Raw genomic sequence first — 57,671 nt, 5'->3', positions numbered from 1 at the left:
CGTCGGCACCCCTTCCCCGCTCATATGGATGCGCCCCGCATCCGTGCCACCTGGCGAGACGAAATACTGCGTCTTGATGTTTTCATCAGACGCCGTATCGAGCAGGAAGTCACGCATCTCTGGAGACATGACCATGACGCGGTCGAGGATGCGGATGAGCGCTCCTTCCCCGAGCTGACCGAACTCAGTTTTATTGCCAGATGCATCGTTGGCCGGTGACGCGTCGAGGACGAGTGCGACATCCGGACGAATCATTTCGGCTGCCGTCTGGGCACCACGGAGACCGACTTCTTCTTGGACGGTCGCTCCGGCGAACAAAATGTTTGGGTGATCGGCTTTTGTCGTCTCTTCGAGCAACTCGACGGCGAGACCGACACCGTAGCGATTGTCCCAAGCTTTCGCCATAATTTTCTTCGGATGTTTGAGCGGCGTGAACTCGCTCGTCGGGACAGCCGGAAGACCCGGACGGACGCCCCACGATTCAGCCTCTTCTTTCGTATCGGCCCCGATATCGATAAACATTTGCTTCATGTCCATCGGCTTGTTCATCGCGTCCGGTCCGAGCAGATGCGGCGGCGTCGAGGCGACAACACCTGGAATCAATCCGTCTGCCGTCACGATGTCAAATCGCTGTGCCATGAGCACTTGGCTCCACCAGCCACCGAGCGGTTGTATGTACAGCATCCCGTTCTCTGTGATGCGAGTAACCATGAACGCGACTTCGTCCATATGTCCAGCGACCATGATGCGTGGGCCTGATTCATCCCCGACCCGTTTCCCAAAGATCGAGCCGATGCCATCCGTCATGACCTCATCGACGTGCGGTGTAATTCGGTCACGAACAAACCGACGGACCTCTGATTCAAACCCAGGTGCGCCCGGAAGCTCTGTCAACGTCTTGAATAAGTCTCTCGTTTTTTGTTCCATTTCCATCCATCCCTTCAACCATTCTTGTTTCATTATATACAGAACTTTTCGGCAGATGCGAATGGTTTTCGTTCCAATGGGGTACAGGTTTTGGTACGATGTACATGATAGCCATAGTTCAAGGGGAGGTAGTCATATGAAGAAAAGATATTGGTTAGTTGGAATCGGGGTTGCCATCGCAGCCGCACTTATGACGAAAAAAGTGTTAGATGAACGAAGCTTATCGGCCGAGGATGCGCTTGAGTACACGAAGCGTGCATTTTCAGCCAAAGGTCACGTCCAAGGGGCATGGATCTCGGCATCGCCTGAGATTTACACGTATGACGGACGCGAATACGATGTCTTCAAAGGCGGCATCTCGGTTCTCGAGAACGACGAAGAGAAGACGTACCAATTCACAGTCGATTCAGAGACTGGCGCTCTACTTGAATATGCATAAGATGAAGTCGGCGAGCATTTTCGCCGACTTTTTTTGTTTAATTCACCCAAAAGAGTGGAAAATTGAATATGGTACTTTTCAAACTCAAAAAGGAGTGATCCCACGTGAAGAAACTGATCGGTGAAGCGAACGAACTCGTGTCTCAAATGGTCGAAGGTATGGTCCATGCCCATCCTGAGCTGTACGGTCGTGTGGAAGGATTTAATGTCATCTGTCGTGCTGACGGGGCCAAGTCCGGAAAAGTCGGACTCGTCTCAGGTGGAGGGAGCGGTCATGAACCAGCGCACGCCGGTTATGTAGGCGATGGGATGCTCGACGCCGCCGTATGTGGTGAAGTATTTACCTCGCCGACCCCGGACATGGTGCTCGAAGGCATCAAAGCGGCCGATGGTGGCAATGGCGTATTGCTCGTCGTCAAAAACTACGCAGGTGACGTCATGAACTTCGAACTCGCCGCCGAACTCGCGGACGCCGAAGGGATTAAAGTCGACCACGTCGTCGTCGCCGACGATGTCGCCATCACGAACAAGGAAGATCGTCGCGGTGTCGCTGGGACCGTGTTTGTTCATAAAATAGCCGGTGCGGCCGCAGCGAGCGGGAAATCACTCGATGAAGTGAAAGCGCTTGCAGAAAAAGTAGCGGCTAACGTCCGTTCGATGGGGATGGCCGTCGAACCGTGCTATATGCCGGTGAGCGGGAAACCTGGATTCGATTTGAATGAAGAAGAGATGGAAATCGGAATCGGGATTCACGGCGAACGCGGTGTCGAACGGAAACCGACGACGAACGTCGATGCGATTGTCGACGATTTGCTCGATCATTTGAAAAAAGAAGTCAGCCCCGGCGAAGTTGCCGTTATGGTCAATGGAATGGGCGGAACGCCTCTATCTGAATTGTACGTGACGTATCACTTCGTCGCGAAAAAACTTGAAGATGCCGGCTATACGTTGAAACGGAAATACGTCGGCAACTATATGACGTCACTCGAGATGCACGGCTTCTCGATCACACTCTTGCCGCTCGATGAGGAGTTGACGAGCTATCTCGACGCACCATCGGCGGCACTCGGTTTCAAACTCTAATCTACGAATGAGGTGTTCAGGCAATGTTGACGATCGAAGGATTCAAGCAAGCATTACGGCACGCCCAATCAGAGATTGAGGCGAACAAGGATACACTGACCGATCTCGACCGCGCCATCGGCGACGGGGATCACGGCATCAATATGTCGCGTGGCTTCGAAGCGGTCGTCGCTGTCCTTGACGACGACTACGCGACTCTCGGCGACTTAAGCAAGAAAGTCGGGATGACGCTCATGTCGAAGGTTGGCGGCGCAGCCGGTCCGCTTTACGGTTCCGCTTTCGTCAAGGCGGCGCCCAAGTTTGGTGACGCGACCGAAGCCGATTTTAGCCTCGTCAAAGAAGCACTTGTCGAAGCCTCGACTGCAATCAAGGCGCGCGGAAAATCAGAAGTCGGCCAAAAGACGATGGTCGATGTGTGGGAACCGTTCTTGAGCGACTTGAACGAGTCCGATGACTTTGATACGAAACTCGATCAACTCGTTGGCGCGACCGAGGATATGGTCGCCACGAAAGGACGGGCATCTTATTTCGGTGAGAATTCGCGCGGCACCATCGACCCAGGCGCACTGTCGAGTTCAATCGTCTTAAAAGCGATTATGAAGGAGGTCGAGTGACATCGTTGAGCTCATCATCGTATCCCATAGCGCCAAAATCGCAGAAGGGATTCAAGACTTGATGAAAGAGATGGCCCCGTCCGTTCCGATTCATTTAGCCAGCGGACTCGAGGACGGCAGCATCGGGACCGATGTGACCCGAATCCTCGAGGCGATTGAAGCCGTTGACAAAGAGGCGCTCATCTTATCAGATATCGGTTCGGCCACGATGAACGCCGAACTGGCCGTCGATATGTATGAGGGTGAGAAGACCGTCCAATTTTATGACGGTCCGATCGTCGAGAGCGCCTTTGTCGCCTCTGTCTCGGCCGGTAACGGCATGGACGTCGCTCAAATCGTCGAACAGTTGAAGATGGCATAAAAAAAGAGCCTCGCGGCTCTTTTTTTAACGTGGATTATCGTTTTTCTCGTAAATCGGGTTCATGTATTCAGTCGTCGAGTAGAAACGTGGCACGACAACGAACAAGATGACAGCCGGGATTGCAATCAAGAGCAACAAGATCAAGACAGGCAACCAATAAACGATTTGTTGTCCGAGCATGTCGATGTTTGCGTCTGCAAATTCAGTCGCGCCTTCGACTTCAGCAAGGTCAGCTGTAGCGAGGATTTTGTTGTCCGTCGCATCATAATAATGGAACTCGGTCTTACGTGTGATGAAGATGCCGTCACGGACCGTATCGATTTCAACGACCGCCGCGATGACTTCATTGCCATTCGAGTGACGGAGCGTCTCTTCTTTTACGATTTCAGCCGTTCCTTCTTTGTAATCATAGTGCGTGGCTTTCAAATCCTCTTCAAGGGCGTCCAAGAACGCCTCGTTTGCCGAGGTATTAAGTGGTGCGATTGTTAGAATGAAGATTAGTGCAAGCAGGCTTGCCCATGCTTTTTTCAACATCCCCATGTTCCCCCTTCTCTAATTCCAATTTAGCGTCATTCCTATTGTACCAAGAAGAAAGAAAAAAGTGTGAAGAAAATGCTATTAAAATAAGAAAAAAGCGTGTCAAATTTTCGGGCGGAACGCGGCTTCCATCCGATAAATCGGTTGTCCCATGGCGCTGAAGCGCTCTTCGTACTCGGTGCGGACGTTATCTGCCGGTTCGTTCGCGTGAAGATCAAGTGAAATATCTGTGAAGTACATGCCGTATTGACTCATGCTCTCAAGTGAATATTCGAACAGTCCGCGGTTATCGGTCTTGAAGTGAATCTCGCCTCCGCGTGGCAATACAGCCTCGTACGTGGCGAGGAATGTCTTATACGTCAAACGACGTTTTGCATGTCTCGTCTTCGGCCATGGATCCGAGAAGTTCAAATAGACGCGGTCGACTTCGCCAGCCTCGAAATAGTCGACGAGTCGCTTCGCATCCACAGTCAAGACGCGGACGTTCGGCATCGGCGTTTCGACGAGTTTTTGCACGATTGACACGGCGACGCTCTCGAACAACTCGATGGCGATGAAATTGACGTCTGGGAATTGTTGAGCCATCCCTAAGACGAATTGCCCTTTCCCCGATCCGACTTCGATGAAGAGTGGGTTGTCGTTGTTAAATTCTGTTTTCCAGTTCCCTTTTAACGTTTCGGGATGAGTGATAAAGACGTGTTCTTGAGCTTCCATGTATTCTTTAGCCCAAGGTTTGTGACGTAAACGCATATTTTTCCAACCTTTCGTTCAAGAAATGTTCAAGTTTCAGCTGACTAGCCGCTTCGCGCGAGCAGTCCCCTTGCGATTATACACGAAATCATTGTTTAATGAACATGAATCATCCTTCACAAGGAGGTTATATCGATGAGCACGTTGGATCAATTTCTCATTTTTTACGCGGCTCCGCTGACGTTCTTCGGCGCCGTCATCGCGACGTTCGTATGGGCGTATTTCATGAAACCTGATGATGTCTGATGCATATGGAAAGGGATGGCTCACACTCGTGATCCATCCCTTTTTTTATTGCGTCCGTTCCTCTGCCTCATCGAGCAGTTCCCGGAGTACGGTCAACCCTTCAGCACGGGCGATGCCGTTCTGTTCCCCATACAAAGTGAGAACCGTCTGAGCAATCGCATACCAGTGCATCCGGTAGTGTAACTCGGACGTGAAACGGATGCCATAATGGCTGAACCACGTCTCCCAGTCCACCTCGTCGACATAGCTGTAAACGACCATAGCTAAATCAAAGGCACGATCCGCGATAATGGCGTCATCCCAGTCGGTCAAATATAACAGACCGGTCTCGCCCTCAATCCAATTGTTATGGTTCAAGTCTGAGTGACAGACGACGAGTTCACGTTCGTCATCAATCGGCTGATGAACCGTCAACCAACGGATTGCCTCATCAATCGTCACGTCCGCCTCGTCTTGCTCGTAAGCGGCACATTGCCGGAGCAATAGCGAGGATGTGACCGGTGTATGATTCAACTGTTGCAACATGAATAATAGCTCTTTCGAATGATGAATCTTCCCTAGCTGTGCCGCCACATCAGCCCGCTTCATATCGGCTGGCGATAGCTCACGACCTTCGATGAACTGTTGGGCACTGAGGACGTCACCGTTAAACATCCGTTTCGTCCACAGCAATTTGGGGACGATGCCTTCGGCGGAAAGAATGGCTAAAAACGGGGACGAGTTTCGTTTGACAAAGATTTTTTGTTGGCGCGTCGTCGCTACGTACGCTTCGCCTGTAATCCCGCCTGCGGAAGCCACCGTCCACTCTTCACCGAGCGCACCGATTATATCTGAATACATATTCATCACGCTCAAATCTCATTAAGAATTACAAAGATACAATCACCATATTAACACGCGATAATCGTCATTGACAACGACTCGACTTGAATCTGGCTTGGATTTCGTTCAATCGGAACGAGGCTCGCCGTTTCTCCTTGGACATAGACGTTCCAGTCACCCTCCGCTTGGAACGTCACATCGTGGAACGTGCCGTTCAAATAGACGCGGACGCGTTGCCAGGCATCATACGAATGGCTCGCCGTCAGTTCGTAGGCAATCACGCCCGGGGGCGAAGGGAGAAACTTGAACTGCTCGATGACTTTCTGCCGCGTATCGTAGCGGAAACACGTGTGACGACGCCGTAATTTGAGGAGCGTCTTCACGAACTCGACCTCGTCTTGCCGCTCGTCACGTAAGTCCCAATCAAAGTGATTGATTCGGTCCGGCGCATTGTAGCTATTCTCGACCCCTTGTTTCGTCCGTCCAAACTCTTGGCCGGCATGAAGGAACGGGACGCCTTGCGATGTGATGACGATGGCCGTGGCGAACCGTTGCATCCGCAACCGCATCGTCTCGTCCATATCCTCACACGATAACAGTAGTTTATCGTACGTCGTATAGTTGTCATGCGCTTCGACGTAGTTGATCGTATATTGCGGGCTCGGGAAGCGGCCGACGGTGACGTTCGGGATTTGGACCGCTCCGGTGATACATTCACGAAGCTCCCACTCCCGCCATTCGTTCCCGGAGACGAATCCGCGCTCCCGGTCGTTGAACGTCGACCCTTTCAAGGCGTCCCGCATCATGTCGTTGAAGTGACCGATTCGGGGCATGAAAGCTGCGTTATGAGACGAGGCTTTCAGTGACGGGCTGAGTGGTGTCGCCAAATCCCATCCTTCCCCGTATATCAAAATCGAGCGATCGATTTTATCGAGTGCGGCCCGAATTTGATTCATCGTCTCGACGTCATGTATGCCCATCAAGTCGAAGCGGAAACCGTCGACGTGATACGTCTCGGCAAAATACGTCACACAATCGACGATCATCCGCCGCATCATATACCGTTCCGAGGCCGTGTCGTTTCCGACGCCGGTCCCGTTCGCGACCGTGCCGTCATGCTCGTACCGGAAATAGTAGTACGGGACGAGTGCTTCGAGCGATGATTGCTCACGGATGAAGATATGGTTCATGACGACGTCGACGACGACGCGCATATCATGACGATGCAAGGCATCGACCATCTCGGCATACTCTAGGATGCGTGCTAACGGCTCGTCGGGTTTCGAGGCATAACTGCCCTCCAAACCGAACCAATGAATCGGATCATAGCCCCAGTTGTATGGCATCCGGGTCGCTTCGTCGACGCTGCCGAAATCATGGACAGGCAATAACTGCAGGTGGGTGATTCCGAGCTCTTTCAAATAATCGAAACCGGCACTGTTCCCCGCCCGCGTTTTTAACCCGGTCTCAACGATACTGGCATATAGCCCTTGCCATCGGCTCGTCGAGGCAGGGTGGCTCGTGAAGTCACGGATGTGCAGTTCATAGATGACGGCATCCGTCGCTTTGCGGAGCGGCGGTCGCTCTACCGGTTCCACGTGCTCCGCGACGGCCGTCTCGACATCGATCAATACGCCAAATTCGCCATTCAGGCTGACGGCTTTGGCGTAGGGATCGACGACCTCGTTCGTTTCGACAGGTGTCTTGACGTACAGTCGATAAAAATAGCCTTCATACAGTCTAGGAACATCGGCATGCCAGACGCCTCGCCCGCTCCGTGACATGCGAAACCGTTCAATCTCACGATGCGTATCGGGATCATGGATGACGAACCAAATTGAAAACGCGACGGGTGACCAAACGTATGCCTCAATCGATTGCTCGGAAAAGGAAAGGCCGAGCGGCCCGTCATAGGCATAGCGACGCTCAAACTCGTCCGTATGCACGATTTCGCGGGGCACGACGACAATCGTCCTATGTCCAGGATGAAACACGGTGTAGACCGCTTCGAGCGTGACCGGGCGCGTCAATTGGATATCTCGTTCAATCGTCCCCGCCTCTGTCGTCCATTCGTTGAGCACCACATAATCGACCGGTCGACCGTTCTGTTCGATTTGCACCGGTACGGATTCATATTCGGCAATGACTTCGAGTCGAATCGTCTCGAATGAGAGCAAGGAGGCCCGTTCAATCGTCACATGAGACGTCGTTTGCTGATCTGGTGTGTGATGCATACGCGTTCCATCCTCTCCTACTTACTGGTCCAAAAATTGTCGAAACGGCATCTGGGCTGTCGCATCTAGTAGTTTCGCCACATCTCGAATTTGTTGGGCTTTGACGATTGGCGCCCTCGTGTTCACTTGTTTCATCCACGGCTCATAATCCGCCCGTGAGATGAACTGTGTCGACCGTGTTTCAGGCACATGATCGAAATAGCCTTGTGGGGCCAACGTCACTTTTTGGATGACCCCGTCATAGGACGGAAGAAACTGTCGAACGATTTCTTCGGTACGTGTCAACGCGATGAGCGGGTTGACTACACGTTTATTTTCCCCTTTGAGCGGTTGATGAATCCACGTCTTCTGCTTCGATATGTGATAGATGCTCCGGTCGCCGTCGAGCCATTCGACCAGATAAATATGCGACGGCCCGATGATGAGATGGCTCAGTTCGACCGTCGCCCCGTTCCATTCGACGACCGGACGATACATGAAGAAATGTTGGTCGTTCCATTCGGATGCCATCTTACGATATCCGTATTCTCGCAAGAACGGCAAAAACGGGACGTCCGCCTCGGTCGCGCCTTCACAGGCGTATTGCAGTTTTTGGATGTGACGGCGGTTCGTGAGCAGCGTCTGGAACTGCGACTCCGAGAGCGGGGTCGGTTCGAGCTCGATGCGTTCCGTGCGGCGCCAAAATTTCCACCACGGATTCTCAAACTCCATAATTTCGGGCGGGTTCAACCGATTCGAATCGTGGAGGCGACGCATGCGGGCGACGTCGGACTCGATATACTCTTGAAAACGATTGAACTGGTCGAGCATGTTTCGTTCATATTTAGATGTTACGTCAAAAATTTTAATCGGGATCGCCATGTGTCCTCCTCTGACCGCTGTAACGGAAATACTTCGACTGCCTCATAGGCAGGAGTGTGACTCGGGTTAATTCGATAAAGGACGACCGTGTCAATCGGTTCCTCGATGGTGAACGTCGGGGCGATATACGGGATGCGTGTACCCGTGTCCCACTTCTTCGCAAGTGTGACGTGCGGGACGAACGGTTTACGGTCGAGAGCCGGAATCTCTTCAGATAACTTTCGCCGAAGCGTCCCGGTGAGCGTCGTCAACTCCACGGAAGGTTCCGGGACGACCGTCAAGACACGCGGACGATCTGGTCTCCCGAAGTGGTCGATGTGCTGGAACGTCAGCGCGAACGGGGCTGTCGACGTTGTCACTTCACGTGTGAGTTCTTTCACGGCCTCGACTTCATCATCGTCCAACGCACCGAGAAACTGAAGTGTCAAATGAAATTCCTCCGGACGATACGTCCGACGATACGAATAAAACGGCAAGATGTCCCGTTGTACGTGTTCGAACGTTTCATCCTCGATCGGCAGCGCCAAAAAGTAATGTGTCGACATGACCATCATCCTTTCACTCGAAAACGTCTCAGTCCGAAGAAGAGGACCGCTCCTACGATGCTGACCACCGTGTACATCCAAAATACACCGATGATGCTGTTATATTCAATGATAAATCCACTGAGCAAGTTGAAACCGGCCGTCGCTAGTCCTGACGTGACGGCCATGTAGACGCCAATCGCCGTCGAGACGACGTTGCGGCTGACCAGACTGCGAACAAACTGAAGCGCGACCGGAATCAATAATCCGACGACGAGCCCTTGGACGATAGCAAGAATCCAAACGACCCAAATCGGGGGTTCGAGTGCCAACCAACCGTTGCGAAGCGCCGAAATCAAAGCCGCACCCGCCAGCACATTGACCGTCCCGAGACGTTCGACGAATTGATACGCCACTTTCATGAACGGGATCTCGCATAAGACGGCGACGAGGAACAACGTCCCGACGAGCGTCGTCGAGCCGCCGATACTCGTCACATAAATGCCGAAGTAATAGTTATTCGCGTAAATCGGACCGAAGACGAGCATGCCCCCAATCAAAAAGGCGATGAACGGTCCATTCCAGACGGCCGACCATTGGAACGGCGCCGTCGTGAGCACTTGCTTCGGCTCCTGTTCCGATACGCTCCGCACAAACAGCGTCCCGATTGTCAGCATGACGGCGCTGAGTAAAAATGTACTCGCGAGTCCCCATGTCGTGTCCGAGATACGGCCCATGACGAACACCGCAATCGCAAACCCGGCCGACCCGAACAATCGGATGGCCCCGTAGTCGATTTTGGCGCGTGACGTATACTCGAGCGTCATCATATCGACGAGCGGGATGTGCGCACATTGGAAAATCGACCAGGCGATCATCAATAAAATAATCCATACATAAGACGTCGCGAACAAGAACGTGAGCGATAAGGCGGCCGCCCCGAGCATCGCGATAATCAGCCAAGCCCGTACCCGTCCCGTCCGGTCGGCGAGCATGCCCCATAACGGCTGGACACCAATCGAGAGAATCGGCATGATGGCGACAATCGTCCCGACCTGACCAGGAGACAAGTCAAACCGTGCCTGCGAGAAGAAAAGGGCCATGTAAGGAATGAGGGCCCCTTGGGCAAAGAAGATGGTGACGTAAATCGATTGAAACGATATTTTTTGTTGGTTCACTGTAAACTTCCTTCCTAACAGACAGAGAGCCGACCGAATCAGTCAGCTCTCACGGGTTATTATTTGGCGAGCTCATAAATCGCTTCCGCATAGATGGCGGCGGCGCGAAGTAAGTCTTCAATTTCCATGTATTCATCGACTTGGTGGGCGACGTCTTTCGCGCCAGGGAACAGCGCCCCGAAAGCGACACCAGCCTCGAGTGAACGCGCATACGTCCCTCCGCCGATCGCCATCAAGTGCGCCGACTCACCGGTCTGACGCTCATAGACGTCCGCCAACGTCTTCACGAGCGGATGATCTTCGGCCACGTGGTGCGGCGGCATGTGATGACGCGTCGACAGTTCGAACCCGAACGACAACGCAATCTCTTTCAAGTTTTGCAACCGTTCCTCGAACTTCGCGGTATATGGATAACGGATGTTTACCGTTGCCGTCCGCTCCTCACCTTCATAGCGGAACACGCCACCGTTTATCGTCAAATCGCCCGTCTCGTCACTTGCCTCGATACCGAGCGAAATTCCGCGCGAATCGGCGAAGACGTGACGGATGAACTCGATGTAACGTTCTCCTTGAATGTCGAGCGGAAGCGTCAACAAGAAACCGGCGAGGACGTATGCCGCGTTGACCCCGTTATCCGGTTCCATCGCGTGGGCGGCCACACCTTTCATCGTGAACGTATACGTTCCTTGTTCCCAGGTACACGTGCCGTTCGCTTCATATTTTTCGAGATACGCTTCAAACTTGTCTTCGAGTACGTCTTCCGTCTCGAGTACCGCTGTCGCGAAGTCCGGGACCATGTTCGGCCGTTCTCCGCTCACGAACGAGACCAGATGATGCTTCGAGCCTGGCACCCGTTGAATCGGGAGCTGTTTCAAGACGCCATCATATAATCCCTTCTCGGCGTTGATGATCGGGAAATCGGCGTCCGGCGCGAAGCCGTATGTTGGCATCGCCTCTTGTTTGAAATATTCTCGTACACAACGCCATTCGCTCTCCTCGTCACAACCCGCGATCAGGCGGACGCGTTTCGATAGCGGCAACCCGAGTTCTTTGACGATGCGCAGTCCGTAATAAGCGGCCATCGTCGGACCTTTATCGTCATTGCTGCCGCGGGCGAACAATTTCCCGTCCGCAACGGTAGGATTGAACGCCCCATACGTCCATCCCTCTCCCGCCGGCACCACATCTAAGTGACAGAGAATCCCAACGATTTCTTCCCCTGAGCCGTACTCCAAATGTCCCGCATACCCGGCGACATCTTTCGTGGCGAACCCGTCTCGCTCTCCGAGTGCGAACATATAATCGAGGGCGCGTCGGACTTCGGGTCCAAACGGCTCGTTCGGGCCAACCTTCGTCTCATCAAGGACGCTCGGGATTTGTAGCAACCCTGTTAAATCTTCTAAAAACGCGTCTTTTCGTGCGTCGACTTCTTGTCTCCAATTCATGTGGATCTCCCCTTTGCGAATGTTCTCTCCCTTATTAGTATATCCAAATGTTAGAAAGACGAACATTCATTTCGAAAATATTTTTTCGTTCGTCTTTTAGCTATTCACATGCATCTTTACATATCCTTCATTCGATATTTACGTTCATAATCGTTTCTTTACATTTCGATTGTTCGTGCTTTTCCCTTGCAATTCTATGTAGGAGCGGTATACTAAAGATGTAATTTTAGAAAATAACAATTTCATATTTCATTTGTCGTCCGTAGGTTTTGTCTTTCATCATTCTACGCATTGGGAGGTCATCCAATGAAAGGTTCAACAGATCGTATGCTAACCCGCATCAAGTCCATTTATTTGTTCATTAACGAAAGGGAATGCGTCACCACTTCTGAACTAGTAGAGGAGTTCGGGATCACATCACGCACCGTACAGCGTGATTTGAACGTGCTTGAATACAACAATCTGGTTGAAAGTCCGAGTCGCGGAACGTGGACGTCGTCAAAACGTTCGCTCAAGACGGCAAATTAAATAACAAGTTACGAGGGATTCCGGCAACGGGTCCCTTTTTTTGCGCCCAAAAAGGCACGTGTCATCCGACACGTGCCTTCATTTCATGTGAAAAACAAGTCGACTTCCTCTTCGCTCAACTCCCGATACGCCCCGGGTTCGAGCGTCGGGTCGAGCTCGAGCGCGCCGATTTGGACCCGTTCGAGCCGCTCGACGTGTTTGCCGACCGCGGCGATCATCCGTTTCACTTGATGGTACTTCCCTTCCGAGAGCGTCAGGCGGACCGTCGAACGACGCCCGGATTTGCTGATGAGCTCGAGCCGGGCCGGTTTCGTCGTATAGCCGTCCTCAAGCTCGACACCCTCGGCGAAGCGACGGACATCGTCTGCAGTCATCTCCCCGTCAACTTCGGCGACGTACACTTTGTCGACATGTTTACGCGGTGACATGAGCGCATGATTGAACGCCCCATCGTTCGTGAGAAGCAACAGACCGGTCGTGTCCTTGTCGAGACGTCCGACCGGGAACAACTCGTAATGGGCGTAGGACGGGTCGATCAAATCGACGACCGTCGATTCGACCTTGTCCTCGGTCGCGCTAATGACACCTGCCGGCTTGTTCATCATCAAGTAGACGAACGGTTTATACTCGACGACCTCGCCTTGCACGGTCACCCGTTCCGTCTCCAAGTTGACTTGACGTTTTGCGTCTTTGACAGGTTGGTCATCGACGCGGACGACCCCTTGTTTCAGTAAAATCTTGACGTCTTTGCGCGAACCGTATCCCATGTTCGCCAATAATTTATCAATTCGCATTAAGCTTTCCTCCGATACTGGAATCGTTTCCCTAATAGTTTGCCGGCCAAGTGGCTTCTCCAGCCGAGATAGCCGTATACGACGAGACCGATTCCGAAACCGACAATCGTGGCAACGATATCGTTGCCCCAACTCGGTTCATTGGTGAGCGTGACGAACAGCGAGCCATACACGGCGATAAACATCGCTCCACCCATGGCAAACATGAGCATCGTCCGACGCAACAATTGCTTATACGGGAAGTGAAGCGCCCGTTGAATTTTCCAAACCATGAGGATGATGGCGACGATATAACCAGCAATCGTCGCATAGCCGGCGCCAATCCCGCCTAGTGCGTATACGAACGGGACGTTGAGCACCGCTTTCGTGATGAGACCCATCGCCGTCGCGAAAATTGTGAAATATTGACGGTTAATCCCTTGCAGGATGGCCGCCGCTACCGAGTAATAAGCGAGGAAGAACGCACTCGGTGCATAGTGGAGCAGGTAGACCCACCCTTCGCGGTCACCTGGGAATAACGTCCCGAACAAAGGCTCCGCGAGCGCGACCAATCCGATGACGGCCGGGATGGTGACAAAGAACGATACTTGGAAAATATGGTTCACTTGATTGCGGACTTTGTTCAAATCGCCGTGCGTGAACGATTTCGTTACGAGCGGGATGGTCGCCATCGACACACTCGCCGCAATCGAGACCGGAATCAACACGATTTTATGGGCGTTCCCGGTCAAGAATCCGAACGCGGACGTCGCCTCGGCGACCGATTTCCCAGAGTTGAGCAACGTATTGACCATCGTCAACTGGTCGACGAATTGATAGAGCGGCGTCGACAGACCGACCATGACGATTGGAATCGAGTAGCTGAGCAACTCGAGCAAAAGTGACTTCATCGAGCGGACCGGTGTGCCGGCCGGATTATCGGTTTGACGATGGATGTCTTTCCGTTTTCGCCAGTACATGGCGAGCACGACGATACTCCCGATTGCACCGATAAAGGCACTGAACGTCGCAATCGTGACGGCGAGCACTTTCAAGCCGTTCAACTCCGTCGTTGCCACTGCCGCGGTCCCACCGAGTGAATCGGCGAGCGGACGAATGAGTGCCGAGTCCGAGAAGACGAACAAGACGAGCATCGTCCCGCTGAGTAGGAACATGATGCGGACGATCTGTTCGATGACTTGGGAGATGGCCGTCGGGGCCATATCCTGATGTCCTTGGAAATAGCCGCGCACCATACTCATCGCCGGGATGAGCAAGAGTGCGAAACTGACGCTACGCGTCACGAGCGTCAACGAGTCGATATATTGCTGATTGTTCTCCGAATTGCGGACCATGAGTTCCGATAACCACGGTGCTGAGAAGAACAGTAATAAAAAAGCGACGACTCCGGTCACGAGCATCAGCTTCATCCCTTGGCGGAACAAGCGCTGACTCGTGCCATATTCGCCGAGCGCGTTATACTTGGCGATGAATTTCGATACGGCCACGGGAATCCCCGCCGTCGAAATGGCGATCATGAGCGCATAATAGGTGTACGCCGCTTGATAGAGCGTGACACCGGCAATCCCGACCATCGCTTGGAACGGGAACGTGTAAAGCAGTCCGAGCGCACGTGAGATCAAATTCCCGGCTGACAGCAGCAGCGTGCCTTTGACGAAGGACTCTCGTCCTGAATCTTGTTTGACGCTTGATGACATGAGATACCTCCATCTATTCTTTCACAACTAATGTACCTAATTTTACAAAACGACCGTTTCTCATTATACTCTTACTGTTGCAGATAATAAAGTTACGAATTTGATTTGAAAGAGAAACGAGGGATACCATGATGAAAGATGTAATCGTCATCGGAGGAGGCCCAAGCGGTCTGATGGCGACCTACGCCGCCGCCAAAGCCGGAGCGAACACGCTCCTGATTGATAAAGGTTCGAAGCTCGGACGCAAGCTCGCCATCTCCGGTGGAGGACGCTGTAACGTGACGAACCGCAAGCCCGTCGACGAGTTGATTCAATTCATCCCAGGGAACGGACGCTTCTTATATAGCGCCCTCGCCCAGTTCGACAACCAGTCGATTATCGACTTGTTCACCGGGTTCGGCATCCCGTTAAAAGAGGAAGACAACGGCCGGATGTTCCCGGTGACGGATAAAGCGCAAGACGTCGTCAACACGCTCCTCGGGGCCATCGACCAACTTGGCGTCGAGATTCGCAAAAACGCGAAAGTGAAGACGCTCCATTTTAATGAAGCAAATGAGTTCGAAGCGGTCGAACTCGAGGACGGCGAGCGGATCGAGGCCGGTGCCTGTGTCATTGCCGTCGGCGGACAATCCGTCCCTCACACCGGTTCGACCGGGGACGGCTATCCATGGGCCGAGAAAGCCGGCCATACGATCACCGAGCTATTCCCGACCGAAGTACCGATTTTGTTGAACGATGCGTTCATCGGCACGAAACAGCTACAAGGGCTGTCGCTCCGTGACGTCGCGCTCACCGTTCACGGCAAGAAAGGCAAGCCGATTAAGACACACCGGGGCGACATGATTTTCACGCACTTCGGCGTCTCGGGTCCGATTGCCCTCCGTTGCAGCCAATATACGATTAAAGAACGCAAGCGTAGTAAAGAGCGCGTCGTCGCCCTCTCGCTCGACTTGTTCCCGGACATGGCGCGTGACGAGCTGTATCAAGAACTCTGGAACCAAGTGCAAGACCAACCGAAGCGGGCCGTCAAGAACGTCTGGAAAGGGTTCATCCCGGAACGGATGCTCGACCTGTTGTTGGCCGACCTCGCATTTGGCGAAGAGGACGCGAGCCAGTTGAAGAAACAATCGGTCATCGATTTTGCGACCCGATTGAAGACGTTCGAGTTACATGCGACCGGGACGCTTGATTTTGATAAGGCGTTCGTCACGGGCGGCGGCGTCTCCGTCAAAGAAATCGCCCCGCAGACGATGATGTCGAAGAAAGCGGACGGCTTGTTCTTTGCCGGCGAAGTGCTCGATATCCACGGCTATACGGGTGGGTATAACATCACGGCCGCCTTCACGACCGGACATTGTGCCGGGTCACACGCGGCCGAGTTCGCGGTACGCACAACCGTATAAAAAAAGAGAGTCAATCGCACGTGCGATCGGCTCTCTTTTTTGTGTCACTGTTTTGCTTCAAGTTGACGTCTTACTTCCGCCTCGAGCTCTGGCTCGGGTGGCAACCAGCCTTCCGGCTTCATGACTTTATTGTCAGACGCCCGGAGAATCGGCTTGCCATCTGGTCCGAGCTTCGCCATATTGGCACGCTGCACGATTTCAAACAACGGCACCGGGTCGAGCCCGAGCTCGACGAAACTGCCCATCACGAAATAGAGGGCGTCCGTGAGCGCGTCACCTTGACCGACGAGCCGCGCGACGTCGTCGGTCGGCGGTGCGTCTTGGAGCGATTTTTGAACCGCCTGTTCGAACCCTTGTTGGAACGTGGCGACGGCAGCGAGGAACTCGTCTTCATTCCGAGCCGATTGATGTAAAAATTCGACGACGGCTTCTTCTGCCGTCCAGACCGAACGTTTGACGGCACGGTCTAAGCCGAGCGGTTGCGGCGCACTCGCTTCCGGGTGTCCGAACGTCTCGTGGAACTGGCGAACCTCTTCATAAAAGTAACGTTTGCTCATCTCATTCTCTCCTATCAGTCGACCGAGACGAAATCGTCAAGGTCGAACACATCTGGTCGCACGATGGCGAATATCTCATTGTCTTGCAGGAACATTCCGGTCGAGCCGTAGACGCGGGGTGTCACCATCTGCCCGTTCATCGTCCCTTCGTCCGGGTTAACCGTATAGAGGACGAGCTCTTCCGAGTCGAGGACGTAAATGCGCCCTTGACGTTCGACGAGGCCGACACCGCGGAAGTTCTCGAACTTCTGTTGAATCGAGGCGCTCATCCCTTCGGTCGTGAGCGGCTTCCTCGACTCGACGGCCCATTCCGTTATAGGTTCCGGCGTTGCTTCAGCATCTGCTTCATCTGTCGTCGCTGTCGCATCGTCGTCTGCCTCGGTCTCGGTCGCCGCATCCGTCTCCGCCTCACGATCGTTGGCCGTCTCTTCCTCGAGCGTGCGCTCTTGGACGTACAACAGGTCCACGTCCGGCGTATCCTGTGAACGGCTCATGATGATCAACCGTTTCGTCTCCTCGTCGTAACCGAGACCGAACAACCGGTCTGTCGAGGCGATTCCTTTAATCAATTTGCGCCGTTGTTCCGTCCACCTGCCCTCTACTCGCTCAATCGTCACGAGAACCCCGTTCGCCGTGACGGCATATATCTTATCCTCGGAAATCATGCGCATGCCGATGAATTCACCGAAGCGATACGGTTGCCCTTCGTTCTCCAATATGAGCGACGCGTTCACGCGATTGGCGTTCCCGCTCACTTCGAAGAACTCTTTATTTTTCGTCAAGACGAGATAGGCTCCGATCGTGTCACTATAGTACACTTCATCGATCTCTTGAATCTGTTCGAGGGCATCGGTCGTATCGATGTCCTCCTCGTCCGGCGAGGCCTCGACGGGAGGTACCGATGTCGATTGATGGCTCGTTTGAATATCGATTTTCTCAAACGTCGAAGCGATTTGGTTTTGGATGTCCTCGTCCGAAAAGACGAACACATAGCATAAAATCACACCGACGACGACGGCAAACAGCGTCGTATATAGTACGTAAGAACGTTTCATGGACGTTTCGTCCCCTTTATATGCAGTATCGCCCTTTAGTGTAACAAACCCGACCCGAAAAGAAAACGACATGACGAAAAAGAAAGGAACGTGTGACAGTGTCACACATTCCTTTGCTTATCCAACGACGATATTGACAAGTTTTCCTGGAACGACAATCACTTTGCGGACCGTCTTTCCTTCCGTGAACTCTTGAACGCGTTCGTTCGCAAGCGCATCGGCCTCGAGCGCTTCTTTCGAAGCGTCGCGGGCCACGTGCATCTTCGCACGAAGCTTCCCGTTCACTTGGATGACGACCTCAATCGTGTCGCTGACGAGTTTCGACTCATCGAACGTCGGCCATGCCGCGTACGTCAAGTCTTCTGTCATGCCGAGACGTTCCCATAACTCTTCGGCCAAGTGTGGCGCGACCGGGGAGAGCATCTTGATGAAGTTGACCATCTCTTGTTTTGGAAGCGTGTCTTGTTTGTACGCCTCGTTGATGAAGACCATGAGTTGCGAGATCGCCGTGTTGAAACGGAGCGCCTCGTAGTCTTCTGTCACTTTCTTCACAGTCTGATGGTACGTCCGTTCGAAGTCGGCCGTCGGAGCGCCGTCCGTGAGCTCCGTCTGGTCGAACAAGCGCCAGACACGGTCAAGGAAGCGACGAGCGCCGTCAAGGCCGTTCGTCGACCAGGCGATGGCTGCGTCGAGCGGTCCCATGAACATCTCGTAAAGGCGAAGCGTGTCAGCACCGTGCGATTTGATGATATCGTCCGGGTTGACGACGTTGCCTTTCGACTTCGACATCTTCTCGTTGTTCTCACCGAGAATCATCCCTTGGTTATAAAGCTTTTGGAACGGCTCGTTCGTTGGAACAATGCCGATATCATAGAGCACTTTATGCCAGAAGCGAGCGTAGAGCAAGTGAAGGACCGCGTGCTCCGTACCGCCGATATATAAGTCGACCGGAAGCCAGCGCTTCAACTTCTCTGGGTCCGCGATCATGTCTTCATTGTGCGGATCGATGAAGCGGATGTAATACCAGCAACTGCCGGCCCATTGCGGCATCGTGTTCGTCTCGCGACGACCCTTCTCACCGGTCACCGGGTCTGTATACGTCAACCACTCGTCGGCGTTGGCAAGCGGTGATTCTCCCGTACCCGACGGTTTGATTTCATCGATAATCGGGAGTTCGAGCGGAAGCTCTTCGACCGCAACGGTCTTGAGCGTACCGTCTTCCATATGAATGATTGGAATCGGCTCGCCCCAATAGCGTTGACGGCTGAACAACCAATCACGGAGACGATACGTCGTCTTGGCGCGGCCAGTGCCGGCGAGTTCGAGTTCTTCGATGATTTTGGCGATCGCGTCGGCTTTATTGAGGCCGTCCAAGCTGCCTGAGTTGACGTGGACGCCGTCCTCGACGTAAGCCGCCTCATCCAAGTTGCCGCCTGTGACGACTTCACGGATCGGAAGGTCGAACGTCTTCGCGAACTCATAGTCGCGCTCATCATGTCCAGGTACGGCCATGACCGCGCCCGTGCCGTATGTCGACAACACGTAGTCAGCGATCCAAATCGGAAGCTTCTCCCCGTTGACCGGGTTGATGGCGTAAGCGCCGGTAAATACACCCGTCTTCTCTTTGGCGAGATCGGTCCGCTCGAGGTCTGTCTTTTTCGAGACTTCTTCGACGTACGCTTCGATGGCGACGATTTGTTCAGGTGTCGCGATCGCTTTCACGAACGGGTGCTCCGGTGCGAGCGTGACGTATGTCGCGCCATAAAGCGTGTCCGGACGTGTCGTGAACACTGTCACGACTTTATCGTGACCGTCGACTTTGAAATCGACTTCGGCCCCGACCGACTTGCCGATCCAGTTGCGTTGCATCTCTTTGACGCTGTCTGGCCAGTCAAGCCCTTCTAAATCATCGAGCAACCGCTCGGCATATTCCGTGATGCGAAGCACCCACTGTTTCATCGGCACACGGTAAACCGGATGGCTTCCCCGTTCCGACAATCCGTCGATGACTTCTTCGTTGGCGAGTACCGTCCCGAGGGCCGGGCACCAGTTGACGGCGACTTCGTCGACGTAGGCGAGTCCGCGGTCATGGAGCTGGGTGAAGATCCATTGCGTCCACTTGTAGTATTTCGGGTCGGTCGTGCTGATTTCACGGTCCCAATCATATGAGAAACCGAGCTCTTTTAACTGGCGGCGGAACGTGCCGATGTTGCGCTCTGTGAACTCGCGCGGGTCGTTCCCTGTGTCAAGGGCATATTGTTCGGCCGGAAGACCGAACGCGTCCCAACCCATTGGATGGAGGACGTTAAAGCCTTGCATCCGTTTCATACGGGCGATGATGTCTGTCGCCGTGTAACCTTCCGGGTGACCGACGTGGAGCCCGGCTCCTGACGGATAAGGGAACATGTCAAGGACGTAGAAACACTCCTTGTCCGGGTCCTCTGTCGTCCGGAATGCATCTTTCTCGTCCCAACGCTTTTGCCATTTCGGCTCGATGTCTTGATGTTTAAAATAGTCCAACATTCATCCTCCTCTGCATAATAAAAAGCCTTCCGCCCCGGTAATGGGACGAAAGGCTTGAAAGCTTTCCGCGGTACCACCCATGTTGCATTTCTGCCACTTGAGACGCCGGTAACGAGGCGTAACTCCGGTTCACCCTACTGTTCGTTCAGGCGAACTGCTCCAAGGCGAGTTCTCGCGGTCCATATACCGGTTCACACCACCCACCGGCTCTCTACAAATACAGACGTCACGATACTATTCCTTATCAACGCAATTTTTATCTCACCTCTTCATTCTAGCGCAAGATAAAAATCTACGTCAACGTCAACTTATCTTTACGTCTTAATTTGTTTCAACGTCGAAATCGTTTTGACCGCGAAGAAGGCAATCAACCCGAAGCCGACCTTGTTTATCAAATCGGCGACGTTATAGATGAGTTCTCGCACCAATTGGACTTCGACACCGGTCGCAAACAACGTGACCGCATAGCCAATCGGATAAATCGCCCACCCGATCAAAATGAACAAACGCATGTTGAGGAGCGCTTTCCGAATTGGGGCGGGAGACGATTCGGCCGCCTTCGTGACGTTCGTGAACAACAGATAGATGATATAGATCCAAGCCAAACAACCGACGAGATAGCCCCATAATCCAAGCTGGGTGAAGCCGCCATTCAAATTAATCGAAGACTCTCCAAGGTAACCAGCCACGATCATGATGATGTCGGCGACAATCAACTTCGTCAACAGACCAGTCTTCATCTTTCCTTTTAGACTGAGCAAGAGTGGGAACTTCACAAGTAGAAGCGGTGTCGTCACAAGCCAATCGATATACCGAATCTCCGTCGGGAATCCAGTGATTTCCGATAACAGACCCGAATCGCCAACCGCGTCCTTCATAAAGTAATAATGAATCGCCGCGACAAACGTGACTAAGGCGGCAACGGTGGCGACAGACCGATATTCTGGATCAAGACTATTCCGTTCGACTAGAAAGTAGAGCGTAGCGGCTGCCATTCCGACAAATCCGACCCAAAACATATATTGGGTCGCAAGCACGAGCAAATTGACCTCTTCGTTCATGGTGTACATCTCCTCATTGCTGAAACAGGAAACGACGGAACGATTATGTGAAAGGATCCTTTGTCTTCATTTTATATTCGCGAATTAGTCTTCGCCTGATTCAGATATGCAGCCGATGTGCGAATCGAATCAAGTTTGAACATTCAGTGTCCGAATTTTGATGAAGAAGAAAAGTGCGGTCAGAATGAGCACGAGCAACAGTCCGAACACGGCATTCATACCGAGTAAATCAAACGCAAGTCCTGAGAGCGTTGGACCAATCATCCGTCCGACCGAGGCCGCGATATTGACGAGCCCTTGGAACTGCCCTGCTTTCCCCGGAGGTGCAAGTTTCGCGGCAATCGTCGGGACCGCCGGCCAAATGAACATTTCCCCGATTGTCATGACAATCATCGCGACCATAAACATCGTGAAACCACCCGCGAACGGGACAATGACGAAAGCCGCGAGGAAGATGACAGCACCGACGACCAATTGTTTCTTCAAATCGTCTTCAAAATAACGAAGCGCGCGGTTGAGGAGCGGTTGAGCGAACACGATCAATGCGCCGTTTACCGTCCAAAGGAGCGAATACTGGCTAATCGTCACGCCGAGATCTTTCGAATGGACGGCGATCGTGCCTTGCCATTGCACGTAAACGAACCAAAGCGCCGCGTAACCGATGGCGACGAACCACATCGATTTCATCGTCGCGCCGGACAACGACGTTGCCGCAGCCTCAAGCTGCGACTGGACGACCGGACGTGCTGGGTCTTTCAAATAACGGAGCCCGAACAAGAGGACGACGACAAACAAGACCGATAAAAAGAAGTTAGCGTAGAAAATCAACTCGATATCGATACGCGCGATCTGTCCGCTCATCGCTGTCCCGAGGGCGACCCCAACGTTTTGGGCGACGTAAATCGCGTTGAACGAACGTCGTCCCCCTTCTGGCCAAATCAAGCCAGCAAAAGCGTATACTGTCGGGAAGACGAGTCCACCGGAAAATCCGATTAAGCCGAGCCAAGCCAAGTAGCCGAGGAACGTGGCGTGGAACAACAAGAAACCGAGCGAGCTCGCGAGCAATAGGCCGACCGAGAGGATGAGCGTCCGCTTCCCGCCGATCCGGTCAAACAGCGTCCCCCCGATGTAGTTCCCGGCAATGGCGAGCGCCGAGTTAACGAGCAGCGCCACCCCTGCGAGCGTCATCGACTCGCCTAAATATCCATTTATATAGAGTGTGTTAAATGGCCATAAAAAAGACGCCGCCGTCGTATTGAGCGCCATCGCGATGACCAAAATCCATACCGAAATCGGCATTTTGTTGTTCATACCAGTTACTCCTTTCCTTCCCGTTAAACGATAAAAATTCGGCACGACGGCCGAATCAAAAATAAGTCCTCCTCCAAGCTAACGGAACGCTCTATAAGTGTCAAGAAAAATTACTTATTATGAAATAACGGCGACTTGACTTTGTGATAGCATGAGCAAAGAAGGAGAGGATATTCATGCAAAACCCGTTTGGCGAAGCCAAATATCACAAGTTAAATGAAGCGTATCGCCGCGAGTTCGGCGGGAAAGTGTTCAAAGTCCCGCTCGACGGCGGCTTCACGTGCCCGAACCGGGACGGGCTCGTCTCGAAAGGTGGTTGTACGTTCTGCTCGGATGACGGAAGCGGCGACTTCGCCGGCAACGCCTGTGATCCGATTCCGGTCCAATTCGCCGAAGTGAAGGCACGGCTGCACCGAAAATGGAAACAGGCCCGTTACATCGCCTACTTCCAAGCGTTCAGCAACACGTATGCCCCCGTCGCCCGGCTCCGGGAATTGTTTGAGCCCACCCTCGCGGAGGACGGTGTCGTCGGTCTATCGATTGCGACCCGACCGGACTGTCTGCCGGACGACGTCGTCGACTATCTCGCCGAGTTGAATGAACGGACGTCACTCACCGTCGAACTCGGCCTGCAGTCGATTCACGATACGACGGCGAGGAAAATCAATCGTGGTCACGACTACAATACGTTCCTAGAAGGACTCGACAAGCTCCGGCGACGCCAAATCAGCGTCGTTGTCCATATTATCAACGGCTTGCCGGGTGAGACGACGGACATGATGCTCGACACGGCGCGAGAAGTTGCTAAAATGGACGTACAAGGAATCAAGATCCATTTGCTCCACGTCTTGAAACAGACACCGCTCGCCAGACAATACGAAAAAGGACTGCTCGAGCTCATGGACGAGGCGACTTACGTCTCGCTCGTCTGTGATCAATTGGAAGTGTTGCCGCCCGAGATGGTCATCCATCGTCTGACTGGTGACGGGCCGCCCGATCTGCTGATCGGTCCGACGTGGAGCCGGCACAAGATGGCCGTCCTGAACGCCATCGATGCCGAATTAATGCGTCGTGATTCTTTCCAAGGAAAAAAGAAGGATGAGAGCCATGGGATTAATGAGAGTTTTACCGTTCGCAAAATACCTACTTCGTGAACATGTCACGCCCGGTGCCATTGCCATCGATATGACGGCCGGCAACGGGCACGATACATTCTTTTTAGCCGAACTCGTCGAGGAGACGGGACACGTTTATGCGTTCGACGTTCAAGCAGCAGCGGTCGAGGCGACACGCACTCGTATCGAGGAAGCAGCATTGACGGACCGCGTCACTGTTATCCACGACAGCCACGACACGGTCCAAAAAATTGTGGCGGACGAGACACGTCCGATCACGGCGGCCGTGTTCAATCTCGGTTATTTACCAGGGAGCGACAAGTCGGTCACGACGTCTGGCAATACGACCATCGACGCCCTCGAGCAACTGCTCGACGTCATGGCCGTCGGCGGCGTCATCGTCGTCGTCATCTACCATGGCCATGAGAGCGGCAAAGTCGAGCGCGACGAGGTGCTCGCCTACGTTGAGGCGCTCGATCAAAAGCGGGCCGGTGTCCTCCGCTACGGCTTCATCAATCAAATCAATCATCCCCCGTTCATCGTGGCGATTGAAAAACGAGCATAAAAAAACAGGCGACTCATGCGAGTCGCCTGATTTCATTCTCGAATCAATTCATAAAACGTGATGAGCGTCTCCGCGAACTTCGTATTCAATCGTTCATAGCCGAAGTGCGGGAACCCTTCGAGCCGACGGATATACACTTGGTCGCCGCCGATTTTTCGGCAGACGTTGAGTGTCAATTTCACATCGGCGAAACGGTCGTCCGGTGCATAGAAACAAGCGAGCGGCAGACGCGGCAAATGCTTCTTCTCTTCTTGATGTTCGACGATTTCTTCTTCGATTTCTCGGTATTGACCGTACGTGATCTCACCAAAGCGCGACGACTCTTCCCCGCCACCCATGAACGTCATCATGCCGAGCGGCAAATCCGGACGGAAACGGTCGACCGCACTGGCGACGACTTGCTTCAGTCCGCCGATTTGGCGGGACGGATGCCAGTCGAACAGCGGTGAGATGTATGTCAGACTACCGAGCGGCACGTCATATTCCTGTAGTAAACGGTTCGTCAACAACGCCCCGAGACTGAACGCGATGACGTGAATCGGCAGCTTGTACTGACTTGCCTCACGTAACGTGTTCTTGATTAACAATTTATGGTCTTCCGCCGTCAAGCCGACCGTCTGCCCGGTCACGACGAGGACTTCATATTCGTCCCGCAACCGTCCTAAAAACGCCTCACTCAAACGCGACGTGAACTGGAGCGGATATACGATCACGATGACCCCTTTTCGTGATTCTTCTTCATATGCCATGCTGTCACCTCATTTTGTTATCACATATCTTTATACTAACAAAAAACATCAGCCGAGACTGATGTTTGGTTGAAAATCCGTCTAGGGTCTTAGCGAGGGTCGTACCGTAAATGAATCAGTTCCATCGGTTGGTCGTACACTTCCTCTTGGATTCGATTCAGTTCGACGAACGCCTCATGACTCAAAAACGCGATTGCTTGCTCGTTCGAGCTTTCGACGTACAGCTCGATTGGTTGGACTTTTCGCTCCCGTAGATGCGACAACAGCGCTGTCCCGAGGCCTTGGCGGTGATGGGCCGGATGAAGATAGAGACGGAGTACTTCCCATGTGTCCCCGCGGTCGATGGCGTGATAGAAGCCGATGACGTCGCCTTCGGCCTCACCGACAATGAACAACTGCTCTTTCGCTTCCTCGCTCGAACTGATGGCGCGGACGATCTCTTCTTGCTGATAGGCGCGTTCCATTACTTTCGAACGAACCTCGTCACGTTCACTGACCGTCGCGAGCGCAATGTCGCGGATGGTGGCGGCATCTTCTGGCACGGCTTCTCGAATCTTCATAACGGCATCCCCCTTTTGGCCAATCTAGTAGTAACATTCCCCATCAACAAAAAAATATCCTGCCCGTTCATTACTTTTTGATGTCGAAATGAGGGAAGACGTTATTTTCCATTTTGTGTCGGGTATAAGAGTATCAATGCCAACTTACAAAAAGGAGTGTTATCATGGAACCGAAATTGCAGCATGATCCACAAGTCGAGCAAGCCAATCATCCGAACCGTCAGTTTGAACAAACGAGCACAGGAGGTCCAAAAATCACTGTTGTGACCGGGATGCTCCTCGGCGCCCTCGTCGGCGGCCTGCTCGCCTTACTTAGCACGTCGAACCGTGAGAACACGAAACAGTCGTTCTCGAGCGCGAAGTCATCGGTCGGCGGTCTCGTCGATACGGTCAAGCAAGACCCTGCCGGAACGGCGTCACAGGTCATCGGCCAAGTGAAAGCAGCGACCGAGGTCATTCAAGACGTCGCGACCGACGTGCAAAACGTCTATGAAAAAGTCGCCGGTGAAGTTGATACGGTCAAACAAGACGTGAACAAAGTCGTCGGGACGGCGCAAGAAGCGAAATCGGATTTACAATCAATCGGCGAGAAAGTCGTCGAAGCGAAAGATACGGCACTTGGCAAAGAGAACACGACAACTGAACATAAGCCGCAAACCTAAAGAAAACGACCTTTCGAGTGAAAGGTCGTTTTTCTATGCTTATGCGAAGCGTTTCGCGCCTTCTTCGAGAACTGCCGCTTTATCCGTTTGCTCCCATGGGAGTTCCACGTCTGTACGACCGAAGTGGCCGTAAGCTGCTGTCTGCTTGTAGATTGGGCGACGAAGGTCGAGCATCTTGATGATGCCGGCCGGACGGAGGTCGAAGTTCTCACGAACGAGTTCGACGAGCTCAGTCTCGCTCAATTTGCCTGTGCCGAACGTATCGACCGCGATCGATACCGGGTGAGCAACACCGATTGCGTAAGCAAGTTGAACTTCTGCTTTGTCAGCGAGTCCCGCTGCAACGAGGTTTTTCGCCACGTAACGAGCTGCATATGCTGCTGAACGGTCAACTTTGGTAGGATCTTTACCTGAGAACGCGCCACCGCCGTGACGAGCGTATCCACCGTACGTATCGACGATGATTTTGCGTCCTGTAAGACCAGCATCTCCTTGTGGTCCACCGATTACGAAGCGGCCAGTCGGGTTGATGAAGTATTTCGTGTCCGCGTCGATGAGTTCAGCCGGGATGACCGCATCGATGACGTGCTCTTTCAAATCAGCTTGGATTTGCTCGAGCGTGATGTCTTCCGCGTGTTGTGTCGAGATGACGATTGTGTCGATGCGAACCGGGTTGTTCGCTTCATCGTATTCGACTGTCACTTGTGTCTTACCGTCTGGGCGAAGGTAAGCGAGCGTGCCGTTCTTACGAACTTCTGCCAAACGACGTGACAATTTGTGAGCGAGTGAAATCGGGAGCGGCATGAGTTCCGGCGTCTCTTTAGTTGCGTAACCGAACATGAGACCTTGGTCACCAGCACCGATCGCATCGATTTCTTCTTCAGTCATTTGTCCTTCACGAGCTTCGAGTGCTTGGTCAACACCTTGGGCGATGTCTACCGATTGCTCATCGATCGATGTGAGGACTGCACAAGTCTCTGCATCGAAACCATATTTCGCACGCGTGTAGCCGATCTCACGAACAGTTTCACGAACAACTTTCGGGATATCCACGTAAGTTGATGTTGTGATCTCACCTGCTACGAGCACGAGACCTGTTGTGACAGACGTCTCAGCCGCAACGCGGGCGTTTGGATCTTCAGCTAAAATCGCATCCAAAATCGCATCTGAGATTTGGTCACAAATTTTATCCGGATGTCCTTCCGTGACGGACTCCGAAGTGAAAAGTCGACGGTTCAAGTTTGCCATTTCGAAAAACCTCCTATAATAAAGGGTGATGTGTGGACGGTACTCGTTCCCCTTACGCGTTGCTTTGGGACGGTAATGAAAAAAACCTTTCGCCATGTTCAAATGGGAAAGGTTGAATCGTTCTTCCTTACCCTCTTATCGTTCGAAGCTTACGCTTCGCTTCAGGATAGCACCTTTTCCGAATAACAATGACAAATCGGACGGTTGCTGGGCTTCGTAGGGCCTTGTTCCCTCCACCGCTCAGAATAAGAGTATCCGTTACGAAGACCATCATATAAATGACACCCCGTTCTGTCAAGCGTATCGACCGAATTCGTCAAACTTCTTCACAATCAATCAAATAGTTATGTTTGTGAAATATCAAACATTTTTTTGTCCATTTCGGTTTTTGTACTATGACCTGGTACGGAATATGTTAGAATGACAATGTAAGAAAGCGCTTACTTTAAAGGGTAGAAAATGCTTGTTTTTGATTAGTATGTCACATATAATAAAAACGTCATACTGATTAAACGCGAAGTATGCGGATTTCATCCACATCTATTTAGGGGAAAGGTGGGATTCAGGATGGCGACAACGCTCCTGAAAATCGAAGAATTAATTAAAGGTGCCGACATGAAGCGGAACTTGACGGTTCCAGAACTGGTGGAAGAAGCCATTCGCAACGGTGAGGGCGTACTGACGAAAGACGGGGCTTTATCAGTCAGTACCGGGAAATTCACAGGACGGTCACCAAAAGACAAATTCGTCGTGCAAGATGAAGTCAGCAATCATTTAGTAGACTGGGGGCCGGTCAACCAACCGATCGCGGAAGAGAAGTTCTCCGCGCTGCTCGACAAAGTGTTGACGCACCTCGAGACGAAAGACAAGCTCTATTATCTTGAGGCGTCTGCTGGGGCAGATGAGCACTATACGCTACCGGTCCGTGCCATCACGGAATACGCATGGCACAACTTGTTCGCCAAACAGTTGTTCTTGCGCGAATGGCCGACTAAAGGTGCCTTCGAGCCCTTCACGGTCATCTATGCACCGAGCTATAAGGCCGACCCAGTCGTCGACGGAACGAACTCCGAAACGTTCATTCTCGTCTCATTCGCCAAGCGGACCATTCTGATCGGGGGAACAGAATACGGCGGCGAGATTAAAAAATCAATCTTCTCGGTCATGAACTTCTTGTTGCCAGAACAACAGGTGTTATCGATGCATTGCTCGGCGAACGTATCGGACGCTGGTGAGACGGCCCTCTTCTTCGGTCTATCAGGTACTGGGAAGACGACACTGTCGGCCGACCCGGAGCGCCATTTGATCGGGGATGACGAGCACGGTTGGTCACCCGACGGCGTCTTCAACATCGAGGGCGGTTGCTACGCGAAGACAATCAACTTGTCGCGCGAGAACGAGCCGGAAATCTATGATGCCATCCGTTTCGGCTCATTGATTGAGAACGTCGTCTTGGATGAGCACCGGGCACCAGATTATAAGAATATCTCGCTCACCGAGAACACACGGGCCGCCTATCCGATCCAATTCATCGATAACGCGATGCTTCCGTCACGGGCCGGTCATCCGAACACGATCGTCTTCTTGACGGCCGATGCGTACGGGGTGTTGCCTCCAATCAGCAAATTGACGAAAGAGCAGGCGATGTACCATTTCTTGTCAGGATATACGTCAAAACTCGCCGGCACGGAGCGCGGCGTCACTGAACCACAGGCGACGTTCTCGACGTGCTTCGGGTCACCGTTCTTGCCGCTCGCACCGGAGCGTTATGCGGACATGCTCGGGAAGCTGATTGAGAAGCATGACGTCGACGTCTATCTCGTCAACACGGGTTGGACCGGCGGCGCGTACGGAGAAGGCTCACGGATGAAGCTCGCCTATACACGGGCGATGGTGAACGCGGCGGTCAACGGCAAGTTGCGTGACGTCGAGACGACGCGCCACGACATCTTCAACGTCGAGATTCCACGCCACATCGACGGCGTGCCAGGCGACGTGCTCAATCCACGCGACACATGGAAAGACGGAGCGCGCTACGATGCCGAGGCAACGGCGCTCGCCCGGAAGTTCCAGGATAATTTCAAACGATTCACGAAAGCGAGTGAGGCGGTCGTTGCGGCTGGACCAATCATCGTTTAATCAAAATGACTAGTGCCCATCGGCACTAGTCATTTTGATGTGACGGACAACATCCAGTCCATCGCCTGATCGGTTGTCTTCCATTTTTCCCAAAACGGGAGTTGATGGGCGTACGGGACGACCCAAAGCTCGGCCCGCTCCCCCATCCGTTCCGCGACCGCCGTCGCATGCCGGAGCCGGACTTGTTCATCGTCGGTGCCGTGAATCAATAACGTCGGGGCCGACCAATCTTTATAGAGGGGCGAGCGCTCGACGTAAGCGGCACGGGCCGCCTCCGGGTCACCGCCGGTCATACGGCGCAACATCTTCCGCATCGAGCGCTGTTCCTCATACGTCCACTCGAGATTGGTCACACCTGCCCACGACGTCACGGACGTGAGCGGTCGTTCCGCGGCGAGCGATAACGCCATCATGCCACCCCGCGAGAAGCCGAGGGCGTGGATGAGCGTGTCCGTTCGACGGACGCGGTCGTAGAGCGACAAGACGTCCTCCAAATCGGCACCACCGAAGTCCTCTTTCCCACTGCCACCATGGTTGCCCCGGTAAACGGGTGCCACGACGTGAAAGCCTTTGGCCGCGAACTGCATCAATCGGGGCAAGCGCACATCCCCGATGCGTCCCGTACCGCCGCGCAGATAGAACAAGACGTGCCCGTTCGGCCGCTTCGGCGTGATCGTATAGGCGACGACGTCCTCACCGTCACGCGTCGCGTACCAGCCGCGATGGACCGGATAACCCGCGTACGGCGGCAGGACCTCGACCTTGTCAAACCAAGCGTTTTTCATGGAGCACCTTCATCGTCTCCGGGAGGACCCGGTCCTTCATCATGAAACTGTAGCGATTGTTCCGAAGCAGATTCGTCGGCAATTCCTTCATCAGGACGGCCCCATCGGTCTCGTCGACCGCCGGATGATCATCGAATCGTTCGATTTCGGCGAAATAAATATTTTTTATGACCGTGTCGCCGCGCCCGAGCACGCGATATTGGCCGAGATAATGGAGCGTCTTCACGACACCGCCCGTCTCTTCGTATACTTCCCGAATCGCAGCGTCATCCTCGTGTTCGCCGGGTTCGACTTTCCCGCCCGGAAACTCGAGCCCGCGCTGTTTATGTTTCGTCAGCACCCATTGATTCTCGTAGCGAGCGACGACCCAGACGTGGAGCGGTGTATCCGAAAATGGATAGTGCGCAAAGCTCAACTCGACTTTATTGTGATAGTAGTCCGTGAATGTCAACATAGTCCATCCCTTTCTTTCCCCTGTCTACTCTCACTTTACCTTGTCTTCCCCTAGTTTCAAACAAAAAAATAGGCCCGCCGGAGCGGACCTACTCGAAATTATTGGTTCAAGCGCTTTTCAAGCTCAGCTTTTTGCTCTTCGTAACCTGGTTTTCCAAGCAATGCGAACATGTTCGCTTTATACGCTTCGACACCTGGTTGGTTGAACGGGTTCACGCCGAGGATGTATCCGCTCATCGCGCATGCCTTCTCGAAGAAATAGAACAAGTAGCCGAGGTGGTACGGCGTCATCTCTGGCAATTCGACGACGAGGTTCGGGACTTCTCCGTCCGTATGGGCGAGGAGTGTTCCTTCAGCTGCCTTGTCGTTGACGAATTGAATCGTCTCACCAGCGAGGAAGTTCAAGCCATCGAGGTCTTGCGAATCTTCCGGCACGTTCATCGCGTGACGGACGTTCGTGACACGGATGACCGTCTCGAACAAGTCACGACGACCTTCTTGGATGTATTGTCCCATCGAGTGGAGATCCGTCGAGAAGTCGACCGCCGCCGGGAAAATCCCTTTGTTGTCTTTTCCTTCTGACTCGCCATAAAGCTGTTTCCACCACTCTGACACGTAATGCAAGGCCGGTTCGTAGTTGACGAGCAACTCGATCGAATTGCCTTTCGCGTACAAGGCGTTACGGACGACCGCGTATTGGTACGCTTCGTTGTCCGCCAAGTTCGGAGACGAGTAAGCCGTTTGGGCATCGCGTGCACCTTCCATGAGGGCGTCGATGTCGATGCCTGCCGCCGCAATCGGAAGGAGTCCGACCGGTGTGAGCACCGAGAAGCGACCGCCAACGTCATCCGGAATGACGAACGTTTCGTAGCCTTCGGCATCCGCGAGCGTCTTCAAGGCGCCACGGGCACGGTCTGTCGTCGCATAAATGCGTTCACGTGCACCGTCTTGACCATACTTGTCTTCCATGAACTGTTTGAGGACACGGAACGCGATGGCCGGTTCTGTCGTCGTTCCCGATTTCGAGATGACGTTGACTGAAACGTCCTTGCCTTCGAGCACGTGGAGCAACTCCGTCAAGTATGTCGACGAGATGTTGTGGCCGGCGAAGAAGACTTGTGGTGCGTTGCGTTCTTCCTTAGATAACACGTTGAAGAATGAATGTTGGAGCATCTCGATTGCCGCGCGTGCGCCGAGGTATGATCCACCGATTCCGACGACGACGAGGACGTCCGAATTTTCACGGATCCGTTCCGCGGCCGCTTTGATGCGGGCAAACTCATCCGTATCGTAGTTAGTTGGAAGGTCGACCCACCCAAGGAAATCGCTACCTGCCCCGCTGCGGTCATGAATGACCGAATGCATTGCTTTTACGGTTTCTTGTAATTGATTGACTTCGTGTTCCCCGACGAAAGACAGGGCGTTTGAATAATCGAAACGTACAGTTGACATGTCATTTCCTCCTTATAAATCGCTCATTGACGAGCCATACATGACCCATCATAAACGGAAACGTCGGATTCGTTCAATCATTATTGCAAAATAGGCATCAAATCGCCTTATTTGCTTAATTCAAGAATTGCTGCCACGTCTTCACGTTCAAGCGTACGGAAGCGACCGAACGCGCCTCGTTTCATCGCCGAATCCAAGATGGCATCGAACGTCGATTCATCGATGTCATAGTCACGGAGCGAGCTTGGCGCGCCGAGCTCATCGAAGAAGGCGCGGACAGCTGCAATCGTCCGTTTTGCCGTCTCGAGGTCGCTGTCAGCCGGTTCAACGTTGAACACTTCTGTGCCTAAGCGTGCGAAGCGAGCGGCGTTGTCTTCTTCAAGGACGTGCTCCATCCAGCGTGGGAACAGGATGGCGAGTCCGCCTGCGTGTGGGATGTCATGGACGGCCGAGACCGCATGCTCGATGTTGTGTGACGCCCAGTCACCCGAGGCGCCCATTTGGAGCACACCGTTCAAGGCGATTGTTCCAGCGAACAAAATGATGGCGCGCAAGTCGACGTTCTCCAAGTCGTTGACGAGTTTCGGTGCCGATTCGACGACCGCTTTCAACACGCCTTCCGTCATGCGCTCTTGGACCGGTGCGTGGTTCGGGTGGAAGTATTGCTCGAAGCAGTGGCTCATCATGTCAACGATGCCGTAAATTGTTTGGTCTTTCGGTACCGACACCGTGTAACGCGGATCGAGAATCGAGAATGTCGGATAGACGAGCGGATGGCCCCAACCGTACTTCTCTTGCGTCTCCCAGTTCGTGATGACCGAGCCCGAGTTCATCTCAGATCCTGTCGCCGCGAGCGTGAGCACCGTACCGAACGGGACCGCTTCTGTCGGGATGTGGTCGCGAAGCACGATATCCCAAGCATCGCCTTCATATGGGATGGCCGCCGAGATGAGTTTCGTACAATCGATGACCGAACCGCCACCGACCGCGAGCAACGCGTCGATGTTCTCTTCGCGTGCTTGTTTGACGGCACGACGTACCGTCTCGATGCGCGGGTTCGGCTCGACGCCTGAGAAGTCGACGAAGTCGATCCCGGCGTTGTTCAATTCAGCAACGACCTCTTCGTACGTGCCGTTCTTTTTGATGCTCCCGCCTCCATAGACGAGCATCACTTTCTTGGCGTCTAGCGCCTGTAACTCGCTCGCGAGTTTTTCGATTTGATGTGTCCCGAAAATAAGTTTCGTCGGGTTTTTGTATTCAAAGTTGTGCATGATTCATCCTCCTTCGAAAATATGTAACACCTACACTATATACCCTGTTTTTTGTGATTGAAAAGCAATCAGGCCTGAGCGTAGATGCGGTCGATGATTGTATGGAGCGTCACCGCTTGTTCTGCTTGCCGGTACGACGGCTCCTGACGGCACGCCTCGAGAAACGTTTGAATCTGTCTCGCATACGGGTCTTCGAGCGCGAGATGGGCTGGTGTCTTATCGAACAACGCCCCGTGCTCTTCCGTATGGATGACGAGCGGGAATAACGAAGCCCCGCCGTTCGTGCCGCGCAGTTCGACCCGCATCGTGTCCGCCGCGTCGACGTTGGCCATGAAACTCGCATCTAAGAATAAGGATGCCCCGTTATCGAACGTGACCATCGCCCGCGCCGTGTCTTCGACCGAGAACGCGCCCGCGTCCCAATCGCCCATCAGCCCGACCCCAGGCCGTGTCCCCAAATATTGACCGACGTGACCGACCACGTCGACCGGTTTCGGATAATCCATCAAATAGAGGGCGAGATCGAGCATATGCACCCCGATATCGAGTAAAGCTCCGCCACCCTGCAGCTCTTTATTCGTGAACACACCCCATCCCGGGATACCACGGCGCCGAAGGGCAAGGGCGGTCGCGGCATAGACGTGTCCGAGTTCACCGGCGTCGATCATCCGCTTCAACAGTTGGGTATCCGACCGATGGCGATAGTGGAAGCCGTAATGAAGTGTTCGCTCGGCTCGTCTGGCTGCCGCTAGCATCTCGTTCGCCTCTTCGGCCGAGATGGCCGGCGGTTTCTCGCAGAGGACGTGACAGCCTGCCTCGAGCGCGGCGATGACCTGTTGTTTATGTAAGGCGTTCGGTGTACAGACGCTGACCGCATCTAACCGCTCGGTTTCGAGCATTTCTTCGATCGTGTCATACACCCGTTCGATTCCGAACTGCTCCGCCACCGCCTCTCCGCGTTCGCGCGTCCGATTCATGACGGCGACGACGTCAGCCCCTGCCGCGATGTATTGCGGGATATGGGCGGTCTTGGCAATCCCGCCCGTCCCGATGATTCCGATTTTCATGGTCCTCACTCCTTTTCTGTACTGTTCGTGAACGAGCGGGACATCTCCTGTACAAAAAAAAGACGACCTGCACAGGGCAGGTCGTCTCAATCACTTACTTTTTGAAGTTCGTGTTTTTGATCCAGTCTTCGAGCTTGTCCTTGAGGACAGTGAAGCCTGGTGCTTCTTCTTGCTTGAAGTTAGAAGCTTCGTTACGGCGTGGTGCGCCACGACGAGCTGGCTTAGCCGACTTCTCGCGTTTTGGAGCTTCTTGTGTCGCTTTCATAGAAAGCTTGATTTTCTTAGATGCTTCATCAACATCAAGAATTTTCACTTCAACTTCTTGACCGACTTGAACGTACTCGTTCACGTCTTTCACGTAGTCGTGTGAGATTTCAGAGATGTGGACAAGACCTTGAGTCTCGTCGTCGAGTGCGACGAACGCACCGAAAGGTTGGATTCCTGTTACTTTACCTTTTAAAACTTGATCTTTTTCGTATTTTGCCATTACAAACACTCCTATGCTAAATTCATCAACTTACTATAACATACTTTTTTCGATAAAGTGTACAAATTAGTAAAAAAGATTATTTGGGATTGTTTTTGTGTTTCAAAGTCGACGGGTCGGGTAAATACAAATCAAGCAAGACTTCAAGTATTCCCCCCTGATTCCGCTAGGCTAACGCCTAGCCCTTTTTTTGTTCAAAAACTTGTAAACGGTTGCTGCGCGGCCACTTCGAACACCGTTTCCCCCATCATTTCATTCAACATGATTGCGTTTCGATACACCGCCATCCCTAAATTCGTCGCCGCCGGACCGTGCGAATGTTCTAAATTCGTATGGGTAAACAAACTTCCAGCCCACGTCGTTTTCGTCGCGATTTGATAGCGATCGTTGACGCACCACTTCTGTTCTGCCTCCCATTCGATGTCGAACCGTTCGACCCACGTCGGGATGCGCGGTCGATAGCCGGTCGCTGCCACGACCGCATCATATTCACCCGTGAACGATTGTCGCGTATATTGTTGCGTCCCTTCGACAGTATAAACGATTTCATGTGCGATGTGCTCGATTTCAATCTGCGTGTACAAGTTCGTCGCTTGCTCACTCCCATCCGCCGTCCGATGATACAACAACCCATAAATCGCCCGAAGCGTCTCAGGATTGACGCCGTTCCGGAACCGCTCAAACGCTTTCCCGAGTTGATCCCGCTCCGCGTATGGCAAACGATTGAAATAGTCGACGTACGGCAAACTGAAAATTTCCTCGCCGAGCTTCCCGCTCTCGAGTGATTCGAACACGTCCGAGCGCGTCACCCAATCGATGCGTTGGCGCGTTTTATCGGACCGGCTTAATAAATCGAGATACACCTCAGCCGCACTTTGACCGCTGCCGATGACGACGACGCGGTCGGTTTCTAGCAAGCGTTCCCGCTCCATCCGATATGAACTCGTATGGACGACGTCTTGGAAGGCGTCTGGGACGAGCGGTTCAGCTCCCGTCCCGATGACGACGTGACGTGACGACAGCACCGTTTCCCCATCAGGCGTCTCGACCGTGACGAGAAACCCATCCGCCGCCGGACGGACATCGGTGACCCGGTGCGAGAACTTGATCGTGTCGAGCGAGGCGGCGACCGATTGTAAATACCGGTTGAACTCCGTCCGCGGAATCGTCGGGCTCTCCTGGACGATGAACGTCTGCAAGCGGCCGTTCTGTTTCAAATAGTTCAAATAACTGTGACGGTTCGTCGGGTCGGCGAGCGTCACGAGATCATATAAGTAATGCGTCTGCATCGTCGCCGACTCGAGCAGCATGCCCTCATGCCACTTGAAGTCGTCCCGCTCCTCAAAACAGACACCCGTCAATGACGTCGCTTCACTGAGCGCCATCAATCCGAGATTGTATGGCCCACAACCGATCGCGACAAAATCCACTTGTTCCATTGGCTTCACCTCGCTCGTCTTTTCCCACCTATTATACCGCTAAAACGTGAACAGACCCTCATCGCTGAGAGTCTGTTGCCGTCGTCGTCACTTCGAACTGTTTCATAAACCGATCGATGCGACGAATCGCTTCTTGTAATTGTTCGACCGACGTCGCGTAACTGGCACGGACGAAACCTTCGCCACTCGCACCAAACGCGTTGCCCGGTACGACCGCGACCCGTTCCTCGAGCAAGAGACGCTCGGCGAACTCTTCGCTCGTCAAGCCTGTATGGCGGATTGACGGGAAGGCGTAGAACGCGCCTCCCGGCACGTGCGTCGGTAGTCCGGCGTCATTGAGGGCCTGGATGAAGTAGTTGCGGCGTTGCCGATAGCTCTTCACCATCTTCGGGACGTGCTGGTCGCGGCTGCGGAGCGCCTCGAGACCGCCGAATTGGACGAGCGTCGGAGCGCACATCATCCCGTACTGGTGGACTTTCAGCATCTCACGCGTCACGACTTCCGGCGCGCACGTGAACCCGAGCCGCCAGCCCGTCATCGCGAACGCCTTCGAGAACCCGTTGACGACGATTGTCCGCTCACGCATATCGTGCAGCGTCGCGAAACTCGTGAACGGCTCATCGTAAGACAGTTCGGCATAAATCTCATCGCTGACGACCCAGAGATCGTGTTTCGTCGCGAGTTCGGCGATTTCGGCGAGCTCTTCGCCCGTCATCGTGGCCCCGGTCGGGTTCGACGGGAAGCAGAGGAGCATCGCCTTCGTCCGCTCGGTGATGGCCGCCTCGACATCGTCCCGGTTCAGACGGAACCCGTTCTCCGCCCGACAAGCGACCGGAACGACCGTCCCGCCAGCGAGTTCGATGAGCGGTCCGTACGAGACGAAGGCCGGCTCGACGACGATGACCTCGTCACCCGGGTTGAGCAGGGCCCGGAAGGCGATATCGAGCGCTTGAGACGCGCCCGTCGTGACGATCAATTCCGTCGCCGGGTCATACGTCGCCCCGAACCGGCCTGTCATATAGCTTGCGATTTCTTGTCGTAACTCGAGGAGTCCGGCGTTGGCGCTATAGGCCGTGTAGCCTTGCTCGAGCGCCGCGTAGCTCGCCTCGCGCACGTTCCATGGCGTGATGAAATCAGGCTCCCCCACCCCGAGAGAGACGACGTTTTCCATCGTTTGCGCCAAATCGAAGAAGCGGCGGATGCCGGACGGCTTCATGGAGACGACTTGTTGGGATAGCGACTTCATGGCGTGATGTTCAACCGTTTGTCTTCGACTTGTGGGGTGAACAAGATGCCGTCATGCTTGTACGTCTTCAGTTTGAAGTGCGTCGTCGTCGAGACGACCGAATCGAGCGGTGACAGTTTGTCCGACACGAACGAGGCGACGTCTTGGAGTGAGTTCGCCCGAATGACGACTTGCAAATCGTAAGCCCCTGACATCAAATAGAGCGCCGTCACTTCCGGGAAGCGGTAAATCCGCTCGGCGACCTCATCGAAGCCGCGGCCACGTTTCGGCGTGACTTTGACGTCGATGAACGCCGTGACGTCATGCCGATTGATTTTTTGCCAGTTGACCATCGCCCGGAACCCGAGCAAAATCCCGTCCGCCTTGAACTTCTCGAGCATCGTCTCAACGGTCGCTTCGTCGGTCGCCAGCAAGTTCGCCAACAATTTCGTCTCGAGATAGCCTTTTTCTTCGAGCAACTCGAGCAGTTCTAGTTCTTTTGATGTGTACATAGTTTATTCTCCTTCCGTTCTACCGGGGAACGCCCCTGTGAACGTTCTCTCTGTCTGTCTCACGTAGTCCCGTCGCTCGGCTTGAACGATATGGAAGTTTTTCATCTCCATATCGACGAGGCCGTGCTTGTGACAGAACCGATCAAAGTAACGACGACGCGTCTCGTCTTGTTTGGCCGACAGATTGTCCGTGCCGTTGAACGCGTATAGTACGGTCGCGCGCGCCGGATGCCGAATCGTCCCGACCTCACTGACACGTAGAATGAAATCCCAGTCCCAATAGTTATAGACATCCTCGTCGAACGGTCCGATCGTCTCGTGGAGCTGTTTGCGATAGAGCGTGCCGGACGGGATGAACGTCGAGTCTTGACGGAGTCGTTCCAAATCGAGGTCGTAGGCGAACGCCTCCCAGTCGATGACGCGGCGACGTCCATCTTCCCATATGAAGCGGAACAGTTCCGCGTCCGTGAAGACGAGGTCGGCCGAGCGGATGTCCGCGAGCGCCAACTCGAGATGTGTCGGCATGAGCAAATCGTCATCGTCGAGCAATAAGATATAGTCGCCGCTCGCCTCTTGCACGCCACGATTGCGCGCCTTGACGTGATGGTTCTCGCCAAGTTCGATATAACGAATCGACAATCGATTCAAAAAAGGCGCCAAAAGATGCTGTTTTGGCGGCCCGTCATTATTGATTACAAGTACTTCGAACTGTTGGAACGTCTGGACGACCAGGCTTTCCAGCAGCTCCGTCAGTTCCGTCTCCCGGGAGTAGACCGGGATGACGATGGAAACGAGCGGGTTCATCCGCGGTAAGCAGTTTCGACGTGTGGCAAGATGGTTTCCCAGCTCACGCCGTTCTGTTTGGATACCGTGACGAAATCGCCATAGGCGAAGACGCTTTCGACGCCTTCGATGGTAACGAGTTTCGCGAGGAGCGGTTGGTCCGTCTCTTCGCCGGCTTTCACGCTTTGGCTTTTCGCGCCGAAGACGTTCTCAGGAAGTGTGATTTTCATTGCATTTGGATTCGGTGTTGGATCGATACGTAACATCGTGGTTCCCCCTTATAAGTGACAAGATTCTGAAGACGCGAGTAAATTTGCCGCCATGGCCCGTGTTTCCGATTCGGTCGGACAGTCGCCGAACGCGTCTGTCAAAATCCGTCGAATCGTCTCATTCAACTCATCGATCGTGTCGATGTGGATGAGCGCCAAGGCGATATCATCAAACTCTGGTCCATACGACCCAAGCCCGTAATCGAGTGGGTCCCATGCTAATAATAAGTCTTCTGCTCTCATTTGTTAAACCCTTCTTTTTACCTTGATTTCATGTCGTACTCCCTCAATCTACCTCACTTTTCATTTCGATGCTAGTGAGCGTTCGAATTTCCCTCGTTTTCAAAAATAAGTGACCACTATATATAGTAATGAATCATTGGCGAGAAAAAGCAGGAATTCCCCGAAAAATCACGAAGGCGACCGCTAGTTGAAGTCGTCCGTCTCCGGATTGACCGCTTACATAAAAACGAATGTGCTGTCGTTTAACAGTCGCTCAAACTTTTTTCTATCTCAAATCTCATCTCAAATCGGATGATAGCGCCGTTTTTGAGTAAAAGTAATTCAAGGGTCTGCAGTTTGCCGAATGTCAAGATTGCAAAACTAAATATAGGTGATTTATGATTAAAAAGACAAGAAAACGTCAATATATAGTTAACGGATATTTATCACGTTCCGCTCACATTGACGTCGTATCGGACAAGTTCCGCTATACCTTTATAATATCTACATCTGAAGAAGGAGTGATCGTTTTGACATCCCCTATCCACCACGAGACGCTGTTGGCTGCTACGCCGACGCTCGCTGACGTCTCGACATTGATCCAATCTTTGAAACAACGCTACCCACAGCTCAGTGTTGAACGATACGAAGAACGGGCCGTTCGGGCGCTCGAAGGAAAGACACTGACACAAGATGTAGTATATGAACTCTTGACGATGCACGCCCTCGACATGTTGCAGGCAGAAGAGCCGGACTGGACGTTCGTCGCCACTGAGATGTACTTAAACCGCCTCTATCTAGAAGCAGCACGCAACCGTGGCTATGACGCCTCGATGCGTTACGGCGCGCTCTATCCGATGATTGAGACGCTGACGACAAAAGGCATCTTCACCTCGGCTTTACTCGATACGTATTCGAAAGAAGACATCGCCTACTTGGAGACGTTAATCGACCCGTCACGCGACCGCATGTTCACCTACATCGGTCTCCGGACGTTGTCGGACCGTTACCTCGGCCGCGACCATGTCAAGAACCTATATGAGTTGCCGCAAGAGCGGTTCATGGTCATCGCCATGACGCTCATGCAAAAGGAGAACGCCGACCAGCGCGTCAAGCTCGTCGAGGAAGCGTACTGGGCACTCTCGAACCTCTATATGACGGTTGCCACACCGACGCTCTCGAACGCCGGGAAATCGTACGGGCAGCTCAGCTCATGCTTCATTGACACAGTCGATGACTCGCTTCGCGGCATTTACGATTCGAACACGGACGTGGCCACGCTCTCGAAAGGCGGCGGCGGCATCGGCGTCTATCTCGGCAAGATCCGCTCACGCGGCAGTGACATCAAAGGGTTCAAAGGCGTCTCAAGCGGTGCGCTCCCTTGGATGAAACAGTTGAACAACACGGCCGTCTCGGTTGACCAGCTCGGCATGCGCCAAGGGTCGATTGCCGTCTACCTCGACATTTGGCATAAGGACATCTTCGAGTTCCTCGATGCGAAATTGAATAACGGGGACGAGCGGCTCCGGACCCACGACTTGTTCACGGGCGTCTGTTTGCCAGACTTGTTCATGCGTACGGTTGAAGCCCGCGGTGACTGGCACTTGTTCGACCCGCACGAAATCCGGACGGTCATGGGCTTCAGCCTTGAAGACTTCTATGACGAGACGGAAAATGGCGGCTCGTTCACGGAGAAATACATGGCGTGCGTCAATACACCTGAACTGACTCGCGTCACTGTGCCTGCCATCGACCTCGTCAAACGGTATATGCGCTCACAGCTCGAGACAGGAACACCTTACATGTTCTTCCGCGACGCCGTGAACCGTGCCAACCCGAACAAGCATGCCGGCATGATTTACAGCTCGAACCTCTGCTCAGAGATCGCGCAAAACATGTCGCCGACGACAATCGACGAAGAGTACACGGAAGACGGGAAAATCGTCATCACGAAGACGCCTGGCGACTTTGTCGTCTGTAACTTGAGCTCGATCGCCCTCGCCCGAGCCGTCAAATCGGACGTCCTTGAGCGACTCATCCCGATTCAAATGCGGATGCTCGACAACGTCATCGACTTGAATACGATCGAAGTGCCGCAAGCGATGATCACGAACCAGAAATACCGCGCCGTCGGACTCGGCACGTTCGGCTGGCACCACTTGCTTGCCCTTGAAGGCATCCGTTGGGAATCGGTCGATGCCGTTCAATATGCCGAGAAGCTGTACGAGAAAATCGCCTACTTGACGATTCAAGCCTCGATGGAACTCGCCAAAGAAAAAGGCGCGTTCGGCGTCTTTGAAGGATCGGAATGGCACACAGGTGAGTACTTCAAGCGCCGCAACTACCGTTCACACGATGAACTCGATTGGGACGGTCTCGCCGCAGCGGTCCACCAAAACGGTGTCCGCAACGCCTACATGATGGCGGTCGCACCAAACTCGTCGACGGCCATCATCGCCGGCAGCACCGCGTCAATCGACCCGGTCTACAAAAAAGTGTATTCGGAAGAGAAGAAGAACTATAAGATTCCGGTGACGGTGCCTGACCTCAACCCGGAGACGAACTGGTTCTATAAATCAGCGTTCGAAGTCGATCAGCTCTGGAGCATCCGTCAAAACGCGGCGCGCCAGCGTCATATCGACCAAGCGATCAGCTTCAACCTGTACGTCAAAAACGACGTCAAAGCGACCGAGCTCCTCTCGATGCACCTCGAGGCGTGGTCGCTCGGAATGAAATCAATCTACTACACACGTTCGACGACCGTTGAAGTCGACGAATGTGAATCGTGTGCTTCATAACGTCACGTAACAGAAAGGTGGGAACGACCATGCATATCGCCATCGTCTACAGTTCCATGAGTGGGAATACAGAAGAGGTCGCCGAGCTGATTCAAGAAACCCACGTTAATCGGGGCGACCGCGTCGTCTTGCTCGAAGCGGACCGCATCGGCCATCGCGAGGCCCGCTCGCTCACCACGTACGACCTCGTCTATTTCGGGTCGTACACGTGGGCCGACGGCGTCCTGCCGGACGAGATGAAAGACACGTTCCGACTCGTCTTGAAAGAGCTCAACGTGCCGCTTCGCCAAGCCGCCGTGTTCGGGACCGGGGACAAGATGTTCGTCCACTTCTGCCGAGCGGTCGATGAGATGGCGTACCACCTTTCAAAATACGGGATTCCCCTCGCCGGTGAAACGTTGAAAATCGAGCAATCACCGCGCAATCAACCGTACAACGTCCGTCATTGGGCCGAACGGTTGGCTAGAAACGCCGAAGAAGGAGTATATGTCCATGACCATTCAAAAGATCAAACTACTGTCGCCCAAACATCCTAACCGGGCGACAGCCATTATCGGGGGCGAGACGAGTTCCATCGTGAATTGGAACGACATCGCCTATCCACAGTTTTATACCATCTATAAGCAACTGCTCTCGAACTTCTGGATTCCGGATGAGATCTCGATGTCCAAAGACATGCAACAATGGCCGCAGTTGACGGAGCGCGAGCAAGACGCCTTCAAACGCATCATCGGCCTGTTGTCAATCCTTGACTCGGTGCAGACGCGTTACATCCTCGAGTCGTCGATGTTCTCATCGGACTCGTCGGTGCACGCCGTGCTCGCCGTCATCGCCCAGCAGGAAGTCGTGCATAACCAATCGTATAGCTACGTCCTCTCGAGCCTCGTCCCGCTCAGCGAGCAAAATCGCATTTTCGATATCGCCAAGGACGACGAGATGGTCATGAAACGCAACCAATTCATCTTGGACTTATATGAGGACTTCCGCGCCGACCAAACGGCCGAGACGTTCGCCAAATCGCTCGTCGCCTCAATCATCCTCGAAGGGATCAACTTCTATTCTGGTTTCGCCTACTTCTACAACTTGGCGCGCCATCAGAAGATGGTCGGCACGTCGACGATGATCAGTTACATCCAACGTGACGAGATGCAACACTCGTATTTCGTCAGCCAGTTGCTTCGGGCCGTCTTAACGGAAAATCCGGAGATCGACGCGGACGGCAGCTTCAGCCAGTTCGTCTATGACACGATGGCGGAAGCCGTCGACCTTGAAATCGAGTGGTGTGAGTACGTGTTGCGCGACCTCGATGGGCTCGACGTCAGCGAGATGCGCGACTACGTCAAATACCTCGCCAACAAGCGCCTCCGTGTCATCGGTTTGAACGATCTGTATGAAGGGTTCAATGAAGATGTCATGCCTTGGATTCGCGCCTATTCAGACGACTCATTGAATGCTACGAAATCTGACTTCTTCGAACAGAAATCACGCTCATACGCCAAAGTCACCGACGCCAACGGCTTCGACGACTTGTAAGCACAAACTGCCCCGACTCGTTATGAGTCGGGGCAGTTTTATAATGGATGAAGCTTAATGATAAGCGCGTACGTATTGGGCAATGCCTTCTGCGACGCCTTCCGCCATCCGTTGGCGTGAAGCGTCACTCCGTAAATGTGTGACGTCTTGCGGAGATGAAATGAAGCCGAGTTCGACGAGGGCCGATGGCATCGTATTATAACTGATGACATAATAGTTGGCCGTCTTGACGCCACGGTTCGTCATCCCGGACATTTTCCCCATCAAGTTAGACTGGATATTCGTTGCGAGGACACGACTCTTGGCGCTATGGGCCGAATAAGACGAATAGAATGTTTCGACGCCTTTGGCCGCAGGAGTCGTCGCCGCGTTCGTATGCAGGCTGACGAACAAGTTGCCGCGAAGCGTCTTGGCAGTCTGAACGCGTTGATCGAGCGTCAAATAGACGTCCGTCGAGCGCGTCAATCGGACCTCATATCCATATTTCGAGCGAAGATACGTCTCGACCCGTTTCGAAACGTCGAGGACGACCGTCTTCTCGTAGAGCGATCCACTGACCGCACCCGGGTCACGCCCACCATGTCCCGCATCGAGGACGATGACGGCATTGCTTGCCGCGTTCGGTTTGAGCGTCATCGCGTAAGCCGTCGAGATATAGCCGTCGCGGCCATTGTACTTGATTTTATAGAAGCCGTTCGTCGAACCGTAATGGTCGACTTGGGTGCCGTGTGCGAGTCGACCGAGAACTGTCGAGCTCGCCGAGGCGCTCGCCCGGACGTTCAAGACGTCACCCGGGGTATTCGTGTACACTTTCCCTTGCGGCTTGGCCGCAGGTGCGGCCGGTGCCTTCCCAGCCGTCAACCAAGACGTTGGTGTATAGAACGTCTCCGTCCCGATATAGACGACCGACCAGCTCGTATTGTGTTTGCTATATGTCACCGTCGTATACTGCGGCAATACGCGAGCGACCGGTGACGACTGAAGCGTCTTCTTGTAGAGGTTCGCATTCCGATTCGCATAGCCCTGTACTTTTTGAACGACCGGTGGCTTCGCTGCCGGCGGTTTTGCCACCGGAGGCGCACCCGTCGTGATTCCGACGGTCGGCGTGTAGTACGTCTCGTTCCCGAGATAGACGACCGACCAGCTCGTGTTGTACTTGCTCGAGACGACCTTCGACTTGATCGGCAATACTTTCAACACCGTCGAACGTTGATTGCGCTGACCGAACAACTTCAGCTCACGGTTGGCGTAACCATCCGTTTTCACCACTGGCGGTTGTGTCGTCACCGGAGGAGCGGCCGGGGCACCCGCTGTGATCCAGGCGGTCGGCGTGAAGAACGTCTCACTACCAAGATAGACGATCGACCAGCTCGTGTTGTACTTGCTCGAGACAACTTTCGAGTTGACCGGTAACACCTTCAGTACGGTCGACTTTTGATTCCGTTCCCCGAACAGCTTCAACTCCCGGTTGGCGTAGCCATCCTCTTTCGTCACGGCCGGTGTCGAGGTGACGACTTTCGGCGCGATATACGCCTTGGCCGCATAATACGTTTTACCGTCGACGTATACTTTCGCCCAAGACGAGTTGTGGACCGCATATTGGACGGTCGTGCCTTTCTTGAGCGTCCGATACACGGTCGCTTGGCTGTGGGCGGACACACGGATGTTCAAGTTGACCGTGGTCACGCCTGTCGAGGTGGCCGCTTGCTTCGTCACCGTCGTAGCTGGTGCGGTGATTCGCTTGATATACTGGGCCGAAGCGTAATACGTACGACTGTTTAAATATATCTTGCTCCACTCTTTGTTATAAGTTCCATATTTTACTTTCGTTCCCTTTTTTAGCGTTTGAATCAATTTTCCGTTCGTGCTCGGTGTAGCCCGCACATTTAGATTGACAGTTGTTTCTCCATCCAAAGTAGCCGCTTCAGCTGACGGTATTTGGATTGAAAACAACAAGACGATCATGATGAGGGCAAGTTTAAAAAGCTTCATATTCATCCAAAATATTCCTTTCTTCTACGCACTTCGCAACTGACAACACCTTCATAGTAGCACATTGCTTTTATTAAAAAAGTAAATATTTGAAAAAATGATGAATACTTTTTACAAAAAAGGGGAATGTTTTTTACCCTTGTTTTCGAACAATCCAGAACGTATCGGCACCATGCCGCTCGGTCTCGACCACGAAAGATTCCGGGAGCTGGAAAGCTGCAGTCAACGAGCCGTTTGTTTGGAGCGGAGGGTCTGGCTGACGGACGACGAACCCGTCAAGCCCTTCCACTTCGGCAATTTTTAAAAATCGCGTCAAATGCCCTTCTCGCTCTCTATATCGGCTCGCTTCCTCGAAAGGTTTAGCCTCCACCCCACCCCAGTACCGTCCTTCGACATATGCCGAATAAATGCGGACCGATTCTTCGGTGATCGGGTCCGGGGTATGGTCGAAGCGCCCGAAGTCACGGGACGACTTGTCTTCGATGAGCGCGACGATCGCTGCATACAAATCAAACTCGTGTTGAGACGCGAGATCGAGGACCGCTTGTTGGACGGCCTCAATATGACGCTGTAACGACCCTGGCGTCGCGGACGCCTTCAGTTTTTTGTCCCCTTCATAGGCGTTTAAAATTCGCCCGACTTCCCCGGCTTCACGGACGAGCCGATAGTACGTCTTGTCCTGCGCCTCCTCATCACTTCCTGCCTCTTGACGCTGAAGCGTGATGGCGTACTGGTTCGCCAGACACGTCGAAATGACGAATACGTCCATCAGTTCTTCCCGCAGCGCCGGCTCGTCGTTCGCATACAACGCCCCGCCGACTTCACCGACTTCTTCTAGCAGTCGGGCCAACCCCGATAGCGGCCGCCAATAGCCACCTAAATGAATAATCATTTGATCGATTCGTCGTTGTAATTCCTTCATATTTAATCACCTATCCATCCTCTATATTTACCGCTCGCGTGGTATACTATGCTCAATCCAATTGTTCGGAAAGGGGCTATGCAACGTGTCGCCAGCCAGACTATGGCAATTACTTCGTCTCCTGCTCGTCATCATCGGTCTCGTCTTCGTCATCTGGGGATTGAGTGTCCTCTTCACGTACACGTATCCATTCGTGTTCGCTCTCTTGTTATCCTTGTTGACGGTCCCGCTCGTCAATTGGTTCGAGCGTGAGACCAAGTTACCACGCGCCCTCGGCACCCTCGTGTCCTTGTTGATTGTCATGAGCGCCGTCAGCGGAATCATCGCCATCGTCGTGACGCAACTCATTCGCTACTTGACGATCGCCGCCGAAAAACTGCCTGCTCAGATTGAAACGTTCACCGAATACATACAACGCCTGTTCAATGAAAAACTCGCCCCGTTGGTCAACGATGCGTACGACAGCATCCAACGGCTGAACCCCGGACAAGCGAACTCGCTCGAAGGTGGCATCACCGAAATCGGTGTCCAACTCGGTGCCGCAATCGGCGTCTTGTCCCGAGGTGTCGCCGGCTTGTTGCAAGACATCTTGAGTGCGTTGCCGCTCGTTTTGCTCTTGTTCATCGTCATCGTGCTCGCCTGGTTCTTCATCACGAAAGACTGGCCGAACTATATGAAGTCCATCGCTCGCTTGAATGAACGTAAAGGCTTCAAGGAGTTCGAACTCGTTATGACGAATTTGCGCTCAGCGCTTTTCGGTTACGTCCGCGCGCAATTGACGCTCATCTCGATCACGTTCGGAATCGTCTTAATCGGCATGTTCATTCTCCGTGTCGACAACCCGTTCTCGTTCGCCCTGCTCGCCGCCATCTTTGACTTGTTGCCATACCTCGGTGTCGGGACGCTATTATTGCCGTGGGCCGCCTATGCCGCCGTCACGGGCGAATGGTTCCTCGCAATCGGCCTCGTCGTCCTCTATATCATCGTCATCGTGCAACGCAACCTGGCCGAACCGAAAATCGTCGGCTCTCACATCGGGCTCGACCCGCTCGCCGCCCTCATTTCGATTTTTGTCGGGCTCCAGCTGTTCGGTGTGCTTGGCTTCATTTTAGGTCCGGTGTTGGCCGTCCTGCTCAAAGCGCTCTATAACGCCCAAGTATTTCATTATATGTGGAAGTTCGTCACCGGGCCGACGACACCAAAAGAGCGATGACGTGTCATCGCTCTTTTGTCTTTGGTACCGCCACGAACGGCGCCCCTTCAGTTTGATCCGGATGCGTCACCATTCCGGTCGTGCCCGCCTCATAGGCGGCAACGGCCAAAATACAGGCGTCGATGATATCATCGACTTGCACGTTCGACATCTTCCATTTCCATGGCGAGCTGTTCGAATAGCGGCGCAACAACTCAATCCGTTCGAGCTCTCCTGCCTCGGTCTTCTTGCTGAAGGCCGCCTCGTTCCCCGTCATGACGGCGAAGCACACTTCGGGATGCGACTCGTAGACGTCCGCATCCGTAATCGTTTGAAACTCACGGATTCGCGGCACCAGGTTCCACGCCTGTTTACTGATTCCTTTTCCGACCAGTTCCCGGCTCTTCGCGTTCGCCTCGGCATAAGACGACTCCATGAGCACGTCTTGAATCGGTGGCGTGAAAATCGATGACTTCCGCTGCTTCAGTTGCGACCGCATCCAGGCGTCGCACAATCGGTCCGGCGCATCGATCGTCGCCAAGTCTTTCGGCATGTCGACAAAATGAACGGCCCCTTCAATCAATAAGTCTTCCAATTTTTCTGAGATGGTCAAACAGAGCGAGATGCTATCGTACGTGATTCGTACCCAGCTCCCGCGCGCGCCATCAATCCCTACTCCGACCACGTCGTCCCTCCTGCATCAAAAACAATATTCCGAGCACCGCGCATAAAACGGTCACTCCTAACAACCATTGACTCGGCCAAGCCGTGTATCCGAGACCGGAGACGACGGCTACGCCAATCAATAACAATCCTACCTTCAACGTTTCCATCCTTCAAGCATCAACGCGAGCGTGCGCACCATGACGCCCGTAGGTCCTTTTGGCCCGAGATCGCTTGCTGCCGAACGTTCACTCGTCCCGGCGATATCGAGGTGGAGCCACGGCGTGTCACCGACGAACTCACCGACGAACGCGCCGCCAAAGATCATATGCCCGTAACGGCCCGGCGAATTGTTCAAATCTGCGACTTCCGATTTCCGGACTTGTTTAATGAAGACGTCAAAGTACGGCATCTGCCAGACGAGTTCGTTCGTCTCACGGCTCGCGGCTTCGAGCGCACCGTAAAGCGACGCGTCGTTTGTCAGGCAACCGGTCACTTCTGTACCGAGTGCGACGAGCACACCGCCCGTGAGCGTCGCCACATCGATGATGGCTTGCGGCTCATACGTCTTGGCGAACGTGACCGCATCAGCGAGGACGAGACGTCCTTCCGCGTCGGTGTTGAGCACTTCAATCGTCTTTCCGCTCATCGCTGTGATGACATCGTCCGGTTTGAACGCGTCCCCTGAGATCATGTTGTCCGTCGATGGGATGACCCCGATGACGTTCACGTTCGGTTTCGTCGTCGCGAGCGTCTCGAATAGGCCGAGTACGGTCGCAGCTCCTCCCATATCGCCTTTCATGCCGACGATGCCGTCTTTCGGCTTGATGGAGTAACCACCGGTGTCAAACGTGATCCCTTTTCCGACGACGGCGACGGGCGCCGCATCGCCTGCACCACGGTATTCGAGGACGATCAATTTCGGCGGGATGGTCGACCCTTGGTTGACGGCGAGCAGTGCACCCATTCCGAGCGCCTCCATCTCTTCCTTCTCCAAGATTCGATGGCTGAATCCATGCCGTTCGGCCAATTCGACCGCATAATCCGCAAGCGTTTCCGACGTCAAAATATTGGCCGGCATCATCGTGAGCGTCCGGGCGACATTGACGCCGCGTCCGTAAGCGGCACCTGTCAAGGCCTCTTCCTCTGCACCAGCGCCGAACAACGTGATCGTCACGTCTGACTTCGCCGGCTTCGGTTCCGATTTGTATGTAGGGTGCTCATACGTCGCCATCTCATAAGCTTCGGCAAACAGTTTCGCCGTATTCGGTCCGAACGTGTCGAGCGCGACCGCGACGTCCGTGAAGGCACGTGCTTTGATTTGTTTTGCGACTTTCCCAAACCAATTGCGTACGTTCTCAGGCGTATTCTCATTGCGTTGTCCGAGACCGACGAATAGGATGCGTTTGACCGTTCCTTCGAACGTCGGGACGATGGACACTTCTCCTGTTTTCGTCGAGATGTCCGCCGCTTGGATGAGCGACTTGACGCGCCCGTTAAACAACGTATCGAGGCCTTCATCAATCGTGTCGGCCGCACCGATTCCGACGACGATGGTGTCGTATGAACCGTTCCAATCTAAATCCTTCACTTGATACATGTTTGCCACTTCCCTTCTTTATATATGGTTAGCATAACGAACTTCGGCGAAATAATGAAACAGTATGCGCAAGAGTCATGAATTCTTCGAATTCTGGCGCTATCTCCTCGTTGTGACGAGGATTTATTTTATGATAGGATAGGAAAGTACGCAATCAGGCATCCCTCACTGTTGAGGCGAGGCCATTTTGTTCGGTCGAGGCTTCCCCTAGTAGTAGACCGTTGCTACTTTAATCTTCCAGGTTTTCGTTAGTTCCTTTTTCATTTCGGGTAAGAACTAACGAGATAACATTGGAAACCACTATTTCTTTGAAGAGAGGGACTACGCTTATGTCACACATTAAAGGTATTGGCGCATCTGCAGGAATCGCAGTTGCGAAAGCATTCGTCATGGAGACACCTTCATTCGACATCCCGACAAACAAAATCGAGGACGTAGCAGCTGAGAAGGCCCGTTTCCAAGCGGCCATCGCTCAGTCGAAAACAGAACTCGAAGAAATCCGCCAGATCACACTTCGTGAGCTCGGTGAAGACAAGGCGGAGATTTTCTCGGCCCACTTGCTCATCGTCGAGGACCCAGAGATTGTCTCACAAGTGAACGACAAAATTGAAAGCGAACACATGAACGCTGCGAAGGCGCTCGATGAAGTCGCTCAAATGATGGTCATGATCTTTGAATCGATGGATAACGAGTACATGCGTGAGCGTGCAGCGGACGTTCGTGACGTCACGAAACGTGTCATGGCGCACATTCTCGGTGTCACGTTCATGACGCCAGCCTCAATCTCAGAAGAAGTCATCATCATCGCTGAAGATTTGACACCGTCTGACACAGCTCAACTCAACCGTAAATACGTCAAAGGATTCGCGACAAACATCGGTGGACGCACGTCACACTCGGCAATCATGTCTCGTTCACTCGAGATCCCTGCCGTCGTCGGGACAAAAGTAGCACTCGAAGAAATCAAAAACGGCGATCTCGTCGTCATCGATGGGACAGAGGGTGACGTGTTCGTCAATCCATCTGAAGAACTCGTCAACGAATATAACGAAAAACGCACTGCGTTCGAAGCGTATAAAGAAGAGTTGAAACAACTCGTCAACGAAGAGTCGATCACAGCCGACGGCCACAAGGTCAAACTTGCAGCGAACATCGGTACACCGAACGACCTCGAAGGCGTATTGAAAAACGGCGCTGACGCCATCGGTCTTTATCGGACTGAGTTCCTCTATATGGACTCGGAAACGTTCCCGACGGAAGAAGAGCAGTATACAGCTTATAAAGCAGTCATCGAAGGTATGGACGGCAAACAAGTCGTTATCCGTACGCTCGATATCGGTGGAGATAAAGAATTGTCTTACCTCGACCTTCCAAAAGAGATGAACCCGTTCCTCGGCTATCGTGCGATTCGCCTTTGCCTCGAAGAGACGGACTTGTTCCGCACACAGCTTCGCGCCCTTCTCCGTGCCTCGGCGCACGGTGACCTCGCCATCATGTTCCCAATGATCGCGACGCTCGAAGAGTTCCGTGCTGCGAAAGCCATCTTGCTTGAAGAAGAAGCGAAGTTGAAGACAGAAGGAATTGCTGTCGGTAACTACGAAACTGGGATGATGGTCGAGATTCCATCGACTGCCGTCATGGCGAAGCAATTCGCAAAAGAAGTCGACTTCTTCTCTGTCGGCACGAACGACTTGATTCAATACACGATGGCAGCGGACCGCATGAACGAGAAAGTCTCGTACTTGTACCAACCGTTCAACCCGGCCATCTTGAACTTGCTCCACAACGTCATCACAGAAGCACACAAAGCCGGTAAATGGGTCGGTATGTGTGGAGAGATGGCTGGAGAAGAGCTTGCGATTCCTATCCTACTCGGACTCGGTCTTGATGAATTCTCGATGTCGGCTTCAAGCGTCCTTCGCGCACGTAGCCTCGTGAAGCGTTTGACGAAGTCGGAAACAGAAGCAATCGTCAACGACGTCCTCAACATGGATACAGCTGAAGAAGTCGTGAACTTCCTCAGTGAAAAATTCGATATCAAGAAGTAACAAAAAAAGGAAGCCCTCGCAGTTGCGAGAGCTTCTTTTTTGTTTACTCGGCTCCTTTGTCATCCGTTCTGAAGTCGAGCGCTTCCCCGGCGACGACCGTCTCTCCGAATGGGACGACGACGATTTTGCCGTCTCCGTTCGTCCAGATGATCGGCGTGATGAGTGATGGGACTTTATCACGAATCAAGTTGAGGTCGACGTCGAGCAAGACGTCCCCTGCTTCGACCCGGTCGCCTTCTTTCACTTTGGCGACGAAGCCCTCCCCTTTCAAGTTGACCGTATCGAGGCCGACGTGAATGAGAATCTCCCGTCCGTCGTCTGCGAGTAGGCCGATTGCATGTTTCGTCGGGAAGAACGTGGTGATTTGACCAGTGACTGGCGACACGACTTGTCCCGAGCTCGGCTCGATGGCAAATCCTTCACCCATCATCCGGCCCGAGAAGACTTGGTCCGGCACATCGTCAAGCGATAAGATGACACCCGACATCGGGGCAAGGAATCGATGATCGGCATGTTCGGCCGCTTCCGGTGTGATGACGGCTTTTTCTTTCGGTTTATATTCGCCACCTTCGATGATGGCCGCGATTTGTGATTTGAGCGTATCCGATTTCGGACCGAAGATGGCTTGAATGTTATCTCCGACCTCGAGCACTCCGGCCGCTCCCAAATCTTTCAGCAAGTCCTTATCAACTTGTTTGACATCGTTCACGGTGACGCGCAGACGCGTGATACAAGCATCGAGGTGTTTGATGTTCTCCGGTCCACCGAGACCGACGAGCACTTCATACGGTAAATCATCCCCGACGACGGCGCGGGCGCCTTTGCCTTCGGCGACGGTTTCACGTCCCGGGATTTTCAAGTCGAACTTCGTGATCGCGAAGCGGAATCCGAAGTAATAGATGACCGCAAAGACGAGACCGACTGGAATGACGAGCCACCAGGCCGTCCGGTTCGGTAATACCCCGAACAAGAGATAGTCGATGAGTCCGCCTGAGAACGTCATCCCGATTTTAACGTTGAGCAAGTGCATGGTCATAAAGGAAAGTCCAGCGAAGACGGCGTGGATCCCAAAGAGTAGAGGTGCGACGAAGACGAACGAGAATTCGACCGGCTCGGTGATTCCCGTCAAGAATGAAGTGAGGGCTGCTGAGAAGTAAAGTCCTTCGACGTCTTTGCGACGCTCTTTCGGGACGGTATGGAACATGGCGAGACAAGCGGCAGGCAACCCGAACATCATGAACGGGAATTTACCGGTCATATACGTACCAGCTGTAAATTCGACCCCATCACGAAGCTGGGCGAAGAAGATCCGTTGGTCCCCTTGGACGAGATCCCCCGCTTGGTTCGTATATTCCCCGAACTGGAACCAAAACGGAGAGTACCAGATGTGATGCAGACCGAACGGGATTAATGAACGTTCGACCAAACCGAAGACGAAAGCGGAGACGGCGACGTTCGCTTCAATGATCGTGCTCGAGAACGTATTGATGGCCGTACCGATTGGCGGCCAAATGTAGGCGAGCGCAATCCCGATCACCAAACTGAACGCGGCGGTCGCGATCGGCACGAACCGTTTTCCCGCAAAGAACCCTAAGAAATCCGGCAACTTGATGTTGAAGTACTTGTTGTACGCGAAGGCGGCAATCAAACCGGCAATGATACCCCCGAATACCCCCATCTGGAGCGTCGGAATCCCGAGTACCGTGGCATAGGCCGGGTCACCCTGTGCAATTTCCGCGGTAATACCGTTCCATGTGCTGATAACCTTGTTCATAATCAAATAACCAACGATAGCTGCTAACCCGGCAACACCGTCCCCGTTGGCTAGCCCGATGGCGACACCGACGGCGAACAGCAGACCTAGATTGGCAAACACGATATCCCCGGCATCGGTCATGACTTGCCAGACGAGGACGAGTGAATCGTTTGCCAAGAAAGGTAAGAGCGAAACGAGATCAGGGTTTTGGAACGCCGTACCAAATGCGAGTAATAGACCGGCTGCCGGTAGAATCGCAACCGGAAGCATGAGTGCCTTCCCGATTCGCTGCAAAACACCAAACACTTTCTTCCACATCATGGTTCCCTCCTTTTGTCAGAATACTTACTTTTCCCCATCTACTAGTAGGCTGAAACCGTTTACCCATACAAAAAAAGCCAACCCCTAAAGGATTGGCTTCTTACATAAATTAGTTAGCTTTCTTTTCGTTACCTGAAGCGATGACCGCTTGCATTTCTGATTTTAAAGCATCCGAACGTGGTCCGAAGATAGCTTGAATGTTGTTACCGACTTCAAGGACACCAGCTGCCCCGAGACGTTTCAACTCTTCTTTGTTGACTTGGCTCTTATCTTTTACTTCGACGCGGAGACGTGTGATACATGCGTCAAGGTGTTTGATGTTTTGCGAACCACCGAAACCAACGAGGATATCTTGTGCAAGTTCCGAACCTGTAGCAGTTGATTGCTCAACGACTTCATCTTCACGGCCCGGTGTTTTCAAGTTGAACTTACGGATAACGAAGCGGAATCCGAAGTAGTAAACGACTGCGAACACGAGACCGACTGGAATGACGAGCCACCAGTCTGTACGGTTAGGAAGTACACCGAAGAGAAGGTAGTCGATCAAACCGCCCGAGAACGTCATCCCGATTTTGACGTTCAAGATGTGCATGACCATGAATGAAAGGCCAGCGAAGACTGCGTGTACGGCGAACAAGAGTGGAGCAACGAACAAGAATGAGAACTCGATTGGCTCAGTGATACCAGTCAAGAACGATGTGAGTGCTGCCGAAGCCAAGAGACCACCGACGACTGCTTTACGTTCAGGACGTGCTTCATGGTACATTGCGAGTGCTGCAGCTGGAAGACCGAACATCATGAACGGGTATTTACCAGTCATGAACGTACCGGCTGTGAGCTCAGCGCCATCACGAATTTGTGCGAAGAAGATCGCTTGGTCACCACGGACGATGTTGCCCGCTGCATCAGTATATTGACCGAACTCGAACCAGAACGGTGAGTAGAAGATGTGGTGAAGACCGAATGGAATCAATGAACGTTCAATCAAACCGAAGATGAATGCCGCGAACGTGCGGTTTTCAGTCAACATGAAGTTTGAGAATGAGTTCAATCCGTGCTGAACTGGTGGCCAGATGAGAAGCATGACGAAACCAGCGACGACCGCGGCAACAGCCGTGACGATTGGGACGAAACGCTTACCAGCGAAGAAACCAAGGAATTGCGGCAATTCAATGTTGAAGTACTTGTTATAGGCCCACGCGGCAATCAGACCGACGATAATCCCCCCGAATACCCCAGTTTGGAGCGTAGGAATACCGAGTACTGATGCGTAAGCTGGGTCACCTTGTGCGATGATTTCAGGTGTGAGTTCGAGCCAAACACCCATAACTTTGTTCATGATGAGGAATCCGACGATGGCTGCGAGTCCGGCAACGCCGTCCCCTGCTAAACCGATCGCGACACCGACTGCGAACAAGAGTGCCAAGTTCGAGAAGATGATGCCACCCGCTTGCTCCATGAGCTGAGCGAATTTCACAACGCCTTCGTTCGTTAACCAACCAGCGCGTGATGTAAGGGCCGGGTTTTGCATCGCGTTACCGAATGCAAGAAGAAGACCGGCTGCCGGCAAAATCGCAACAGGAAGCATAAGTGCTTTACCGACTTTTTGAAGAACACCAAAGATCTGCTTAAACATGATAAATCCTCCTTTTGTGATTGTTTCGTGCGGAAAGACGACTGTAGATGTCAGACAACCGACGTATCTAAACGTTTTCATAATAAACGTTTATAAAAACAGAAACAGGCATGAATAAGGTATAGAACGTAGACCCCTCCTGATGGAGAAATCGTTGCGTTCCACTCCTTACTCATGCCTGATCGAATCAGTAACACGTAAGATACGTGGTATCAGTTATCTACTTGTTAGGCGCTGGAGATGCATCGTCAAATATGTCGCTTCACCTCGCGGGACCGGACGCTTCAATTCGCGTTCCATGATGCCCATCAGCTCCCAAGCAGTACTATAGCATAGCGGATATTCTTCGCGCAATACCTTTTCAATTTTTTGTGGGGCCTCCACCATCTCACCTGTCGCGACCCGCTCAACGGCGTACCTTAAGTGCCGAAGTAAGCGCTTATAATCGAGTGAAGTCCGGTCCATTTTGACGTTCAAACGACTCTCAATCGTCTGAACGATTTGCCCGATGATTTGGTTGTGCCGATTGACCTCGAGGACGTTTTTAAACGTCGTCGCCGAATGGATGTGGAGCGCGATGAATCCGATCTCCGCATCTGGCAATAACACGTCGAGCCGTTCGTGAATCATATCGACGATGCGTTCGGCCAAGGCGTACTCGTTCGGATAGAGCGATTCGGTCTCGAGTAAGAACGGATTCGTGACTTCCATCCCTTGTTCGATCCGCTTCATCGTGAAGAACAAGTGGTCGGTCAATCCGATATGGATATGTTGGTCGACTTTTTTACCGGTGTTGTTCTCGATAAAGCCGACGATTTCTTGCATGAAAGCAATAAAGTCCTCGTCGACGTGTTTGACGAGTTCACGATATTGCGACTGTTCTTCTTTGTCCGTCAGTTGATACACTTTCTCCGGGACACTGGCCGGGTCGACGAGATCGCCCGCTTTCTTGCCGAAGCCAATCCCTTTCCCGAGTAGAATGACTTCCGGTTCCGGATCATGTTGGCAAATGACAACGCTATTATTCAACACTTTCTTGATCGTATACATCGGTAATGTCATTCGTATCGCATCCCTTACTCACTATAATCGTTTCGTACTAAGTATATCGGTTCATCCCCTAAAAAAGTAGGCGGAAAACAAAAAAAGACGAACATTTCTGTCGTCTTTAAAACATTGAGTAACCACTCTTGCGCAAGTAGCGAATCGTGACCCCAGCCAAAATTGCACCGAGCAATCCGAAACCGAGCATGAACAC

Annotated in this window: 53 protein-coding genes, 2 pseudogenes, 1 riboswitch and 1 other annotated feature (2 of these 57 cut by a window edge); of the genes and pseudogenes, 16 read left to right on the top strand and 39 right to left on the bottom strand. The window is 53.2% G+C overall.

Annotated elements, in window-relative coordinates; all coding sequences use genetic code 11:
• Positions 1-927, bottom strand: the 5' portion of a protein-coding gene (locus KNO58_RS03415) for a M42 family metallopeptidase (RefSeq protein ID WP_214751856.1). 147 nt of this gene lie to the left of the window's left edge; 927 of the gene's 1,074 nt are visible here — the first part of the coding sequence; its start codon is at positions 925-927; its stop codon lies off the left edge, out of view.
• 136 nt (positions 928-1,063) lie between these two features.
• On the opposite strand from KNO58_RS03415, the gene KNO58_RS03410 reads away from it, so the two are divergent.
• The 4 genes from KNO58_RS03410 (at position 1,064) to dhaM (ending at position 3,423) form a co-directional block, all read left to right on the top strand.
• Complete coding sequence (locus KNO58_RS03410) at positions 1,064-1,366, top strand: PepSY domain-containing protein (protein WP_021065576.1); 303 nt, start codon at positions 1,064-1,066, stop codon at positions 1,364-1,366.
• Between the two features lie 104 nt (positions 1,367-1,470).
• The gene (gene dhaK / locus KNO58_RS03405) at positions 1,471-2,448 is read left to right on the top strand and encodes a dihydroxyacetone kinase subunit DhaK (protein ID WP_214751855.1); all 978 of its coding nucleotides are present in this window, start codon (positions 1,471-1,473) and stop codon (positions 2,446-2,448) included.
• Positions 2,449-2,471: 23 nt separating this feature from the next.
• The gene (gene dhaL / locus KNO58_RS03400) at positions 2,472-3,062 is read left to right on the top strand and encodes a dihydroxyacetone kinase subunit DhaL (protein ID WP_214751854.1); all 591 of its coding nucleotides are present in this window, start codon (positions 2,472-2,474) and stop codon (positions 3,060-3,062) included.
• Between the two features lies 1 nt (position 3,063).
• Positions 3,064-3,423: a dihydroxyacetone kinase phosphoryl donor subunit DhaM gene (gene dhaM, locus KNO58_RS03395; RefSeq protein WP_029595156.1), complete on the top strand. Its 360-nt coding sequence runs from the start codon at positions 3,064-3,066 to the stop codon at positions 3,421-3,423.
• Between the two features lie 24 nt (positions 3,424-3,447).
• On the opposite strand, the gene KNO58_RS03390 is transcribed toward dhaM, so the two are convergent.
• Positions 3,448-3,957: a hypothetical protein gene (locus KNO58_RS03390; RefSeq protein WP_021065572.1), complete on the bottom strand. Its 510-nt coding sequence runs from the start codon at positions 3,955-3,957 to the stop codon at positions 3,448-3,450.
• Between the two features lie 105 nt (positions 3,958-4,062).
• Positions 4,063-4,710, bottom strand: a complete 648-nt coding sequence (gene trmB, locus KNO58_RS03385) for a tRNA (guanosine(46)-N7)-methyltransferase TrmB (RefSeq protein WP_214751853.1) — start codon at positions 4,708-4,710, stop codon at positions 4,063-4,065.
• A 135-nt stretch (positions 4,711-4,845) separates the two neighbouring features.
• Between trmB and cydS the strand changes: the two genes are divergently transcribed.
• On the top strand, positions 4,846-4,956 hold the full coding sequence (gene cydS, locus KNO58_RS15485) for a cytochrome bd oxidase small subunit CydS family protein (RefSeq protein ID WP_021065570.1): 111 nt from the start codon (positions 4,846-4,848) through the stop codon (positions 4,954-4,956).
• A gap of 45 nt (positions 4,957-5,001) precedes the next feature.
• On the opposite strand, the gene KNO58_RS03380 is transcribed toward cydS, so the two are convergent.
• The 6 genes from KNO58_RS03380 to pepV are packed head-to-tail and all read right to left on the bottom strand — an operon-like array spanning position 5,002 to position 12,020.
• Positions 5,002-5,796 carry a phosphotransferase gene (locus tag KNO58_RS03380; RefSeq protein WP_376778150.1) on the bottom strand — a complete coding sequence of 265 codons (795 nt, stop codon included), beginning with the start codon at positions 5,794-5,796 and terminating at the stop codon, positions 5,002-5,004.
• 50 nt (positions 5,797-5,846) lie between these two features.
• Positions 5,847-8,012 carry a type I pullulanase gene (gene pulA / locus KNO58_RS03375; protein WP_214751851.1) on the bottom strand — a complete coding sequence of 722 codons (2,166 nt, stop codon included), beginning with the start codon at positions 8,010-8,012 and terminating at the stop codon, positions 5,847-5,849.
• A 21-nt stretch (positions 8,013-8,033) separates the two neighbouring features.
• Positions 8,034-8,873: an NERD domain-containing protein gene (locus KNO58_RS03370; RefSeq protein ID WP_214751850.1), complete on the bottom strand. Its 840-nt coding sequence runs from the start codon at positions 8,871-8,873 to the stop codon at positions 8,034-8,036.
• The gene (gene thpR / locus KNO58_RS03365) at positions 8,843-9,418 is read right to left on the bottom strand and encodes an RNA 2',3'-cyclic phosphodiesterase (RefSeq protein ID WP_214751849.1); all 576 of its coding nucleotides are present in this window, start codon (positions 9,416-9,418) and stop codon (positions 8,843-8,845) included. The genes KNO58_RS03370 and thpR overlap by 31 nt, the downstream gene beginning before the upstream one ends.
• Positions 9,419-9,423: 5 nt before the next feature.
• Entirely contained in the window at positions 9,424-10,575 is a 1,152-nt protein-coding gene (locus KNO58_RS03360; RefSeq protein WP_214751848.1) for an MFS transporter, read from the bottom strand.
• A gap of 59 nt (positions 10,576-10,634) precedes the next feature.
• Positions 10,635-12,020, bottom strand: coding sequence for a dipeptidase PepV (pepV, locus tag KNO58_RS03355; RefSeq protein WP_214751847.1), 1,386 nt, complete (start codon positions 12,018-12,020; stop codon positions 10,635-10,637).
• Positions 12,021-12,326: 306 nt separating this feature from the next.
• On the opposite strand from pepV, the gene KNO58_RS03350 reads away from it, so the two are divergent.
• Positions 12,327-12,548, top strand: coding sequence for a DeoR family transcriptional regulator (locus tag KNO58_RS03350; protein ID WP_081637897.1), 222 nt, complete (start codon positions 12,327-12,329; stop codon positions 12,546-12,548).
• Between the two features lie 83 nt (positions 12,549-12,631).
• Here KNO58_RS03350 and KNO58_RS03345 read toward each other — a convergent pair whose 3' ends face one another.
• Complete coding sequence (locus KNO58_RS03345; RefSeq protein ID WP_214751846.1) at positions 12,632-13,342, bottom strand: pseudouridine synthase; 711 nt, start codon at positions 13,340-13,342, stop codon at positions 12,632-12,634.
• Entirely contained in the window at positions 13,342-15,039 is a 1,698-nt protein-coding gene (locus KNO58_RS03340; protein WP_214751845.1) for a putative polysaccharide biosynthesis protein, read from the bottom strand. The genes KNO58_RS03345 and KNO58_RS03340 overlap by 1 nt, the downstream gene beginning before the upstream one ends.
• 128 nt (positions 15,040-15,167) lie before the next feature.
• Between KNO58_RS03340 and KNO58_RS03335 the strand changes: the two genes are divergently transcribed.
• The gene (locus tag KNO58_RS03335) at positions 15,168-16,442 is read left to right on the top strand and encodes a BaiN/RdsA family NAD(P)/FAD-dependent oxidoreductase (RefSeq protein WP_376778149.1); all 1,275 of its coding nucleotides are present in this window, start codon (positions 15,168-15,170) and stop codon (positions 16,440-16,442) included.
• 44 nt (positions 16,443-16,486) lie between these two features.
• Here KNO58_RS03335 and KNO58_RS03330 read toward each other — a convergent pair whose 3' ends face one another.
• The 5 genes from KNO58_RS03330 to KNO58_RS03310 form a co-directional block, all read right to left on the bottom strand.
• Positions 16,487-16,999 (bottom strand): pyrophosphohydrolase domain-containing protein, encoded by a 513-nt coding sequence (locus KNO58_RS03330; RefSeq protein WP_021065560.1) that lies wholly within the window; start codon positions 16,997-16,999, stop codon positions 16,487-16,489.
• Between the two features lie 14 nt (positions 17,000-17,013).
• Positions 17,014-18,054, bottom strand: a complete 1,041-nt coding sequence (locus KNO58_RS03325; RefSeq protein WP_214751844.1) for a hypothetical protein — start codon at positions 18,052-18,054, stop codon at positions 17,014-17,016.
• A 117-nt stretch (positions 18,055-18,171) separates the two neighbouring features.
• On the bottom strand, positions 18,172-20,577 hold the full coding sequence (gene leuS, locus KNO58_RS03320; protein WP_214751843.1) for a leucine--tRNA ligase: 2,406 nt from the start codon (positions 20,575-20,577) through the stop codon (positions 18,172-18,174).
• Between the two features lie 38 nt (positions 20,578-20,615).
• Positions 20,616-20,834 (bottom strand) — a binding site (T-box leader).
• 57 nt (positions 20,835-20,891) lie between these two features.
• On the bottom strand, positions 20,892-21,638 hold the full coding sequence (locus KNO58_RS03315) for a bacteriorhodopsin (RefSeq protein WP_131437070.1): 747 nt from the start codon (positions 21,636-21,638) through the stop codon (positions 20,892-20,894).
• A 129-nt stretch (positions 21,639-21,767) separates the two neighbouring features.
• Entirely contained in the window at positions 21,768-22,949 is a 1,182-nt protein-coding gene (locus KNO58_RS03310) for an MFS transporter (RefSeq protein WP_214751842.1), read from the bottom strand.
• Positions 22,950-23,125: 176 nt separating this feature from the next.
• On the opposite strand from KNO58_RS03310, the gene mnmL reads away from it, so the two are divergent.
• Together mnmL and mnmM are read left to right on the top strand one after the other, a co-directional pair.
• A complete protein-coding gene (gene mnmL, locus KNO58_RS03305; RefSeq protein WP_214751841.1) occupies positions 23,126-24,103 on the top strand; it encodes a tRNA modification radical SAM protein MnmL/YtqA in 978 nt (325 codons plus the stop codon).
• Positions 24,057-24,629, top strand: coding sequence for a tRNA 5-(aminomethyl)-2-thiouridylate-methyltransferase MnmM (gene mnmM / locus KNO58_RS03300; protein ID WP_214751840.1), 573 nt, complete (start codon positions 24,057-24,059; stop codon positions 24,627-24,629). The genes mnmL and mnmM overlap by 47 nt, the downstream gene beginning before the upstream one ends.
• Before the next feature lie 32 nt (positions 24,630-24,661).
• Here the strand turns inward: mnmM and KNO58_RS03295 are convergent, their stop codons facing one another.
• Together KNO58_RS03295 and KNO58_RS03290 are read right to left on the bottom strand one after the other, a co-directional pair.
• Positions 24,662-25,378, bottom strand: coding sequence for an alpha/beta fold hydrolase (locus KNO58_RS03295; protein ID WP_021065554.1), 717 nt, complete (start codon positions 25,376-25,378; stop codon positions 24,662-24,664).
• An 89-nt stretch (positions 25,379-25,467) separates the two neighbouring features.
• A complete protein-coding gene (locus tag KNO58_RS03290; RefSeq protein ID WP_214751839.1) occupies positions 25,468-25,938 on the bottom strand; it encodes a GNAT family N-acetyltransferase in 471 nt (156 codons plus the stop codon).
• Between the two features lie 164 nt (positions 25,939-26,102).
• Here KNO58_RS03290 and KNO58_RS03285 point away from each other — a divergent pair, with 164 nt between their 5' ends.
• A complete protein-coding gene (locus KNO58_RS03285) occupies positions 26,103-26,600 on the top strand; it encodes a hypothetical protein (RefSeq protein ID WP_214751838.1) in 498 nt (165 codons plus the stop codon).
• Positions 26,601-26,639: 39 nt separating this feature from the next.
• On the opposite strand, the gene metK is transcribed toward KNO58_RS03285, so the two are convergent.
• Positions 26,640-27,848: a methionine adenosyltransferase gene (gene metK, locus KNO58_RS03280; protein WP_128122129.1), complete on the bottom strand. Its 1,209-nt coding sequence runs from the start codon at positions 27,846-27,848 to the stop codon at positions 26,640-26,642.
• 132 nt (positions 27,849-27,980) lie between these two features.
• A riboswitch (SAM riboswitch) is annotated at positions 27,981-28,100 on the bottom strand.
• Between the two features lie 315 nt (positions 28,101-28,415).
• Here metK and pckA point away from each other — a divergent pair.
• Positions 28,416-29,987, top strand: coding sequence for a phosphoenolpyruvate carboxykinase (ATP) (gene pckA, locus KNO58_RS03275; RefSeq protein ID WP_214751837.1), 1,572 nt, complete (start codon positions 28,416-28,418; stop codon positions 29,985-29,987).
• Positions 29,988-30,016: 29 nt separating this feature from the next.
• Here pckA and KNO58_RS03270 read toward each other — a convergent pair whose 3' ends face one another.
• The 12 genes from KNO58_RS03270 to KNO58_RS03215 form a co-directional block, all read right to left on the bottom strand.
• Entirely contained in the window at positions 30,017-30,772 is a 756-nt protein-coding gene (locus tag KNO58_RS03270; RefSeq protein WP_214751836.1) for an alpha/beta hydrolase family protein, read from the bottom strand.
• On the bottom strand, positions 30,753-31,226 hold the full coding sequence (gene ytkD / locus KNO58_RS03265) for an RNA deprotection pyrophosphohydrolase (protein WP_214751835.1): 474 nt from the start codon (positions 31,224-31,226) through the stop codon (positions 30,753-30,755). The genes KNO58_RS03270 and ytkD overlap by 20 nt, the downstream gene beginning before the upstream one ends.
• 98 nt (positions 31,227-31,324) lie before the next feature.
• Positions 31,325-32,677, bottom strand: a complete 1,353-nt coding sequence (locus tag KNO58_RS03260; RefSeq protein ID WP_214751834.1) for a glucose-6-phosphate isomerase — start codon at positions 32,675-32,677, stop codon at positions 31,325-31,327.
• Between the two features lie 107 nt (positions 32,678-32,784).
• On the bottom strand, positions 32,785-33,948 hold the full coding sequence (locus KNO58_RS03255) for an iron-containing alcohol dehydrogenase (protein WP_214751833.1): 1,164 nt from the start codon (positions 33,946-33,948) through the stop codon (positions 32,785-32,787).
• Positions 33,949-34,016: 68 nt separating this feature from the next.
• Positions 34,017-35,015, bottom strand: coding sequence for a Gfo/Idh/MocA family protein (locus tag KNO58_RS03250; RefSeq protein ID WP_214751832.1), 999 nt, complete (start codon positions 35,013-35,015; stop codon positions 34,017-34,019).
• Positions 35,016-35,109: 94 nt separating this feature from the next.
• The gene (gene yugI, locus KNO58_RS03245; RefSeq protein ID WP_016509788.1) at positions 35,110-35,502 is read right to left on the bottom strand and encodes a S1 domain-containing post-transcriptional regulator GSP13; all 393 of its coding nucleotides are present in this window, start codon (positions 35,500-35,502) and stop codon (positions 35,110-35,112) included.
• Between the two features lie 194 nt (positions 35,503-35,696).
• On the bottom strand, positions 35,697-36,941 hold the full coding sequence (locus KNO58_RS03240; RefSeq protein ID WP_214751831.1) for a lysine N(6)-hydroxylase/L-ornithine N(5)-oxygenase family protein: 1,245 nt from the start codon (positions 36,939-36,941) through the stop codon (positions 35,697-35,699).
• Positions 36,942-36,999: 58 nt separating this feature from the next.
• Positions 37,000-38,187, bottom strand: a complete 1,188-nt coding sequence (locus KNO58_RS03235) for an aminotransferase (protein ID WP_214751830.1) — start codon at positions 38,185-38,187, stop codon at positions 37,000-37,002.
• Positions 38,184-38,678 carry an Lrp/AsnC family transcriptional regulator gene (locus tag KNO58_RS03230; RefSeq protein ID WP_214751829.1) on the bottom strand — a complete coding sequence of 165 codons (495 nt, stop codon included), beginning with the start codon at positions 38,676-38,678 and terminating at the stop codon, positions 38,184-38,186. The genes KNO58_RS03235 and KNO58_RS03230 overlap by 4 nt, the downstream gene beginning before the upstream one ends.
• Before the next feature lie 3 nt (positions 38,679-38,681).
• Positions 38,682-39,482, bottom strand: a complete 801-nt coding sequence (locus tag KNO58_RS03225; protein WP_214751828.1) for a glycosyltransferase family 2 protein — start codon at positions 39,480-39,482, stop codon at positions 38,682-38,684.
• On the bottom strand, positions 39,479-39,727 hold the full coding sequence (locus KNO58_RS03220; RefSeq protein ID WP_128122120.1) for a NifU N-terminal domain-containing protein: 249 nt from the start codon (positions 39,725-39,727) through the stop codon (positions 39,479-39,481). The genes KNO58_RS03225 and KNO58_RS03220 overlap by 4 nt, the downstream gene beginning before the upstream one ends.
• 12 nt (positions 39,728-39,739) lie before the next feature.
• Positions 39,740-39,973 carry a DUF1871 family protein gene (locus KNO58_RS03215; protein ID WP_128122119.1) on the bottom strand — a complete coding sequence of 78 codons (234 nt, stop codon included), beginning with the start codon at positions 39,971-39,973 and terminating at the stop codon, positions 39,740-39,742.
• Between the two features lie 509 nt (positions 39,974-40,482).
• On the opposite strand from KNO58_RS03215, the gene KNO58_RS03210 reads away from it, so the two are divergent.
• From KNO58_RS03210 to KNO58_RS03200, 3 genes are read left to right on the top strand one after another with little or no spacing between them, the layout of a single operon-like run.
• The gene (locus KNO58_RS03210; protein ID WP_214751827.1) at positions 40,483-42,750 is read left to right on the top strand and encodes a ribonucleoside-diphosphate reductase subunit alpha; all 2,268 of its coding nucleotides are present in this window, start codon (positions 40,483-40,485) and stop codon (positions 42,748-42,750) included.
• A gap of 29 nt (positions 42,751-42,779) precedes the next feature.
• Complete coding sequence (locus KNO58_RS03205; protein WP_214751826.1) at positions 42,780-43,286, top strand: flavodoxin domain-containing protein; 507 nt, start codon at positions 42,780-42,782, stop codon at positions 43,284-43,286.
• On the top strand, positions 43,243-44,283 hold the full coding sequence (locus tag KNO58_RS03200; protein ID WP_131471322.1) for a ribonucleotide-diphosphate reductase subunit beta: 1,041 nt from the start codon (positions 43,243-43,245) through the stop codon (positions 44,281-44,283). Before KNO58_RS03205 ends, KNO58_RS03200 begins: the two co-directional genes overlap by 44 nt.
• 54 nt (positions 44,284-44,337) lie before the next feature.
• On the opposite strand, the gene KNO58_RS03195 is transcribed toward KNO58_RS03200, so the two are convergent.
• Together KNO58_RS03195 and KNO58_RS03190 are read right to left on the bottom strand one after the other, a co-directional pair.
• Positions 44,338-46,281 carry an N-acetylmuramoyl-L-alanine amidase family protein gene (locus tag KNO58_RS03195; RefSeq protein WP_214751825.1) on the bottom strand — a complete coding sequence of 648 codons (1,944 nt, stop codon included), beginning with the start codon at positions 46,279-46,281 and terminating at the stop codon, positions 44,338-44,340.
• A gap of 127 nt (positions 46,282-46,408) precedes the next feature.
• Positions 46,409-47,197 (bottom strand): MazG nucleotide pyrophosphohydrolase domain-containing protein, encoded by a 789-nt coding sequence (locus tag KNO58_RS03190; protein ID WP_214751824.1) that lies wholly within the window; start codon positions 47,195-47,197, stop codon positions 46,409-46,411.
• An 85-nt stretch (positions 47,198-47,282) separates the two neighbouring features.
• Between KNO58_RS03190 and ytvI the strand changes: the two genes are divergently transcribed.
• Complete coding sequence (gene ytvI / locus KNO58_RS03185) at positions 47,283-48,410, top strand: sporulation integral membrane protein YtvI (protein WP_214751823.1); 1,128 nt, start codon at positions 47,283-47,285, stop codon at positions 48,408-48,410.
• A 4-nt stretch (positions 48,411-48,414) separates the two neighbouring features.
• Here ytvI and KNO58_RS03180 read toward each other — a convergent pair whose 3' ends face one another.
• Both KNO58_RS03180 and KNO58_RS03175 read right to left on the bottom strand, forming a co-directional pair.
• Positions 48,415-49,074 carry a DUF429 domain-containing protein gene (locus KNO58_RS03180; RefSeq protein ID WP_214751822.1) on the bottom strand — a complete coding sequence of 220 codons (660 nt, stop codon included), beginning with the start codon at positions 49,072-49,074 and terminating at the stop codon, positions 48,415-48,417.
• Positions 49,075-49,209: 135 nt separating this feature from the next.
• Positions 49,210-50,652 (bottom strand): leucyl aminopeptidase, encoded by a 1,443-nt coding sequence (locus KNO58_RS03175; RefSeq protein ID WP_214751821.1) that lies wholly within the window; start codon positions 50,650-50,652, stop codon positions 49,210-49,212.
• Positions 50,653-50,981: 329 nt separating this feature from the next.
• Here KNO58_RS03175 and ptsP point away from each other — a divergent pair, with 329 nt between their 5' ends.
• Positions 50,982-52,700, top strand: a complete 1,719-nt coding sequence (gene ptsP, locus KNO58_RS03170) for a phosphoenolpyruvate--protein phosphotransferase (protein WP_214751820.1) — start codon at positions 50,982-50,984, stop codon at positions 52,698-52,700.
• Positions 52,701-52,836: 136 nt separating this feature from the next.
• Here ptsP and ptsG (KNO58_RS03165) read toward each other — a convergent pair.
• The 4 genes and pseudogenes from ptsG (KNO58_RS03165) to KNO58_RS03150 all read right to left on the bottom strand — a co-directional run.
• Positions 52,837-54,774: pseudogene (gene ptsG / locus KNO58_RS03165) on the bottom strand (glucose-specific PTS transporter subunit IIBC); the annotation flags it as partial.
• Positions 54,775-54,913: 139 nt separating this feature from the next.
• A pseudogene (gene ptsG / locus KNO58_RS03160) lies at positions 54,914-56,413 on the bottom strand (glucose-specific PTS transporter subunit IIBC); the annotation flags it as partial.
• A 216-nt stretch (positions 56,414-56,629) separates the two neighbouring features.
• Complete coding sequence (glcT, locus tag KNO58_RS03155) at positions 56,630-57,475, bottom strand: glucose PTS transporter transcription antiterminator GlcT (protein ID WP_214751818.1); 846 nt, start codon at positions 57,473-57,475, stop codon at positions 56,630-56,632.
• Between the two features lie 106 nt (positions 57,476-57,581).
• Positions 57,582-57,671: the 3' end of a YuiB family protein gene (locus KNO58_RS03150; protein ID WP_021065526.1), read on the bottom strand. It continues 228 nt past the right edge of the window; only the last 90 of its 318 coding nucleotides appear in the window; the start codon falls outside the window, past its right edge; its stop codon occupies positions 57,582-57,584.

Origin of the sequence: Exiguobacterium sp. J17977 (assembly GCF_018616375.1) — a bacterium.
In the GTDB taxonomy this organism is placed as follows: domain Bacteria; phylum Bacillota; class Bacilli; order Exiguobacteriales; family Exiguobacteriaceae; genus Exiguobacterium; species Exiguobacterium mexicanum.
This window is presented reverse-complemented; position numbering and strand designations above follow the sequence as displayed.

Coding starts and splice junctions, on each gene's coding strand:
- pulA (WP_214751851.1), bottom strand. CDS start 8,012: ATGCATCACACACCAGATCAGCAAACGACGTCTCATGTGACGATTGAA.
- KNO58_RS03325 (WP_214751844.1), bottom strand. CDS start 18,054: ATGAAACGTTCTTACGTACTATATACGACGCTGTTTGCCGTCGTCGTC.
- glcT (WP_214751818.1), bottom strand. CDS start 57,475: ATGACATTACCGATGTATACGATCAAGAAAGTGTTGAATAATAGCGTT.
- KNO58_RS03250 (WP_214751832.1), bottom strand. CDS start 35,015: ATGAAAATCGGAATCATCGGGACGGGCGGGATTGCCAAGACCGCCCAT.
- KNO58_RS03310 (WP_214751842.1), bottom strand. CDS start 22,949: ATGAACAACAAAATGCCGATTTCGGTATGGATTTTGGTCATCGCGATG.
- leuS (WP_214751843.1), bottom strand. CDS start 20,577: ATGTTGGACTATTTTAAACATCAAGACATCGAGCCGAAATGGCAAAAG.
- KNO58_RS03230 (WP_214751829.1), bottom strand. CDS start 38,678: ATGTACACATCAAAAGAACTAGAACTGCTCGAGTTGCTCGAAGAAAAA.
- KNO58_RS03370 (WP_214751850.1), bottom strand. CDS start 8,873: ATGGCGATCCCGATTAAAATTTTTGACGTAACATCTAAATATGAACGA.
- KNO58_RS03410 (WP_021065576.1), top strand. CDS start 1,064: ATGAAGAAAAGATATTGGTTAGTTGGAATCGGGGTTGCCATCGCAGCC.
- mnmL (WP_214751841.1), top strand. CDS start 23,126: ATGCAAAACCCGTTTGGCGAAGCCAAATATCACAAGTTAAATGAAGCG.
- yugI (WP_016509788.1), bottom strand. CDS start 35,502: ATGGCAAAATACGAAAAAGATCAAGTTTTAAAAGGTAAAGTAACAGGA.
- cydS (WP_021065570.1), top strand. CDS start 4,846: ATGAGCACGTTGGATCAATTTCTCATTTTTTACGCGGCTCCGCTGACG.
- pepV (WP_214751847.1), bottom strand. CDS start 12,020: ATGAATTGGAGACAAGAAGTCGACGCACGAAAAGACGCGTTTTTAGAA.
- KNO58_RS03270 (WP_214751836.1), bottom strand. CDS start 30,772: ATGAAAAACGCTTGGTTTGACAAGGTCGAGGTCCTGCCGCCGTACGCG.
- KNO58_RS03195 (WP_214751825.1), bottom strand. CDS start 46,281: ATGAATATGAAGCTTTTTAAACTTGCCCTCATCATGATCGTCTTGTTG.
- ptsP (WP_214751820.1), top strand. CDS start 50,982: ATGTCACACATTAAAGGTATTGGCGCATCTGCAGGAATCGCAGTTGCG.
- KNO58_RS03330 (WP_021065560.1), bottom strand. CDS start 16,999: ATGAGCAAACGTTACTTTTATGAAGAGGTTCGCCAGTTCCACGAGACG.
- KNO58_RS03350 (WP_081637897.1), top strand. CDS start 12,327: ATGAAAGGTTCAACAGATCGTATGCTAACCCGCATCAAGTCCATTTAT.
- KNO58_RS03200 (WP_131471322.1), top strand. CDS start 43,243: ATGACCATTCAAAAGATCAAACTACTGTCGCCCAAACATCCTAACCGG.
- KNO58_RS03255 (WP_214751833.1), bottom strand. CDS start 33,948: ATGCACAACTTTGAATACAAAAACCCGACGAAACTTATTTTCGGGACA.
- KNO58_RS03190 (WP_214751824.1), bottom strand. CDS start 47,197: ATGAAGGAATTACAACGACGAATCGATCAAATGATTATTCATTTAGGT.
- KNO58_RS03215 (WP_128122119.1), bottom strand. CDS start 39,973: ATGAGAGCAGAAGACTTATTATTAGCATGGGACCCACTCGATTACGGG.
- KNO58_RS03295 (WP_021065554.1), bottom strand. CDS start 25,378: ATGGCATATGAAGAAGAATCACGAAAAGGGGTCATCGTGATCGTATAT.
- KNO58_RS03205 (WP_214751826.1), top strand. CDS start 42,780: ATGCATATCGCCATCGTCTACAGTTCCATGAGTGGGAATACAGAAGAG.
- trmB (WP_214751853.1), bottom strand. CDS start 4,710: ATGCGTTTACGTCACAAACCTTGGGCTAAAGAATACATGGAAGCTCAA.
- KNO58_RS03340 (WP_214751845.1), bottom strand. CDS start 15,039: ATGTCATCAAGCGTCAAACAAGATTCAGGACGAGAGTCCTTCGTCAAA.
- KNO58_RS03335 (WP_376778149.1), top strand. CDS start 15,168: ATGATGAAAGATGTAATCGTCATCGGAGGAGGCCCAAGCGGTCTGATG.
- KNO58_RS03315 (WP_131437070.1), bottom strand. CDS start 21,638: ATGAACGAAGAGGTCAATTTGCTCGTGCTTGCGACCCAATATATGTTT.
- mnmM (WP_214751840.1), top strand. CDS start 24,057: ATGGGATTAATGAGAGTTTTACCGTTCGCAAAATACCTACTTCGTGAA.
- KNO58_RS03380 (WP_376778150.1), bottom strand. CDS start 5,796: ATGTATTCAGATATAATCGGTGCGCTCGGTGAAGAGTGGACGGTGGCT.
- ytkD (WP_214751835.1), bottom strand. CDS start 31,226: ATGTTGACATTCACGGACTACTATCACAATAAAGTCGAGTTGAGCTTT.
- KNO58_RS03240 (WP_214751831.1), bottom strand. CDS start 36,941: ATGGAACAAGTGGATTTTGTCGCGATCGGTTGTGGGCCATACAATCTC.
- dhaL (WP_214751854.1), top strand. CDS start 2,472: ATGTTGACGATCGAAGGATTCAAGCAAGCATTACGGCACGCCCAATCA.
- KNO58_RS03260 (WP_214751834.1), bottom strand. CDS start 32,677: ATGTCAACTGTACGTTTCGATTATTCAAACGCCCTGTCTTTCGTCGGG.
- pckA (WP_214751837.1), top strand. CDS start 28,416: ATGGCGACAACGCTCCTGAAAATCGAAGAATTAATTAAAGGTGCCGAC.
- KNO58_RS03290 (WP_214751839.1), bottom strand. CDS start 25,938: ATGAAGATTCGAGAAGCCGTGCCAGAAGATGCCGCCACCATCCGCGAC.
- KNO58_RS03175 (WP_214751821.1), bottom strand. CDS start 50,652: ATGTATCAAGTGAAGGATTTAGATTGGAACGGTTCATACGACACCATC.
- KNO58_RS03285 (WP_214751838.1), top strand. CDS start 26,103: ATGGAACCGAAATTGCAGCATGATCCACAAGTCGAGCAAGCCAATCAT.
- metK (WP_128122129.1), bottom strand. CDS start 27,848: ATGGCAAACTTGAACCGTCGACTTTTCACTTCGGAGTCCGTCACGGAA.
- KNO58_RS03225 (WP_214751828.1), bottom strand. CDS start 39,482: ATGAACCCGCTCGTTTCCATCGTCATCCCGGTCTACTCCCGGGAGACG.
- KNO58_RS03390 (WP_021065572.1), bottom strand. CDS start 3,957: ATGTTGAAAAAAGCATGGGCAAGCCTGCTTGCACTAATCTTCATTCTA.
- KNO58_RS03345 (WP_214751846.1), bottom strand. CDS start 13,342: ATGCGAATTGATAAATTATTGGCGAACATGGGATACGGTTCGCGCAAA.
- thpR (WP_214751849.1), bottom strand. CDS start 9,418: ATGTCGACACATTACTTTTTGGCGCTGCCGATCGAGGATGAAACGTTC.
- KNO58_RS03235 (WP_214751830.1), bottom strand. CDS start 38,187: ATGAAGTCGCTATCCCAACAAGTCGTCTCCATGAAGCCGTCCGGCATC.
- KNO58_RS03220 (WP_128122120.1), bottom strand. CDS start 39,727: ATGTTACGTATCGATCCAACACCGAATCCAAATGCAATGAAAATCACA.